This window comes from Microcoleus sp. D3_18_C2 (genome assembly GCF_036702395.1).
Lineage (GTDB): Bacteria > Cyanobacteriota > Cyanobacteriia > Cyanobacteriales > Microcoleaceae > Microcoleus.
Map to the genome: position 1 here is coordinate 1 of NZ_JAUBTG010000030.1, position 55,849 is coordinate 55,849.

The 55,849-nt window shown below is 45.1% G+C and carries 61 protein-coding genes and 1 pseudogene (1 of these 62 cut by a window edge); 34 read left to right on the plus strand and 28 right to left on the minus strand.

Translation table 11 applies throughout. The annotated features are described in order from the left end of the window. Positions 1 to 926: 926 nt before the first annotated feature. Both QUA88_RS17935 and QUA88_RS17940 read right to left on the minus strand, forming a co-directional pair. Positions 927 to 1,982 (minus strand): annotated as a pseudogene (locus QUA88_RS17935) (ABC transporter ATP-binding protein); the annotation flags it as partial. Between the two features lie 807 nt (positions 1,983 to 2,789). Beyond that, positions 2,790 to 2,999: a hypothetical protein gene (locus QUA88_RS17940; protein WP_332999805.1), complete on the minus strand. Its 210-nt coding sequence runs from the start codon at positions 2,997 to 2,999 to the stop codon at positions 2,790 to 2,792. Between the two features lie 172 nt (positions 3,000 to 3,171). Between QUA88_RS17940 and QUA88_RS17945 the strand changes: the two genes are divergently transcribed. Continuing rightward, on the plus strand, positions 3,172 to 3,369 hold the full coding sequence (locus QUA88_RS17945) for a helix-turn-helix transcriptional regulator (protein WP_015177410.1): 198 nt from the start codon (positions 3,172 to 3,174) through the stop codon (positions 3,367 to 3,369). Positions 3,370 to 3,442: 73 nt separating this feature from the next. On the opposite strand, the gene QUA88_RS17950 is transcribed toward QUA88_RS17945, so the two are convergent. Beyond that, positions 3,443 to 4,087 carry a Uma2 family endonuclease gene (locus QUA88_RS17950; RefSeq protein ID WP_333052734.1) on the minus strand — a complete coding sequence of 215 codons (645 nt, stop codon included), beginning with the start codon at positions 4,085 to 4,087 and terminating at the stop codon, positions 3,443 to 3,445. Positions 4,088 to 4,200: 113 nt separating this feature from the next. Continuing rightward, entirely contained in the window at positions 4,201 to 5,844 is a 1,644-nt protein-coding gene (locus QUA88_RS17955) for a WD40 domain-containing protein (protein ID WP_333233835.1), read from the minus strand. A gap of 196 nt (positions 5,845 to 6,040) precedes the next feature. Between QUA88_RS17955 and QUA88_RS17960 the strand changes: the two genes are divergently transcribed. Together QUA88_RS17960 and QUA88_RS17965 are read left to right on the plus strand one after the other, a co-directional pair. Then, positions 6,041 to 6,313 (plus strand): DUF4160 domain-containing protein, encoded by a 273-nt coding sequence (locus tag QUA88_RS17960; RefSeq protein ID WP_333052736.1) that lies wholly within the window; start codon positions 6,041 to 6,043, stop codon positions 6,311 to 6,313. After that, the gene (locus QUA88_RS17965; RefSeq protein WP_333052737.1) at positions 6,303 to 6,755 is read left to right on the plus strand and encodes a DUF2442 domain-containing protein; all 453 of its coding nucleotides are present in this window, start codon (positions 6,303 to 6,305) and stop codon (positions 6,753 to 6,755) included. The genes QUA88_RS17960 and QUA88_RS17965 overlap by 11 nt, the downstream gene beginning before the upstream one ends. A 76-nt stretch (positions 6,756 to 6,831) precedes the next feature. Here the strand turns inward: QUA88_RS17965 and QUA88_RS17970 are convergent, their stop codons facing one another. Continuing rightward, a complete protein-coding gene (locus tag QUA88_RS17970; protein WP_333052738.1) occupies positions 6,832 to 7,530 on the minus strand; it encodes a pirin family protein in 699 nt (232 codons plus the stop codon). 215 nt (positions 7,531 to 7,745) lie between these two features. Continuing rightward, positions 7,746 to 7,982 (minus strand): CDGSH iron-sulfur domain-containing protein, encoded by a 237-nt coding sequence (locus tag QUA88_RS17975; protein WP_333052739.1) that lies wholly within the window; start codon positions 7,980 to 7,982, stop codon positions 7,746 to 7,748. 147 nt (positions 7,983 to 8,129) lie between these two features. On the opposite strand from QUA88_RS17975, the gene QUA88_RS17980 reads away from it, so the two are divergent. Together QUA88_RS17980 and QUA88_RS17985 are read left to right on the plus strand one after the other, a co-directional pair. Next, positions 8,130 to 8,468 carry a winged helix-turn-helix transcriptional regulator gene (locus tag QUA88_RS17980; protein WP_015177415.1) on the plus strand — a complete coding sequence of 113 codons (339 nt, stop codon included), beginning with the start codon at positions 8,130 to 8,132 and terminating at the stop codon, positions 8,466 to 8,468. 70 nt (positions 8,469 to 8,538) lie between these two features. Next, positions 8,539 to 8,937 carry a DUF4112 domain-containing protein gene (locus QUA88_RS17985; RefSeq protein WP_333052741.1) on the plus strand — a complete coding sequence of 133 codons (399 nt, stop codon included), beginning with the start codon at positions 8,539 to 8,541 and terminating at the stop codon, positions 8,935 to 8,937. 298 nt (positions 8,938 to 9,235) lie between these two features. Here QUA88_RS17985 and QUA88_RS17990 read toward each other — a convergent pair whose 3' ends face one another. Further along, on the minus strand, positions 9,236 to 10,258 hold the full coding sequence (locus tag QUA88_RS17990) for a beta-eliminating lyase-related protein (RefSeq protein WP_333272971.1): 1,023 nt from the start codon (positions 10,256 to 10,258) through the stop codon (positions 9,236 to 9,238). Between the two features lie 82 nt (positions 10,259 to 10,340). Between QUA88_RS17990 and QUA88_RS17995 the strand changes: the two genes are divergently transcribed. The 5 genes from QUA88_RS17995 (at position 10,341) to QUA88_RS18015 (ending at position 14,972) form a co-directional block, all read left to right on the plus strand. Further along, positions 10,341 to 10,553 (plus strand): DUF2997 domain-containing protein, encoded by a 213-nt coding sequence (locus tag QUA88_RS17995; RefSeq protein WP_333129970.1) that lies wholly within the window; start codon positions 10,341 to 10,343, stop codon positions 10,551 to 10,553. Between the two features lie 11 nt (positions 10,554 to 10,564). Further along, positions 10,565 to 11,347 carry an XRE family transcriptional regulator gene (locus QUA88_RS18000; RefSeq protein WP_333052744.1) on the plus strand — a complete coding sequence of 261 codons (783 nt, stop codon included), beginning with the start codon at positions 10,565 to 10,567 and terminating at the stop codon, positions 11,345 to 11,347. A gap of 103 nt (positions 11,348 to 11,450) precedes the next feature. Beyond that, on the plus strand, positions 11,451 to 13,247 hold the full coding sequence (locus QUA88_RS18005; protein WP_333272974.1) for an Hsp70 family protein: 1,797 nt from the start codon (positions 11,451 to 11,453) through the stop codon (positions 13,245 to 13,247). A gap of 109 nt (positions 13,248 to 13,356) precedes the next feature. After that, positions 13,357 to 14,214, plus strand: a complete 858-nt coding sequence (locus QUA88_RS18010) for a bifunctional class I SAM-dependent methyltransferase/HIT family protein (RefSeq protein ID WP_333052749.1) — start codon at positions 13,357 to 13,359, stop codon at positions 14,212 to 14,214. 188 nt (positions 14,215 to 14,402) lie between these two features. Next, on the plus strand, positions 14,403 to 14,972 hold the full coding sequence (locus QUA88_RS18015) for a hypothetical protein (RefSeq protein ID WP_333052751.1): 570 nt from the start codon (positions 14,403 to 14,405) through the stop codon (positions 14,970 to 14,972). 91 nt (positions 14,973 to 15,063) lie between these two features. On the opposite strand, the gene QUA88_RS18020 is transcribed toward QUA88_RS18015, so the two are convergent. The 4 genes from QUA88_RS18020 to QUA88_RS18035 are packed head-to-tail and all read right to left on the minus strand — an operon-like array spanning position 15,064 to position 16,065. Beyond that, a complete protein-coding gene (locus tag QUA88_RS18020) occupies positions 15,064 to 15,420 on the minus strand; it encodes a GNAT family N-acetyltransferase (RefSeq protein WP_333052753.1) in 357 nt (118 codons plus the stop codon). Beyond that, entirely contained in the window at positions 15,404 to 15,646 is a 243-nt protein-coding gene (locus QUA88_RS18025) for a hypothetical protein (RefSeq protein ID WP_333052754.1), read from the minus strand. The genes QUA88_RS18020 and QUA88_RS18025 overlap by 17 nt, the downstream gene beginning before the upstream one ends. Beyond that, positions 15,627 to 15,905, minus strand: a complete 279-nt coding sequence (locus QUA88_RS18030) for a BrnT family toxin (RefSeq protein WP_333052755.1) — start codon at positions 15,903 to 15,905, stop codon at positions 15,627 to 15,629. The genes QUA88_RS18025 and QUA88_RS18030 overlap by 20 nt, the downstream gene beginning before the upstream one ends. A 37-nt stretch (positions 15,906 to 15,942) precedes the next feature. Continuing rightward, on the minus strand, positions 15,943 to 16,065 hold the full coding sequence (locus QUA88_RS18035) for a hypothetical protein (protein ID WP_333052756.1): 123 nt from the start codon (positions 16,063 to 16,065) through the stop codon (positions 15,943 to 15,945). A 126-nt stretch (positions 16,066 to 16,191) separates the two neighbouring features. Between QUA88_RS18035 and ilvA the strand changes: the two genes are divergently transcribed. Further along, the gene (gene ilvA / locus QUA88_RS18040) at positions 16,192 to 17,724 is read left to right on the plus strand and encodes a threonine ammonia-lyase, biosynthetic (protein WP_333052923.1); all 1,533 of its coding nucleotides are present in this window, start codon (positions 16,192 to 16,194) and stop codon (positions 17,722 to 17,724) included. A 65-nt stretch (positions 17,725 to 17,789) separates the two neighbouring features. Here ilvA and QUA88_RS18045 read toward each other — a convergent pair whose 3' ends face one another. The 3 genes from QUA88_RS18045 to QUA88_RS18055 form a co-directional block, all read right to left on the minus strand. Further along, complete coding sequence (locus QUA88_RS18045; protein WP_333052757.1) at positions 17,790 to 18,137, minus strand: DUF5615 family PIN-like protein; 348 nt, start codon at positions 18,135 to 18,137, stop codon at positions 17,790 to 17,792. Further along, the gene (locus QUA88_RS18050; protein ID WP_333052758.1) at positions 18,134 to 18,469 is read right to left on the minus strand and encodes a DUF433 domain-containing protein; all 336 of its coding nucleotides are present in this window, start codon (positions 18,467 to 18,469) and stop codon (positions 18,134 to 18,136) included. The genes QUA88_RS18045 and QUA88_RS18050 overlap by 4 nt, the downstream gene beginning before the upstream one ends. A 404-nt stretch (positions 18,470 to 18,873) precedes the next feature. Continuing rightward, the gene (locus QUA88_RS18055; protein WP_333052759.1) at positions 18,874 to 19,236 is read right to left on the minus strand and encodes a hypothetical protein; all 363 of its coding nucleotides are present in this window, start codon (positions 19,234 to 19,236) and stop codon (positions 18,874 to 18,876) included. A 244-nt stretch (positions 19,237 to 19,480) separates the two neighbouring features. Between QUA88_RS18055 and QUA88_RS18060 the strand changes: the two genes are divergently transcribed. The 3 genes from QUA88_RS18060 to QUA88_RS18075 all read left to right on the plus strand — a co-directional run bounded on the left by QUA88_RS18060 (position 19,481) and on the right by QUA88_RS18075 (position 20,785). Beyond that, the gene (locus tag QUA88_RS18060; RefSeq protein WP_333233836.1) at positions 19,481 to 19,999 is read left to right on the plus strand and encodes a hypothetical protein; all 519 of its coding nucleotides are present in this window, start codon (positions 19,481 to 19,483) and stop codon (positions 19,997 to 19,999) included. A 232-nt stretch (positions 20,000 to 20,231) separates the two neighbouring features. Continuing rightward, positions 20,232 to 20,438 carry a hypothetical protein gene (locus QUA88_RS18070; protein WP_333052761.1) on the plus strand — a complete coding sequence of 69 codons (207 nt, stop codon included), beginning with the start codon at positions 20,232 to 20,234 and terminating at the stop codon, positions 20,436 to 20,438. Next, entirely contained in the window at positions 20,438 to 20,785 is a 348-nt protein-coding gene (locus QUA88_RS18075; RefSeq protein WP_333052762.1) for a type II toxin-antitoxin system PemK/MazF family toxin, read from the plus strand. Before QUA88_RS18070 ends, QUA88_RS18075 begins: the two co-directional genes overlap by 1 nt. Here the strand turns inward: QUA88_RS18075 and QUA88_RS18080 are convergent. From QUA88_RS18080 to QUA88_RS18105, 6 genes are all read right to left on the minus strand, one after another. Further along, entirely contained in the window at positions 20,773 to 21,051 is a 279-nt protein-coding gene (locus tag QUA88_RS18080; RefSeq protein WP_333052763.1) for a type II toxin-antitoxin system ParD family antitoxin, read from the minus strand. The two genes, QUA88_RS18075 and QUA88_RS18080, sit on opposite strands and share 13 nt — an antisense overlap. A 103-nt stretch (positions 21,052 to 21,154) precedes the next feature. Beyond that, complete coding sequence (locus QUA88_RS18085) at positions 21,155 to 21,472, minus strand: RNA-binding protein (RefSeq protein WP_333052764.1); 318 nt, start codon at positions 21,470 to 21,472, stop codon at positions 21,155 to 21,157. A gap of 5 nt (positions 21,473 to 21,477) precedes the next feature. Next, entirely contained in the window at positions 21,478 to 21,843 is a 366-nt protein-coding gene (locus QUA88_RS18090) for a hypothetical protein (protein WP_333052765.1), read from the minus strand. 10 nt (positions 21,844 to 21,853) lie between these two features. Beyond that, positions 21,854 to 22,051 carry a hypothetical protein gene (locus tag QUA88_RS18095; protein WP_333052766.1) on the minus strand — a complete coding sequence of 66 codons (198 nt, stop codon included), beginning with the start codon at positions 22,049 to 22,051 and terminating at the stop codon, positions 21,854 to 21,856. A gap of 121 nt (positions 22,052 to 22,172) precedes the next feature. Continuing rightward, the gene (locus tag QUA88_RS18100) at positions 22,173 to 22,859 is read right to left on the minus strand and encodes a class I SAM-dependent methyltransferase (protein WP_333052767.1); all 687 of its coding nucleotides are present in this window, start codon (positions 22,857 to 22,859) and stop codon (positions 22,173 to 22,175) included. A 102-nt stretch (positions 22,860 to 22,961) separates the two neighbouring features. Next, entirely contained in the window at positions 22,962 to 23,336 is a 375-nt protein-coding gene (locus QUA88_RS18105) for a DUF1257 domain-containing protein (RefSeq protein ID WP_333204390.1), read from the minus strand. A 381-nt stretch (positions 23,337 to 23,717) separates the two neighbouring features. Here QUA88_RS18105 and QUA88_RS18110 point away from each other — a divergent pair, with 381 nt between their 5' ends. From QUA88_RS18110 to QUA88_RS18120, 3 genes are all read left to right on the plus strand, one after another. Beyond that, positions 23,718 to 24,908 carry a WD40 repeat domain-containing protein gene (locus tag QUA88_RS18110; protein ID WP_333204388.1) on the plus strand — a complete coding sequence of 397 codons (1,191 nt, stop codon included), beginning with the start codon at positions 23,718 to 23,720 and terminating at the stop codon, positions 24,906 to 24,908. Positions 24,909 to 25,509: 601 nt separating this feature from the next. Continuing rightward, entirely contained in the window at positions 25,510 to 27,882 is a 2,373-nt protein-coding gene (locus QUA88_RS18115; protein ID WP_333052770.1) for a PAS domain S-box protein, read from the plus strand. Continuing rightward, positions 27,882 to 29,567 (plus strand): EAL domain-containing protein, encoded by a 1,686-nt coding sequence (locus tag QUA88_RS18120; RefSeq protein WP_333052771.1) that lies wholly within the window; start codon positions 27,882 to 27,884, stop codon positions 29,565 to 29,567. The genes QUA88_RS18115 and QUA88_RS18120 overlap by 1 nt, the downstream gene beginning before the upstream one ends. A gap of 47 nt (positions 29,568 to 29,614) precedes the next feature. Here the strand turns inward: QUA88_RS18120 and QUA88_RS18125 are convergent, their stop codons facing one another. After that, complete coding sequence (locus QUA88_RS18125; protein ID WP_333272985.1) at positions 29,615 to 31,060, minus strand: J domain-containing protein; 1,446 nt, start codon at positions 31,058 to 31,060, stop codon at positions 29,615 to 29,617. Positions 31,061 to 31,281: 221 nt separating this feature from the next. On the opposite strand from QUA88_RS18125, the gene QUA88_RS18130 reads away from it, so the two are divergent. The 4 genes from QUA88_RS18130 (at position 31,282) to QUA88_RS18145 (ending at position 38,047) form a co-directional block, all read left to right on the plus strand. Beyond that, entirely contained in the window at positions 31,282 to 34,665 is a 3,384-nt protein-coding gene (locus QUA88_RS18130) for a DNA polymerase I (protein ID WP_333272987.1), read from the plus strand. Positions 34,666 to 34,676: 11 nt separating this feature from the next. Then, positions 34,677 to 35,243, plus strand: coding sequence for a thermonuclease family protein (locus QUA88_RS18135; RefSeq protein WP_333052774.1), 567 nt, complete (start codon positions 34,677 to 34,679; stop codon positions 35,241 to 35,243). Positions 35,244 to 35,458: 215 nt separating this feature from the next. Next, positions 35,459 to 35,980, plus strand: coding sequence for a hypothetical protein (locus tag QUA88_RS18140; protein ID WP_333052775.1), 522 nt, complete (start codon positions 35,459 to 35,461; stop codon positions 35,978 to 35,980). Between the two features lie 351 nt (positions 35,981 to 36,331). Further along, positions 36,332 to 38,047, plus strand: coding sequence for an ATP-binding protein (locus QUA88_RS18145; protein WP_333052777.1), 1,716 nt, complete (start codon positions 36,332 to 36,334; stop codon positions 38,045 to 38,047). A 553-nt stretch (positions 38,048 to 38,600) separates the two neighbouring features. Here the strand turns inward: QUA88_RS18145 and QUA88_RS18150 are convergent. Beyond that, positions 38,601 to 39,293: a DUF2259 domain-containing protein gene (locus tag QUA88_RS18150; RefSeq protein WP_333052778.1), complete on the minus strand. Its 693-nt coding sequence runs from the start codon at positions 39,291 to 39,293 to the stop codon at positions 38,601 to 38,603. 248 nt (positions 39,294 to 39,541) lie between these two features. Here QUA88_RS18150 and QUA88_RS18155 point away from each other — a divergent pair, with 248 nt between their 5' ends. Both QUA88_RS18155 and clpB read left to right on the plus strand, forming a co-directional pair. Beyond that, positions 39,542 to 39,832 (plus strand): hypothetical protein, encoded by a 291-nt coding sequence (locus QUA88_RS18155; RefSeq protein ID WP_333272991.1) that lies wholly within the window; start codon positions 39,542 to 39,544, stop codon positions 39,830 to 39,832. Positions 39,833 to 39,837: 5 nt separating this feature from the next. Beyond that, the gene (gene clpB / locus QUA88_RS18160) at positions 39,838 to 42,453 is read left to right on the plus strand and encodes an ATP-dependent chaperone ClpB (RefSeq protein ID WP_333052780.1); all 2,616 of its coding nucleotides are present in this window, start codon (positions 39,838 to 39,840) and stop codon (positions 42,451 to 42,453) included. A 107-nt stretch (positions 42,454 to 42,560) separates the two neighbouring features. On the opposite strand, the gene QUA88_RS18165 is transcribed toward clpB, so the two are convergent. Continuing rightward, entirely contained in the window at positions 42,561 to 42,737 is a 177-nt protein-coding gene (locus QUA88_RS18165; protein WP_333052781.1) for a ribbon-helix-helix domain-containing protein, read from the minus strand. Between the two features lie 69 nt (positions 42,738 to 42,806). Further along, positions 42,807 to 42,986 (minus strand): ribbon-helix-helix domain-containing protein, encoded by a 180-nt coding sequence (locus QUA88_RS18170; protein WP_332960054.1) that lies wholly within the window; start codon positions 42,984 to 42,986, stop codon positions 42,807 to 42,809. 204 nt (positions 42,987 to 43,190) lie between these two features. Here QUA88_RS18170 and QUA88_RS18175 point away from each other — a divergent pair, with 204 nt between their 5' ends. The 4 genes from QUA88_RS18175 to QUA88_RS18190 all read left to right on the plus strand — a co-directional run bounded on the left by QUA88_RS18175 (position 43,191) and on the right by QUA88_RS18190 (position 44,890). Further along, positions 43,191 to 43,424 (plus strand): hypothetical protein, encoded by a 234-nt coding sequence (locus QUA88_RS18175; protein WP_333052782.1) that lies wholly within the window; start codon positions 43,191 to 43,193, stop codon positions 43,422 to 43,424. A gap of 203 nt (positions 43,425 to 43,627) precedes the next feature. Then, positions 43,628 to 43,828 (plus strand): hypothetical protein, encoded by a 201-nt coding sequence (locus QUA88_RS18180; protein ID WP_333052783.1) that lies wholly within the window; start codon positions 43,628 to 43,630, stop codon positions 43,826 to 43,828. Between the two features lie 18 nt (positions 43,829 to 43,846). After that, positions 43,847 to 44,161, plus strand: coding sequence for a GmrSD restriction endonuclease domain-containing protein (locus tag QUA88_RS18185; RefSeq protein ID WP_333052925.1), 315 nt, complete (start codon positions 43,847 to 43,849; stop codon positions 44,159 to 44,161). A gap of 108 nt (positions 44,162 to 44,269) precedes the next feature. Continuing rightward, positions 44,270 to 44,890: an MAE_28990/MAE_18760 family HEPN-like nuclease gene (locus QUA88_RS18190; protein ID WP_333052785.1), complete on the plus strand. Its 621-nt coding sequence runs from the start codon at positions 44,270 to 44,272 to the stop codon at positions 44,888 to 44,890. Positions 44,891 to 45,159: 269 nt separating this feature from the next. Here the strand turns inward: QUA88_RS18190 and QUA88_RS18195 are convergent, their stop codons facing one another. Next, the gene (locus QUA88_RS18195) at positions 45,160 to 45,822 is read right to left on the minus strand and encodes a hypothetical protein (RefSeq protein WP_333052786.1); all 663 of its coding nucleotides are present in this window, start codon (positions 45,820 to 45,822) and stop codon (positions 45,160 to 45,162) included. Positions 45,823 to 46,060: 238 nt separating this feature from the next. Then, a complete protein-coding gene (locus tag QUA88_RS18200; protein WP_333272995.1) occupies positions 46,061 to 47,086 on the minus strand; it encodes a YihY/virulence factor BrkB family protein in 1,026 nt (341 codons plus the stop codon). A gap of 235 nt (positions 47,087 to 47,321) precedes the next feature. Between QUA88_RS18200 and QUA88_RS18205 the strand changes: the two genes are divergently transcribed. Both QUA88_RS18205 and QUA88_RS18210 read left to right on the plus strand, forming a co-directional pair. Then, positions 47,322 to 47,954, plus strand: coding sequence for a hypothetical protein (locus QUA88_RS18205; protein ID WP_333052789.1), 633 nt, complete (start codon positions 47,322 to 47,324; stop codon positions 47,952 to 47,954). A gap of 667 nt (positions 47,955 to 48,621) precedes the next feature. Continuing rightward, positions 48,622 to 49,593: a mechanosensitive ion channel family protein gene (locus QUA88_RS18210; protein ID WP_333052791.1), complete on the plus strand. Its 972-nt coding sequence runs from the start codon at positions 48,622 to 48,624 to the stop codon at positions 49,591 to 49,593. 136 nt (positions 49,594 to 49,729) lie between these two features. Here QUA88_RS18210 and purU read toward each other — a convergent pair whose 3' ends face one another. Continuing rightward, positions 49,730 to 50,584: a formyltetrahydrofolate deformylase gene (gene purU / locus QUA88_RS18215; RefSeq protein ID WP_333212378.1), complete on the minus strand. Its 855-nt coding sequence runs from the start codon at positions 50,582 to 50,584 to the stop codon at positions 49,730 to 49,732. A gap of 31 nt (positions 50,585 to 50,615) precedes the next feature. On the opposite strand from purU, the gene QUA88_RS18220 reads away from it, so the two are divergent. Continuing rightward, complete coding sequence (locus QUA88_RS18220) at positions 50,616 to 50,861, plus strand: hypothetical protein (protein ID WP_333052793.1); 246 nt, start codon at positions 50,616 to 50,618, stop codon at positions 50,859 to 50,861. A gap of 314 nt (positions 50,862 to 51,175) precedes the next feature. Here the strand turns inward: QUA88_RS18220 and thrC are convergent, their stop codons facing one another. Continuing rightward, entirely contained in the window at positions 51,176 to 52,300 is a 1,125-nt protein-coding gene (gene thrC / locus QUA88_RS18225) for a threonine synthase (protein WP_333272999.1), read from the minus strand. A 138-nt stretch (positions 52,301 to 52,438) separates the two neighbouring features. On the opposite strand from thrC, the gene QUA88_RS18230 reads away from it, so the two are divergent. The 4 genes from QUA88_RS18230 to QUA88_RS18245 all read left to right on the plus strand — a co-directional run. Beyond that, the gene (locus tag QUA88_RS18230; protein WP_333212380.1) at positions 52,439 to 52,702 is read left to right on the plus strand and encodes a hypothetical protein; all 264 of its coding nucleotides are present in this window, start codon (positions 52,439 to 52,441) and stop codon (positions 52,700 to 52,702) included. Between the two features lie 257 nt (positions 52,703 to 52,959). Then, a complete protein-coding gene (locus tag QUA88_RS18235; protein WP_333233589.1) occupies positions 52,960 to 54,012 on the plus strand; it encodes a fatty acid desaturase in 1,053 nt (350 codons plus the stop codon). A gap of 182 nt (positions 54,013 to 54,194) precedes the next feature. After that, positions 54,195 to 55,697 carry an AAA family ATPase gene (locus QUA88_RS18240; protein WP_333052798.1) on the plus strand — a complete coding sequence of 501 codons (1,503 nt, stop codon included), beginning with the start codon at positions 54,195 to 54,197 and terminating at the stop codon, positions 55,695 to 55,697. Beyond that, positions 55,697 to 55,849 carry the 5' portion of a ParB N-terminal domain-containing protein gene (locus tag QUA88_RS18245; protein WP_333273003.1) on the plus strand. Its footprint extends 774 nt past the window's final position, so the window shows 153 of its 927 coding nt (coding positions 1-153); it begins with the start codon at positions 55,697 to 55,699; its stop codon lies beyond the right edge, outside the window. Before QUA88_RS18240 ends, QUA88_RS18245 begins: the two co-directional genes overlap by 1 nt.

Consider the following 55,849-nt stretch of genomic DNA (forward strand, 5'->3'; position numbering starts at 1 on the left):
GGTTCATGATGCTCGATCGACTCTACGGTTTCGACAACTGGTTCGGATTCTGGTTCATGATGCTCGATCGACTCTACGGTTTCTACAACTTGCAGATTTTCGACTATCGGTTCTGGTTGAGAATGCTCGATCGACTCTACGGTTTCTACAATAAGTAGATTTTCGACAACCGGTTCTGGTTGAGAAGGTTGGATCGACTCTACGGTTTCTACAACTTGCAGATTTTCGACAACCGGTTCTGGTTCATGATGCTCGATCGACTCTACGGTTTCGACAACTGGTTCGGATTCTGGTTCATGATGCTCGATCGACTCTACTGTTTCTGAAACAACGGGCAGATTTTCGACTATCGGTTCTGGTTCATGATGCTCGATCGACTCTACGGTTTCTGAAACTTCTAGATTTTCGACAACTGGTGCTGGTGGAGAAGGTTCTATCGGGAGTTTCTCACTTTTATAAAAAACATTTTTTACAAAAGTGAGCATCCTGCTTGCTTGTTTAGATATCTGTAGCGAGTAAGATCCTCGGGTTTCTGTGACACCCAAACGGTGATGCTTCGCTTCACTCAAATCTACGGTTTCTGCAACTGGTTCAGATTCTGGTTGAGGATGTTCAATCAACTCTGCGGTTTCTGCAACTGATTCTAATTCTGGTGGAGAAAGTTCTATCAGCTCTACGGTTTCTGCAACTGATTCTAATTCTGGTGGAGAAAGTTCTATCGGCTCTACGGTTTCTGCAACTGATTCTAATTCTGGTGGAGAAAGTTCTATCGGCTCTACGGTTTCTGCAACCGGTTCCGATGCGGAATGAGAATCAGAAAGTAACTCTTCAGCTTCTGCAACTGGTTCCGATGCTGAATGAGAATCATAGAGAGACTCTGGTTTATTTGAAACGGGCAGATTGTCCGGGATGATCGTCGGTTGCGATTCAGATTGATGAGAATCGGCGATCGAGTTTTGAATTTCTGCTGCTTGTTGCAGATTTTGATCGACCTCCGGTTCGCTGTGAACCAGATTTTCTTCTGGTTTCTTTTCAGCCGCTGTCAGCCTTAAAAAGACATCTTCGAGAGTAGCGCGAGAGCGACGCATTTCGCACAGTCCAAATCCAGAGGCGACGATAGCTGTAGCAATTTCTCGTCCGGGTTCTCTTTCCGATTCGCACAATGCCCGCAGGCGGTAGCGATTCACTAAATATTGCTGGCTTGGAATCAATTCCACCGATCGAACTCCCGGCACATTTTCCAAAGAAGGCAACAGCAGACTGTTTACCAAATCCGCCTCCCCTTCCACTTCGAGTTCGTAACCCTCTCCGACAGCCAACTCTCCCATCAAATTTTCGGGACTACCCGCAGCGACGATTTTACCGCGATTGATGATGGTGACGCGGTTGCAAGTCATGCTGACTTCCGGCAGAATGTGCGTGGAAAGGATGATTGTGTGCTGGCCGCCAAGACTTTTGATTAAATTGCGGACTTCGATGATTTGTCGGGGGTCGAGGCCGACGGTTGGTTCGTCTAAGATAATGACCGGTGGATCGTGGACGATCGCCTGCGCGATACCGACGCGCTGGCGAAATCCTTTAGAAAGTTTGCGGATTAAAACTTTGCGTTTATCAACCAGGCCGCAGCGTTCGATCGCGGAGGTAACTCGTCGCGCGCGATCGCCCGCAGGCACTTGCTTAATCCGGGCGACAAAAAACAGAAACCCTTCCACAGTCATTTCTGGATACAGTGGCGGGTTTTCCGGCAGATAACCGATGCGCTGTCTGACTGCCATCGAGTTTTCGTGAACATCCATGCCGGCGATGCGGGCCGTACCGCTGGATGCCGGCAAATATCCCGACAAAATCCGCATGGTTGTGGTTTTACCAGCGCCGTTTGGCCCCAAAAAACCGAGAATTTCTCCTGATTCGACCGAGAAGGACACGTCCGCGATCGCTGCGGTCGAACCGTAAGTTTTGCTTAACTCATCTACTTCAATCATTTTCCAATACTTTCAGCCTCTAAGTACCTGATTTCTATCAACACTCTAGCAAAACAGCCATTTTAGAGGCTTTTTGGGCCTTGTTTTTGCCTGTTCACCTGTCCCAGTGTCCCTTATCCAGTAGTCACTTACAAGCGAGCTCTTCTATCAATCTTCTACCGACCCGTTAGCGGTATTTGCGATTAAGCAAGCGTGCCTCAGAACAAAACTGGGTTTTATGTTAATTGCTATTTTAGATTTTGGATTTTGGATTTAAGCAAAAAACCCGTTACCTCTAGCAGCGCTAACGGGTTGAGTAAAATAATTCATTTTCAAGTTTTGTCCTTACCGACACCACACTGTGTTTGCACGGGAACCTAGTGGCCGTAAATTCTCGTTACCCTTATCGATCACTTCTTTCCACCATGTCCTACCGTACCTATCCCGTAGGGAATCGCCGTAGTGCATTTTATCGAGCTGGTAGGCAGTAAAACCGCGCACTATCATACCCGACCGAGTGACTACCTCGCTCCAATAGGCGGGTTTTGTTGGCGACGGGGCAGGATCAGGAATCTGTTCGTTCTTCGACCACCCCTTCCCTTCCAACATCTAAAGATTGTCGGTTTTGGTCAGGGGTGGATCTCTTCACTCACGCGCATTCCTTCCGACGCTCACGCCCTGCGGTAGAGCGCGGGACTCCTGCTGTCTAGTTGAAGCAAAATGCTAGGTAGTAGGGTGCGGCGCGGGGAAATGATTAGCCGATGTACATCGAATCCCTACCAACCGACGCACCCTACCAGTAGGTTCTGTGCCTAACCAAACCCTCAACTAGCTGCCTTCGATGTTGTTAGGCGCTGTTTCTAGGTTGATATCGGCATTAAAAACAATCACAAATTGAGCCTTGGGGATTAACTGCCGGACGATCCGCAGATAGCCGTCAGCATCGGAATGCCTGAAAAAGTGGGCCACAGTGATTCGCTGCATATTGGGAAGCAGGCGAACAACCAACCACCTGTTAAGGCGCTGTTTGTAGGGCATAATTAAGTTTGTCTCCATTCAGTGTTGGAGCCAAAGCCAGTTCAATGCTTGTCTAGGGCGGGGACTGGCTTTTGACTTTTGTTAGACTTTGTGTCTATCTCTAGGTTGTGACACCAACTACATATAGTCAACTGAATAAATAGAATAAACTGAACTAAGTACGGGATAGATAATGACGCTGGGGCAAAAGCTAAGAGAAAGACGTGAAAGTCTAGGTTTGACTAGAATACAAGTGGCAAGAGCGTGTAATGTGGTGGAATCCACAGTTATCAACTGGGAAACCGACAGACACGTCCCCAAGCTTTACCCAGCACAGATGAAAGCCCTATGCGACTTATTGAAGTTCACGATCGAAGATTTAGTAGTGTAGCTTGGGGAGTTAAGATCGAGTAGGTTGGACAATCGCGCTTTTTTGCAGAGAGGGCGATCGCTTTCTATTTGGATTACTGCTGAAATTGAGCCAACAACCAAGCCCCTACCTGTGCTTGATCTTCAGTGCGACTCCGCCGCAAAGCCTCTTCCAACACAGCAATAGTTAATCCCGGCAAAACTTCCGATCGCACAAGCCGCCGACTGCCATTATCAGCAATAATAGCAAAGGCAATAATTTGAGATTTCTGCACGTCTACTACCCAATATTCAGCAACTTTTAACTCTTCGTAAAGCAACCGTTTTTCACCAATATCATCAGCCAAAGTTGAGTCAGCAACTTCTATGACCAAATCTGGCGGTGGGGTAACGTCAAGACTTGCGATCGAACTTCCCCTCGGTGCTAATTGCGCTCTTTCTCCAATATAGTATGATACATCCGGTTGACACTCTCGCACTCCTGTTTTCCGGTAGCTACAGTTATCCAATCCGTTAAGAGAAATACCTTTGATAGTACAAAATAGGTTAATTGCGAAAAGTGCGATCGCATTATCTCGTGAATGATCAGGCCCTACTGACATAGTTTCAATCCTCATTTGTCCGTTGCGGTAATAGCATTTGGCTTTACTGTAAGCTGGGTCATCTGCCATCGCGATGAATTCTTCCCATGTCGCTACCACCCAGATATCAGTTGGCAATTTAGTCTTTAGTCCACTCATTTTTTTATCCCAAATATCTCGATCGTATAACACCACTCAATCAAATGCAAACCCTGTTCTCTCTACTCTTCCTCTGCGCCCTCTGCGCCCTCTGCGGTTAAATAAAAAAAATCTCAACTCCTTTTCCAAATCTTAATTTCCCCCAACCAACCCGCACTAACAATAGTCTTCCCATCGCTGCTAATAGCCACAGCACTAACATAGCCAGAATGCCCGCTCAAATTACCTCTCAAATCCCCCGATCGCACATCCCAAAGTCTCACACTCTTATCCCAACTCCCAGTAACCAGCGTAGTGCCATCCCGACTAAAAGCCACCGACCAAACCCCGTCAGTATGCCCGCTCAAACGCCGAATTAACAGCCCGTTGACCGCATTCCACAACCCAACAGTGCCATTGCTGTTTCCCGCAGCTAAACTTTTGCCGTCGGGAGTAAAAGCTAGCGACAAAACAGCCAAGTTTTTGCCGCTAATCGTGCGAATTGCTTGACCTGTAACTAAATTCCACAACCTAATTGAACCGTCTTTACCGCCACTAGCTAAAGTTTTGTTGTCAGGACTGATTGCAACAGCATTCACCAACCCAGAATGCCCACTCAAAGTCCGCAGCAACTCCCCCGTTTTCCCATTCCAAATCTTAATCGTTTTGTCCCAACTACCGCTGGCTACAAATTGACCATCAGGACTAACGGCAACGCTCGAAACAGCATTGGAATGTCCGCTTAAAGTGCGTACAACCGCGCCCGTTTCTAAATTCCAAATTTTCACAGTTTTGTCGTCACTGCCGCTAGCTAACACCTTGCCATCCGCACTCGCAGCCAGTGCGTTTACGGCTTCCGTGTGTCCTTGCAGGGTAGTTTTTAATTGCCCGCTGGGAAAATTCCAAACAGAGATTGTGCCGTTGCTATTTCCTGTAGTAAAATAAGCTGAAGCTAGGGCAAGGGAACTGACAACTTCCGAAGGCCCTTTGAGGGTATTTGTGGCAGCAAAGGCGATCGCACTTGCGGGCGTGCGGGGCGCATTATTCGCCGGAGTTTTCGGGTTTCCGGCAGTAGGAGATTGGGGAACTACTGGCAGGGAAATAGTCGATCGCCATTTCATGAAAGTATTAATTTCTATCCCCGCCGCCACGATTTTATCGGAGTTTTCCTCTAACCTAACAATGCCATTAATTGCGACAACTCGCCCCGCGTCATCGAGCACCGGCCCCCCACTCATGCCCGCTCTCACTAAGTTGTTGTAGACCAAAGTATAGCCGTTCCAGGGAGTTTGGCGGCCGGTAAGCTGGCCTTCCGTGGCGAGGAAAATCGGCTGTCTCAGAGAACCGCCGGATATCGGCCAGCCCGCCACATAAGCCTTGTTTCCCTTAGTTGCTGCGGAATTAGCTAATTGAGCCAGGGGGTAGCTTTGAGTGCTGCTGAAGGGGACGATCGCCAAATCCGCACCGGGCATTCGCCGCACGAGGCTGTATGATACAGAGTGAGCTTTGCCGTCGGGAGTTACGACCTCGTAATCGCCAGCTTTATCGACAACGTGCCAGTTTGTGAGAATATAGTATGTGCTGCCCTGCTTCTCTAAAATTACTCCTGAACCGCCTTTTGGCCCCTGGATGCGAACAGTAATTTGTTGGGCAACGGTTTTAACTTTGTCGGCGGTTAATGCGAGGGCGATTTGAGGTGATGTGAGTGGGATGAGGGCGATCGAACTCAGGGCGATCGTAGCACTCAAAATAGCCGGAATTGTTCTGCTGTAATTCATTTTTTTTTTCAACTTAACATAAACTTCTTCAGTCCTCTTGAGAGGACTTCAGCTTTGAGCAAGGGACTTAAGTCCCTTGCGGACTGTAACCGCAGGTGCAAAATATCAATACTAAGGCATCTGCACTTGACAAAACCAAACGCTTGGGTTATTATATGTAATATATATAAAATTTTTTAAAATTAACGATAAAATTATGCCCAAAGTTATAGAAGACATCAAGAACAATTTATTTGTTTACATATATACTAACGACCATATCCCCGCTCATGTCCACGTCTTTAAAGGTAGAAAAAATGACGCTAACCAGATGGAACTCAAGATTAATATTGGCAGTGAGGAAGCACCTCCTACTTTAGTTTATGCTCACGATCTAATAAAGAATAAAGACATCGTGAATGCACTTAAACTTATAGCGACCAATCAAGAAATGCTGTTAAGTAAATGGGAGGAAATACATGGCATTTAAAAACTGGGACAAAGAATTAACCGAGGAAAATCTCCGAGAGCAAATAGCCAAAGCCAAAGAAGCATGGAAACAAGCCGAGGCGACAGAACCCCGCGCCGAATCCGTGCATTACAATCAGTCGGAAGATTTAATTGCGATCAAACTAAAAAACGGTGCTATTTTTTCTTTTCCGCCAAAGCTGGCACAAGGCTTAGAAGGTGCTTCACCAGAACAACTTGCTGATGTTTGGCTACCTCCTTCCGGTAGCAGCGTCCACTGGGAAAGCTTAGATGTTGATTTTGGTATTCCCGAACTTATCGCAGGTATTTTTGGGACAAAATCTTGGATGGCTGAATTAGGTAGAAAGGGAGGACAGGCAACTTCAAGCTCTAAATCAGCAGCAGCAAGGCAAAATGGTAAAAAAGGCGGGCGACCTAAAAAGAATATTTCTGTTAATTCTTGAAATCCATTTGATGTGTCAGATGCTAGGGAATTAAATCCCCGAATTCTTGGATAATTCGGGGATTTCGCATTCAATTTTATGCTAAATCAAACAGCAAAAATTCCGCATCTTCCGCCGCTTCAATCGCCAACTCAGACTCGCCACTAACCGCCGCAGCGTCGCCATTTTCCAAAGTCAAACCGTTCAGCAAAACCGAGCCGCGAGCAACTTGCACCCAAGCATGGCGATTCGGCTGCAAAGCATGAGAAACCCGCGAATCTTTATCCAAAACAGCCGCATACAAATCCACATCTTGATGCACTTTCACAGCACCATCTCTGGCATCTCGCGCCGCCACTAACCGCAGTTTTCCGTGCCTTTCTGCTAGGGGAAATTCGCGCTGCTCGTAACTCGGCTGCAAGCCTTTTGTATCGGGTAACAGCCAGATTTGCAGCAAATGAACCGGGTCTGTTTGCGAGTTATTGAACTCGCTGTGCTGGATACCCGTACCTGCACTCATCCGCTGCACTTCACCGGGTTTAATCACTGCACCAGTACCCAAACTATCCTTGTGTTCTAAGGCTCCTTCTAATACATAAGTAATGATTTCCATGTCGCTGTGTCCGTGAGTGCCGAAACCTCTGCCGGGGCTAACGACATCCTCATTAATTACCCGCAAAGAGCGAAAATTCATATAATTTGGATCGTAATAGCCGGCAAAAGAAAATGTGTGGTAACTGTCCAGCCAACCATGATTAGCGTGTCCTCTTGCTTCACTTTTTCTAACGGTAATCATCTTCTCCTCCTAATTTAAAAATCATGAAAATTGTGGTGTTTGTTTAGCAGCCCTGGACGTAGAAACCGGTTTCTTTTAGGATAGTAGTGCATCGCAGCTTTAATATCGGTGAAAAACCGGGTTTCTTTGGTATTGATGCCTAAGTCCTATTTAGTTGTCAAATGAAACCAAAAGCGGTTGATGCACGATTGGTTTCTCCTTGATTATTGCTGCCTTTAAAGTTTGCTATGAGCGCCGTCGCAAAATGGAGAATTTGCGGTAGACTTGCAGTTGCACATCGCCACAGTTTTTTTCTCAGTTACTTCAAAAGCTAGCGGCACAAATTCGCTACCTTTATGGGAACCGTCACAAAAAGGCTGATTCTTAGCTTGACCGCAGGTGCACCAGTAGTAAGTACCGGGTTCAAGTTCCATAACGGCGGGTTTGTTATCAGCAATCACAGGTTGGCTCATCGTGTTCTCCTTTTTGATTGATGCCAGATGCAGGAATATATTTATTGGTTTAGTTTGTTTGATTTCTGCGATGTTTCTACTTTAAACCGAGTCAAGCTATTATGGGAAGTACGCACTTAAAAGTAGGGTAGTTACCAAAAGGATACTATGCAAGTCCAAGAAGTAAAAGTCGATCGAGCAAATTGCCCTGTAGAACGCACTCTAGAGGTGATAGGCGGGCGCTGGAAAGTCTTGATTCTGCGGGAGTTGTTTCCAGGAGTGAAGCGCTTTAACGAGCTGCAACGAGCTGTCAACGGCATTACTCAGAAGATGCTGACGCAGCAACTGCGGGAAATGGAATCAGACGGGATCGTGCACCGGGAAATTTACCTGCAAGTGCCGCCAAAAGTTGAATATTCGCTAACGCCTTTGGGCGAAAGTCTCAAACCGATTATTAATGCCATGCACGAATGGGGAATTCAGCATATTAGCGAAGATGGAAAATGAGCGGTTTCTAGATGGTTTTTTCCGTCTTCCGACAGATTTCAAATTTTCCAGCTAGTTCAAGAATAATAATATGAACAACATAGAGCGTCTCGCCACCCTCAACCGCATCCGCAAACTCAGCCGCTTGATGGATACCGCCATTGGCATCCCCGGCACTAAATTTCGCATTGGTTTAGACCCCATTATCGGTTTAGTTCCGGGTGCTGGGGATATCGTAGATACCGCGTTTTCCGCCTACCTAATTTATTTAGCAACTCGATTCAATATTCCCCAAAAAACTCTAGGGAAAATGGTTTACAATATCGGTCTAGAAGCCGTAGTTGGTTCCGTACCTTTAGTCGGAGATATCTTCGATGCTTTTTATAAATCAAACATGAGAAATCTGGCGCTTTTAGAAGCACACCTCGAAGAATCTGAACCAGAACTAGCCGCAGTTGCAGAACCTATTCCTGAACCTATTAAATTGTAGGGCGGGTTTCACAAACAATAATTGTAAATAACCAAAAATCTCTCAAACCCGCCCCCACCCAACGAGAAATGCCGCGCCTATTTTTCGCATTAAAAATGTAGGGGCGGGTTCACCAACAATAATTGTAAATAACAAACAATCTCTCAAACCCGCCCCCACCCAACGAGAAATCCCCGCGCCTATTTTTGCATTTAATATAAATCAAGGTTGATGTGGATTATTTGTTAGGTGGGGGCGGGTTTCTTAGATTGTTCATAGCTGGCCGATATTATTCGTAAAACCCGCCCCTACATTTTAATCATTGATGTCGTTTAACCGCTTCCACGAAAGCAATAACATCCGCTTCCAAAGTATTAAAAGCCGTTACCAGTCTAACAGTACATTCATCCCACCGATAAAACAGAAAACCCTCAGCTAAAACCGCTGTAATTACCGATTCGGGAAGTTGAATAAAAATCTCGTTTGCTTCAACCCGATGGCAAAAATTCGCTCCCTCAACTCCCGCCAAACCTTGGGCTAATTTGGCGGCCATATTATTTGCATGAGCCGCATTCTTCAGCCACAAATCATCCGTTATATACGCTTCCAACTGTGCAGACAAAAACCGCATTTTCGAGAAAAGATGCCCGCTGCGCTTGCGGTAAAAAGGGAAAGTCTTTGCTAATTCTCGATTAAAAAAAACCACAGCTTCCGCAGCCATTGCGCCGTTTTTTGTCGCTCCAAACGAGAGAATATCCACACCGGCGCGCCAAGTGACATCAGCAGGAGAACAGCCAAGACTGGCGACAGCATTGGCAAAGCGAGATCCATCCATGTGCAGGTGCAAATTGCGATCGCGAACTACTTCCGAAATGTGGGAAATTTCTGCTGGATGGTAGACTGTGCCGGCCTCCGTTGCTTGAGTGATGCTGACGGCTGCGGGCTGTACGTGATGGACGACACCTGCACCAGCGCGATCGAGTATTTTTCCTAAAGTCTCTGCCTCTATTTTACCATGATTTCCTGTTACTGTAACTAACTTGGCACCGCCTGTAAAAAACTCCGGCGCGCCGCATTCATCTACATTAATATGAGATGCCCCGTGACAGTAAACAGCGCCGTAAGGAGGAGTAACAACCGCCAGGGCTAGAGCATTAGCAGCAGAACCGGTTGCTACAGGAAAAACAGTCACCGATGTCTCGAACAAATCCGAAAATTTAACTTGCAAACGCTGTGTATATTCATCATCTCCGTAAGACATCACAGCACCGCAATTAGCCGCTGCAATCGCAGCCATAATCTCCGGCGAAACCCCGGTTGCATTGTCGCTACAAAAATTCATTAGAATAATTGGTAAATAGAATCTATAATATAACTCAACACTAAGCAGTCAACACTCAAGCATTAAACCAAGAGGCAGAATTATGGCAGAATACCGCCAAATAGAATACCGCATCGGCAAAGACGGCAAAATTACCGAAACCGTCCTCAACGCCACCGGTTCGAGTTGCACCGAAACCACCGCCGGAATTGAAAAAGCCCTCGGAAAAGTAGAATCTCAAGACTTGCTGCCAGAATACTACGAAGGCGAAGAAAATTTGGTCGTTGAACAAACCCAGACTTTAAAACAAGTTTAGAAGAGTTAAAGATGTTTGAGATCCTCGGTGCCACAGTTGATGTAACAACAGTGCCTGCCTTCAGCTTCGCGCTAGCTATCGGGGGCATTTTTCTAATTTTAGTCTACGTTTATGCTGCATCTGAGGCGGGAGATACGATCGAGTTTAAGTACGATACAATTCTGCGGGAACGCATGAATCAGCTAGACATTCTCGATTGGCAAGACTTAGGCGAAAAAGCAGGCTTAAGTCGCTTTGGGGTGCGCTTAGTGCGGCAGGGAGACGTAGGAAAACTCACGCTAGACCAACTGAGACGGTTGGCAACAGTGCTGAATTTGAATTTTCAAGAGTTCGATCGCACTTTGAGCGCGCTGCCAATGTCGGCTACAATCACAAATAATCCCAGCGAAATTGAAGAATTGAGGCAGCAGTGTTTCCGGCTGCGAGAAGAATTGCAGCAGCAAAAAGCTCAACTAACTGCCGATTTCCGCCGCGCTACCTTTGAACAGTTGCAAACTTTGTTAACCAACTATCCCGCCGCCCGCAAAATGGCTGAAGCCAAGCCGGATATGCCAGCCAAAAATCTCTCAGCTTTGTTTACTCCCTTAGAAAACCTGTTATCAAGCTGGGATTTTCAAACAATCGGTTCTGCTTGGGAACAAACTGCTTACAATCCGCAGTTGCACCAGCCGGATGTTGAGGATATAACCGAAGGAGAATTAGTTTATATTCGGTTTGTCGGCTATCGGGAGGGAGAGCAAATTCTTACTCCTGCTAAAGTTAGTCGTACCCTTCCAGCGGGAATGAAAAATTAAATCTAAAATCTAAAATCACTATGACTACACTTGCCAATGAAAAATAAAATCTAAAATCTAAAATCTAAAATCTAAAATCTAAAATCTAAAATCTAAAATCACCATGACTACAGTTGCCATTGACTTCGGTACCAGCAACACGGTTGTCTGCATTCTTAACCCGGATACGCAAACACCAGAAACTTTGAGATTGGGCGAGATGTCCCGCATTTTTAAAACGAATAATTCGGGCGGAGATGTTCGAGAAATCTCTGTAGTGCCGACTTTAGTATTTGTGAAAAATGCCGAAGAGTTGGTGCTGGGAGAAAAAGTGCGATCGCAGCGTTTGGGGCAATCCCAACCAGACCGTTTTTTCAAAGCTTTTAAACGCAATTTAGCCGCTGACTTTCAGCCCCCACCCCGTAATATCGACGGCGAAACCTACACATCCGAATCAGTAGCCGAACAGTTTATCACAAGTATTTGGAAACAATTATATTTACAAAATATACAGGCAGAAAAAGTAATCTTTACAGTACCAGTCGGAGCATTTGAGCGATATCTAGATTGGTTTCGCGACTTAGGAGAAAGTTTGGGAGTTGCGGAAGTTCAGGTAATAGATGAATCCACAGCCGCCGCCCTGGGATATGCAGTACAACGCCCCGGTTCTCTAGTTTTAGTAGTTGATTTTGGCGGCGGAACTTTAGATTTAAGTTTAGTTCGCACTGCTCTAACCCCCCCCTTACCCCCCCTTACTAAGGGGGAGAGAAATCTCGCTTCCCCCCTTAGCAACGCGGGGACAAATCTCGCTTCCCCCCTTAGCAACGCGGGGACAAATCTCGCTTCCCCCCTTAGCCAGGGGGAGAGAAATCTCGCTTCCCCCCTTAGCAACGCGGGGACAAATCTCGCTTCCCCCCTTAGCAACGCGGGGACAAATCTTGCTCCCCCCCTTACCAAGGGGGGGCTGGGGGGGGTACGTGCCGAAGTATTGGCAAAATCCGATGCTTATGTCGGCGGCGAAGATATTGACATCTGGATTGTCGAAGATTATTTGCGGCAAATTGGTTCGTCGCGGGCAGAAGTCGGCCCCGTTGGCTGGCAAAATTTATTAGAAATAGCGGAAAAATTAAAAATTCAAGTTTCTCAAGTTAATGAGGCGAAGGAAAGCTGGTTTGACGATGAAAATTTTATGTCTTACGACTTGCAGCTAAACCGAGACAAGCTTGAGGAAATTCTGGAATCTAGGCAGTTGTTAGAACAGTTGCGGGAAGCTTTAGATGAAGTGCTGAGTATTGCACTGGGAAAAGGTATCGGCAAAGCAGATATCGAACAGGTTTTGCTGGTAGGAGGAACTTCTTTAATCCCGGCTGTATCTAATTTAGTGGTTTCGTATTTTGGGCGGCAAAAAGTCCAAAGAGACAAGCCTTTTGAAGCTGTGGCGCACGGTGCTTTAGCCTTGACACAATTAGCGAGTGTTGACGATTATTTGCGCCACAGCTATGCAATTCGCCTCTGGGAACCTTATGCTAAAGCTTATGCTTATTCGCCGATATTTAGCAAGGAAATGAAGTATCCCTGTCAAAGTTATGAAGAGTTGACGCTGCAAGTGGCTATTGAAGGACAAAGGGAAATTCGGTTAGATATTGGCGAAGTTGCGGAGGTATCGCAAGCGGAGGTTATTTTTAACGAAAAAGGGCAAATGACGAGCAGTTGGCTCAACAAACAGACGGATTTTCGCTCTCTGGAAAGCCACCACCAGCAGGTTTGTGTGGCGCATTTGGATCCGCCTGGGGTATTGGGAATTGACAGGGTTTCGGTGAGTTTTGAGGTGGATGAGAGGCGGGTTTTGTTGGCGACGGTGCGGGATTTGGTGACTGGTAAGGTGTTGGTGGAAAAAGGGGCGATCGCCAAACTGCAATAATGGTAAAATTTTTAGATAACATTCGGATCTTGAAATCGGTACTACACAAACTCTCGTCTGGATGGTGCGCGGACGGAAGAATATTTATTTAAATCAAATTTATGCCGCCATGAAAAAGCAACAAAATAAATTCAGCCACCTGACGGCAATCGAAAGAATTTATCTGTCATTTCCAGCCAGATTTTTATTGGATAAAAACTTGCTGCAAGGGAAAATCTTAGATTTTGGGTGCGGCTTCGGCAGCGATGTGAGATTGTTGCAGCAAAAAGGCTTAGATATTGCGGGTTATGACCCTTATTATTTCCCGGAATTACCCAAAGATAAATTCGACACAATCATTTGCTTTTATGTTTTGAATGTTTTGTTTCCTGAAGAACAAGCTAATGTCCTGATGGAAGTGTCGCACCTGTTGAAACCGGGAGGGAATGCGTATTTTGCGGTGAGAAGGGATATCAAAAAAGAAGGCTTTCGAGAACATTATGTTCACAAAAAACCTACATATCAGTGCATTGTCAAACTTCCATTTAAGCCAGTTCACCTAGATGAGTATTGCGAAATTTACAAATACGTGCATTACAATCACCAAAGAAATTCTACTAATAACTGCATATTTTGCAATCCTTACAAAAACCTAATTTTGCTAACTGAATCAGCAACAGCTTATGCGATGTTTGACGGTTATCCAGCCAGCAAAGGTCATGTTTTAATCATCCCAAAACGTCATGTCGCCAATTATTTTGAACTGCCGTTTCGAGAGCAATCGGCTTGCTGGTTTATGGCTAACAAGGTACAAGAGATGTTAAGTAAAGAGTTTCAGCCAGACGGTTTTAATGTGGGAATCAATATTAATAAACAGGCTGGTCAAAGTCGCAGTCACGCTGCTATTCATGTTATCCCGCGTTACAAGGGCGATGCGGCTGGGAATAAAGGGGGAATTAGGTATGTGATTCCGAAGAGTGAAAAATAAAAGTTAGCCAATTGTGAAAGGAATTCTTTTTTACCGCAGAGGCGCAGAGAACACAGAGGAATAGAGAAGAGAGGGATTCATAATTTTTGTAATGATTGTTATATTTGAGCAAACGGCGAGCAAAATAGAGTTAAAATGTGTTTGCAAGGTCTAAAACTACACATTAGCAGTAATTTGGTGTTCTGTTTATGTCTAAGCGCAAAAAGCAAGAATGGCTCAAGGAAACCCTAGAACTCAAAGAAGACCACAATTGGAAGTCAAAGCCTGGAACTCGAATTTTTGTAGCAGGAAGAGGTGCAGTCCGCTTTGATGTGCCGGAAGATTGGCATTTTGAACCGGATACTAAGTCGTTCCGATTTACGGATAAAAAGCCGCCGGATGATGATTGTCGTTTGGAGGTTTCGTTTAATTTGCTACCACCTGGTAACTGGGCAGATTTTCCGCTGGTGCCGCTATTACAGAAGGTGGTTGAAGATGAGACGCGAAATCCGATCGCTTTTGGGGAAATTATCCAATTGAAGCGGCAAACTGCCCGCGTTGTTTGGACGGAATTTAAGTTTATCGACCCTCCAGAACAGCGGGAAGCTTATTCGCGAATCTGTATTGGGTTGGGTTCTAATGTTCAGTGTTTGATTACTTTTGATTACTGGGTTGACGATGCTGAACGTTTGACTCCTGTCTGGGATACGGTGATGGATTCGTTAGTTCTGGGTTTGTTTATTAGCGACCCTCGAACGGGGTTCGCACGTCCCGATTAGACCGATTTTCTGGAAAACTTTCAACAACTAATTTTGCTAAGTGTTGAATTGGCAAGCCACCTGTCAGTAAATTTAGAACCAACATTAAACTTTACAACCGCTTTGCCATGAAAATATCTGGCTTGCCAATTCCGTTCGCGTCGGGCATCACTCCCACGATCGCAAAACCCATTTTTTGATAAAATTCGTAGGGATGACCGCGCAAATTTCTAATTTTGGCGATGTGTTCCCAAACGTTAGGATAAAGATCGATGCCTGAAAGAGTTGTTTGATTGTCTTCGTCGTCTGTACCTACCCACAGCACGATCCCTCCCCGGTTTTTAGCTTCTGTTGCTAAATCAGCTACGAGCGATCGACCAATTCCTTGTCCCCGAAATTCTGTTCTCACTACCAGCGGGTGCAGTTCCCAAACATTACCGTATTTTAGGACTTTAAACTGTATCCCCACTACTTGCTTGAGGCATCGCTTCAATCAGTGCCCGAAGCACCTTGTTGACTGCCTCTGGTGTTGAGAAAATCCGGGCAATATCCTCATCCAAAACAACGACTGTCATTTGTTGCTTTCCACTACGATTTGCAAAACGGTTGGGTTTGGCTTTTTTGTAGTCGAAGCGGTACTCTGACAAAAGGTCATCTTCCGAGTTTGAAGATTCATTAAAAGGCGTTTTCTTCATAGTCTTCACGCTCCTTTCTAGTGGCTATACGGGCACTAATGATACGGATTGTATTTGCACGTTCAGTATAGCTGACTAGCAGCAACTGATTGTTTTGAGAGTGACCGATGATAATTTCACGGCGCTCATTTTGTGAATGTTTTTCATCATCAAAAATTACGGCAAGCGGATTGTAGAAAACTGTCTTTGCTTCTTCAAAATTTACACCGTGTTTGTTGAGATTGATAGCTGCTTTGATTTCGTCCCATTCAAATTCCATACCCTGATTGTATGTTTTATATATTTTCGCGCTTTTGCTATCTAACGCTGCTTTTATTGTAATCGTACTCCACCTGAGTGCGACTCAACTTCCCCGCTGACTCGACGAAATAAGTTCGATCGCGCGTTTTCAGTATTTTCCCAAACGGAAAAGTTATCATTGATAACTTCCGTGAAGCGAAGCTATCCCGCAGGGAATCGCCCGTTAGTGAAGCTTGCAGCTATTCGATCGCCAATTCCCCGCAAAATACTAACACAAGTGCCCTACAATTATCCCACCATCCGGCATCAACCAACCTGCTAACCCCATGCTTTGCGATTACCTAGTACAAATCCTCACCGCCCGCGTCTACGATGTTGCTCAAGAAACACCCCTCGAAGTAGCCCCCAATCTATCAGCACGGCTCAACAATAAACTTTTGCTGAAGCGAGAGGATATGCAGTCGGTGTTTTCCTTCAAACTGCGAGGTGCGTACAACAAAATGGCGCAACTGTCGCCGGATTTGCTAGCACAAGGTGTCATTGCAGCTTCCGCCGGCAACCACGCCCAAGGAGTCGCCCTCGCCGCCCGCCACCTAGGAACTCGCGCGATCATAGTCATGCCCGTAACGACGCCGCAGGTGAAGGTAAATGCGGTGATAGCCCGTGGTGGAGAGGTAGTCTTGCATGGGGATACCTACGATGATGCTTACGCTTTTGCGCGTCAATTAGAGGGCGAAAAAGGTATGACTTTTATTCACCCTTTTGATGATCCCTACGTAATTGCTGGACAGGGTACGATCGGCATGGAAATTCTGCGGCAACATCAAAAACCAATTCACGCGATTTTTGTGGCAATTGGGGGCGGTGGATTGATTTCGGGAATTGGGGCTTATGTCAAGCGGTTGCGGCCGGAAATTAAGATTATTGGCGTCGAACCAGTGGATTCCGATGCAATGAATCAATCGCTGAAAGCGGGTAAACGGGTGCGTTTGTCGCAGGTGGGTTTATTTGCTGACGGCGTTGCTGTGCGGGAAGTGGGGGAGGAAACTTTTCGGTTGTGTCAGGAGTATGTGGATGAGATTATTTTGGTGCATACGGATGATGTTTGCGCGGCGATTAAGGATGTTTTTGAAGATACGCGATCGATCTTAGAACCTGCAGGCGCTTTGGCGATCGCAGGTGCGAAAGCTTACGTCGAACGCGAACAAATCGCAGGAGAAACATTAATTGCTGTTGCTTGCGGCGCGAACATGAATTTCGATCGCCTGCGTTTTGTAGCAGAAAGAGCCGAGTTTGGTGAACGCCGCGAAGCCATTTTTGCAGTCACAATTCCCGAACAAGCTGGCAGTCTCCGCAGGTTTTGCGAGTGTCTTGGAAAGCGCAATTTAACGGAATTTAGCTATCGAATTGCGGATGAAAAAGAAGCACATATTTTTATCGGCGTGCAAATTGAAAACCGTGCCGATGCGGTGAAGATAGCCGCAAGTTTTGAAGATTGTGGCTTCAAGACTTTGGATTTAACTGATGATGAATTAACGAAATTGCACGTGCGGCATATGGTGGGCGGGCGTTCCATGCTGGCCAATCATGAATTGTTTTATCGCTTTGAATTTCCCGAACGTCCGGGTGCGTTGATGAAGTTTGTCGGTTCGATGAGCCCTAACTGGAATATCAGCGTTTTTCACTATCGAAATAATGGCGCAGATTACGGGCGAATTGTGGTGGGAATTCAGGTACCGCCGGATGAGATGAAGGAGTGGCAGGCTTTTTTGGATACGCTGGGCTATCAGTATGGGGATGAGAGTCAAAATCCGGCGTATAAGTTGTTTTTGAGGTAGGGTTTTTTGGGAAAGGGCGATCGGGCTTTTAGTGCGGCAAAGCTAAATTAAACGGTTGCAACTCATCATAAAGGAAGATACTGAATTTGTCCTGCCAATTCTCCCTCAAGACTGCACTCCAGAAGGATTAGAATATCCTCAATAACTCGACCAATGGGTGCATCGAAGGTAATTTCAAAAACTCCTGGCATTGACTTACCTGCCGCCATACGTTCATAGGCATAGCGGGTAATCGTAGCAACATCATGGGTTAGTAATATCCGATCTTCTTCCGCCGCCCATTCCAGCACTGTTGGGTCATCTTCACCGGATAAGCCAACGTCTTGGACGCGAACAATGTCAATGTCTGATTTGCGACGCATCAAACCTCTAACAATTGTATTGTCAAAGTTTTCATCAGCTAGGAATTTCATGCCGATTTCTCTGCCTTGCGGGCCAGCAATCTGTCACGCAATCCCTGCGGATCAAACCTTGCCTCATTCATTTTGCGAATCTCTTGTGCTTGTTGCTGTCTTTGCTGCAAATACGTTTCGACTTCCTGCTGGTGATTGAGGTAAAAAGCGATGGTGGCATACACGTCAGCTAATCTCAACGACGGATAACGATAAACGATTTCCTCCGCGGTTGTTCCCTGCTTAAACACTGCAATCACGGTATCTAAAGTCACGCGAGTGTTACCGACTCGCACTACGCCGTCAGCATTGGTCTTTAGGGGGGCCTGTTCAGCTACAACTGCTAATGTCATGGCAACCTTAACGCTTACTGTCTGAATTGTATCAGAACTTCGATATGACTTTGAGGGAAAATTTCAGTTAGAGGGGTAATATGGCCAGCAGCGATTTCCTGACGTACTATCTCAGCTAGACTATCCCACTGAGCGTCTGTTGTAGCTTTAAATTGATCCTTCCACACCTGTTCATCACTGATATCCTCTTGGGCCATTAGAATGCGGATTAACTCTCGTTTCTCGATCGCCGACAGTTGTCTAATGGTAGGGAGTAATTCTGTTAGTGCGATCGGTTGTTTTCCTACGATGCGTCTATGTTAACGGTAGCAGGTTAACGTAGTAATTGCAACTTCTAAGGGAGTCTCATAAAAATACTGCCGACTCAAGGTAGCGATGCAGGCGGTATGATGTTCAGTAGTGTTTTATTCGGAAAGATTTGAGCAATCATTAAAGTACGCAATGAGTGCTTCACCAACAGCTTTTGTAACTCCACCAGCTACCACTGATTTTGCTGCCCATCCGAAGACTGGAACAAAATCAAGGACTGAGTGTGCAAGTTTACTGCCAATGAGTGGAGCCGCAATTGTAGCAAACACTGCCCCAGCTTGAGTTTTATCCATATCAACATCAAAAATTGACCCGACTTGAATAACCATTGTTACATCGCCTCCAGTCATTAGATAATGAGAACCTGGAATCCAAGCCACACTTGCAAATCCCAAAGCCCATTTATTGATAGCCGAGCGTGCTTGTTCTCTCGCTTGTCTTTTGTTGGATGCTGCCATAATGATAACCAATCACCTTTTTTGGATTTAAATTACCTCACAAAGCTTTTGAGCTTTGCAAATTCAAGCTTAGGTTTATTTTTTTCTATGCTAGATCGAAATAATCAAACTGAACAGCCAAAAAAGTGGGGAAAAGTTGGATATTCCTAGAAGGGCGCTCGACAACTGGTATACAAAGCAAAAAAGTTGGAAAAAGTTGGAAAAAGTTTGCTATAGTAACTAAAATTATCCCACCATCCCACCTATGGACAGTCCTCAGATATTGCAATTTGTCGATGAAGCTGTCTATACCAACACAGGTAAACGTCTAAATAACTTGCAGCGAAAAATTATTTCGGGAATACTGAATCGTCAAAAATATGCTGACGTTGCAGAAACTTATGGTTATAGCTCCCAGCACGTTAAAAAGGCTAGTCACGAACTTTTACAAATGTTATCTGAAGTGTTTGGCGAACAAGTAAAAAAAAGTAATCTTGAATCCGTGTTAGAAAGGCATATAAATCTGAATATAAGTTTTGGCAATAAAAACACTATTAATAAAAATCTTATTGGTATTGGCTGCATAAATAATTGCCCTGAACCCTCTACTCCTACGCCCGATAAAAGTCAGCCTAAAAATCCCGACTCGCAGCAGAAAACCAAAAATCAAACTAAGATTGAAACAATTGATAAATTACGGCAGTTTGGCTTGAGCGACGAACAAATTGCAGAAGCGCTAGATATACCTTTAGAGCAGGTTAAACAGGTGGACTTGGAGGAGTAAAGTCTCCTACAGTAATGAAAAGGTAAGTTTTGAAAAGAAATTAGGAGAATCAATTGAAAATCAAAATTATTATTCACGAAGCAGAATAAGGCGGATACTGGGCAGAAGTTCCTGCTATTCCTGGCTGTGCAACAGAGGGAGAAACTTTTGAGGAATTGCTGCAAAATCTCTAGGTCGCGATCGAAGGTTGCCTTGTTGAAGTAAGATAAAATATCCCCAGATTTTTTCAGCTATGAACACAAAACTCATTGAATCGTTGGTACAAATCATCCAGACACTCTCAGAAGAAGAGCAATTGCTAATCAAAGCAAAACTATTTAGTAACATCCCCTATCCTTCTACTGCGGAAATAGCCCAGTTAGCCCAAAGCGGACGAGCATTTCAATTCCTGCACGACGAACCTGATATTTACACCCTTGAAGATGGAGAGCCAATTTAGTGAAGCTAAAAAAAGGAGATATTGTTTTAGCTGAATTTCCCTTTACAGATTTGAGTCAGAAAAAGTTACGTCCGGCTTTAGTGCTGTGGGCAAGTTCAACCATAGATGAAATTACGATCTGCTTCATTTCTTCGCAAAATGTCACTAGCCTAAGTTTAGATGAATTTGCTTTAAATGCTTCAGATCCCGAATTTCCCAGCACGGGATTAAAAGTATCTTCTAAAGTTAGAGTGACTCGGATTGTCAGTCTTGAACAGAGATTAATACTGAGACGATTGGGCGAGTTAGGAAGTCAGCAAATGCAGGAATTGAATGCAACTATCATACAAGCATTTCAATTAGTATAGCCTTGTTTACTCTCGCGTACTTGCCGGAAACGATCGCAAATCCCTGCAATAAAAGTTTCGCCATCAATCGGTGGAGTATGTTCGGACATGGCAACAGCAGCATCTATCTTAACTCGTACAGCATCGAGCCACTGGCGATCGGCGCGATCGTATTCATCTAACAATCGCAAGGCAACTTCCAGCACTTCTTCAGCAGAGCCATATTTACCAGTTTGCAGTTTAGTTTGGATGAATAGTTCTTGGGTTTTCGTCAGAGTAATGCTCATAGTATTGATTTACTCGTTTGCTTCAATTATATCGCGTCGATCGATCTTTGAAACCAGCGATCGGGAAAATTGGGATTTTGCGATCTTAGCATACCTAATTATTTCACACCATCACCGGACGACTTCTCAGTGGCACGAGAATTTCATGCAAAACACTAGGCTTCGCATTCAGATACACTTCACGACAATTAGCATCATTATATCCGACAACAATTGCACCGATCGCACTACCGATTTCAGGATACATCTCTTCACTCATCTCTCCGTTATCCAAAAAGTCTGGAATTTTAATCAAACCTTTGACAGCATCTTCACCAATATTAACAAACACTCCAAATGGAGCATGATATTCAACTTTACCAAGCAAAAATTGCCCCAATCTGTACTTTAACTTAATTTGTTCCCAGCTTTGACTATCCATAATATTCAATGTGGTTTGAGGACTCGTGGAAATTGGTTGAGTATGGCAAACAAGCGTTGAGGTACAATTACCTCAATTCGCTCGTAACCGTCTTTCTCATCATAGCGATATTCCAGCGACTTGAAATACTGCTCATAACTTGACTTATCAATTGAAACCTCCAGTATCCCTTCTTTATAGCTTTGATTATACTCTTCTGCAATACTTCGATCTTGGGGGCCGGCAAAATAGCAATTTCCATCGACATAAGGAGGATTGTAGGGAAAATCGACGGTTTGAAATCCCTCTTTCAGTAATTTCTGACCTTTGCCTTTTTGAGGTGCTTTGTAAATCGTAATGATTTGGGGGGGTAGTAACTGACTAGGTTCCATGCAGAATGCTTTAAATTTCCTTACACTTTCCTTCACTAAATGCTTGTTCGGCTTGTCGAATCAAGGCGTCAAATTTGCCTGCTTTCATATCCTCTTCAATTTGCTTATCCCAAAGTGCTTCTTGGAACTCATCAAGCCCTTCGAGAAACTCTGCGAGCTCATTTTGTGAAAGTTCCGTTACAGCAGTCTTGAGTTCTGTAATGTTCATGGGTAACTATCTTTTTTTCCTAAAATTAGTTTACCAGTTTGGTATAATTAGATCGCGTCGATCGCATTATACAAAATTCCCTCTTCATTACCCCTGTTCTCGGAGTCCGTTTGACAAGATTTCAATCGCCGAGTGACTGACAAATCAGCAGCATGGAAAGAGGAATCTGCGTCTGTGGATGTGTCGGCTCCTTGAATTCACATACCCTCCAGCCAGATTCCGACACTTGTTGAAACCACGAACTAACTGTGCGAAAATACCACGGCATCGGCTCTCGAAAAGCTCCGCCGAAGTTGTCGAAAGTCTCGGTTTTCCATCCATCAACATAGGGCTGTTCCTGACACGCTGTGAATGGATGAACTGTCTGGATAAACAGATGTCCGTCTGAGACTATTGCTTTGCGTAACGATCGCAATAAATCTCCAATTTCCTCACCCAGTAGCGAGAAATTACAGACAATTCCATCGTATGGTTGACCGAGTATCGCTGGATCGGCAATAATCTCATCGTAGCCGATCGCCCGAAAGCAACCGCCTCCTTTCTCACAAGCTCGATCGACCAAAACAGCGCAACCATCAACTCCGACAACCTCAACACCGCGCTTTGCTAGGGCGCGCGTCAGCCAACCTTCACCGCATCCGACATCCAAAACTCGCCGAGGCTTATAGCGCAGCACAGCTTGCAGAATAGCCTCGTCGGTTGCTGCGCGGCGACTTTCGATTGTGTTGTATTGGATCGCCTGTATCCATGCGTCAGCATTAGCCTCCCAACTTTGTTGAATTTGTTGTTCAGGGCGATCGAATTTCATAGTGATTCTCCTATTGGTACTAGGACTTACGAAAAAATCTAATTTTAACCCGATTCTGCGTAAGTCCTGAGTCCATAAAAACGAGTTCAACAAGCCCAATTATTAAACCCATCTACCCACTACAACTCTCAGCGTTCCATCTGCCAAAGTTTCCTCTTCTTCAACATGAAAACCCTCTGACTGCACCGCCGCCATCAAACTTTTGCGCGCGTATTTTTGACTAATTGAATTGACAAATTCCTGCTGATTAATTCGAGCGCCCCAAAAATCCGCTACCAATTCGTAATCCTCTCCGTTGCGGCGAAAACCCAAATCGTAACCATTGGATTGCCGAATCACGTACTCGGCATTAGTTTTGTCACCCCGATAACCCCGTACCTGCACATTGGACTCTACTTGATAACCCAACTCTTCCAACACTTGATGCAGCAGTTCGCCGTTCTTGATCTGAACCTTGATCGTTGTGAAGTGTGACATATCACTTTCGGATTTTTGTGTGAAACGCTGATTTGATTATAATACTATAAACTGCAACAGTCAATAAGTTAGAACTTGCGATCTTAAACGAGGTTTGAGCGTCACCGAAAGCAGCCAGGTTACAAGCCCCCGGATTCATCTGTGCAGAAATTCACAACAGAGTATCCGATAACAATTCCCCCGATTTATCCGTGAGTTCGCTTTTTTCAATCCTCCAATTCTTCAATCTAAAATCTAAAATCGTATGATAGCCGATAATTGTAAGCAACCTAAACAATACGATATATCCGACAACAATTCCCCCGATTGATCCGTGAGTTCGCTTTCTTCAATCCTCCAATTCTTCAAATCTAAAATCCAAAATCTAAAATCTAAAATCGTATGATGCCCGACAATTCTAACCAACCCAGAGAATATGATGCCGTCCTCGGCGGCCAAAGTCAAATCCCGATCGCCGCCGCTGTTTTGGGAGGCATCGCCGGGGTCAAGCAGCGCTTCAACAGTCCTAGTATCGAGGCTCGGATTGCCGCTGTTAAAGATGCTCCTAAATACGGAGGCGCTGGTTTAAATTTAGCAATTGAGGCGCTGCTTGACCCCGCAGCAGAAGTGCAGCGAGTTGCTTATTTAATTTTGCGATCGAGGACAGAACCTCTAGTCCGCCAAGCTTTAAAAGAATTCGTGCCTTACAAGCTTTTTGACTGCATCCGCACTGTGAAAACTGGGACAAATGTTGCGATTAGTCCCGGAGGATCTTGCACGGCTAGTTTGCACGGCAAAATAATTAGAATTTGCGATGTAGAGACAGGAGAAATACTCTATACTGTTGACAAGTATCCCCGCGCTCAAGAAACTTTTGTCCTTTGCCAAGAAAGTGAAGTTTTTGTGAGAAGCAGAAATACTCCGAAACATCGTGCGATCGAAATTTGGCAGGGAGGAGAATTGCAGCATACTTCCCTCGGACATGAAGCGGAAATTAGCGCAATTGTTATCAGTCCCGACAGTCAAGTTATCGCCAGCGGTTCGGCAGATACTACTATTAAAATTTGGAATTTAGAGACGGGAAAGTTAATCTGTACTTTTGGCAGTCTTTTAACTTGGGGAGCTCATAAAGCAGGAATTGTTAGTCTTGCTTTTAGCCCGATCGCACAAACTCTCGCTAGCAGCAGTTCTGACGGTACAATTAAACTGTGGAACCTCCGCAGCAGAGAATGCTTTCAAACAATTAAAGGTTACGCGAATTGTCTGGCTTTCAGCCCAGACGGGCAGACTTTGGCTACTGGCGGCTGGGACAGAAACATTCAACTGCGGCAGCTATCGAATCCAGATACTTCAATCACTTTGGCCGGGCATTTTAACTCGATAAATGCGATCGCCTTTAGTCCCGACGGACTCACTGTTGTCAGTGCTAGTGCCGATGGTAATATCAAATTTTGGAATGCCAGTACCGGCGAACATATTCATACTCTCAGCGGACATCAAAACTCTGTTACTTGTCTTACTTTTAGCAGCGATGGTGAAACTATTATCAGTGGCAGTATCGACAAAACTGTCAAAATTTGGGGAATTAATTGAAGGAAGTTCGGCAACGGATTATGTAGCGCATGGAAGAAAGAGGGAAGAGGGAAAAAGGAAGAAGGCAGAAAGAAGAAGGAAGAAGGCAGAGGCGATACGCATGGGACAAGTGCAATTAAGGAATGAGAATTAAATAACTTCCACAAGTTTGTGGGATGGGCGTCCCGCCCATCCCACAATAACAATTAAAATTGTAAGTTATTTAATTCGCGATCCTAAGCGCGTCCTAACGGTCGGGCGCGCTGGCTATATTTCTAAATTCCAGATTCCAGATTCCTCGGTGCGTGAATCTACGCAAACAAATATAATAAATTTACAATCCCAGTTATTGTGCAAGCCGAGAATTGCGGAATTTATTTTTGCAATACTACAAATAGTTACCGTAAGAATACTGAGTTACAGGCATTATTCAGCTTATTATCAATTTGTGAACTGTTGCCAGAAAGCCTGAGCAAGGAGCATTTTCTGAATCCTTTAAACTAGCTTTAATATATCGCATCTTGGTTGGATGAGTATTCCTGCTAATTGTAATATTTGACTTAAAAAGTTTATGCTTAAAAGATAGGCTGGGGTTAAATATACAGTGCGCCCTAGAGTAACCATGTCACACTGCAACCAATCCATCTGTCGTTCCCGCAATCTCGTAGAAATGTGCGATACGGCTGCCAGTTGGCAGCAAAAAGCCGATCGACTAACGGTAGAATTAAACAGCACGCGCGATCGGCTTCACGCAGAAATCGATCGGCTAAAACTTGCCAACGAAACCCTTCACGCCGCTGTCAGTTGTGCCCCAATTTTCCTGTGGGCAACAGACAGAGAAGGCAAGTTAACTCTGGCAGCGGGGAAAGGATTAGAAAATTTGGGACTCAAACCAGGTGCAACTGTCGGGCGATCGATTTTTGAAGTTTACAGCAGCCAGCCAGATATCTTAGAAAATATTGCCGAGGTATTAGCAGGAAACGATCGCAATTGGAATGCCCGACAGGGGCATTGTATTCACGAAATTCGATCGGCAGCCCTGCGAGATGGAAACGGCGAAGTTGTCGGCGCCGTCGGTGTTTCTACTGAAATTACCGAGCGCGAGCAGTCCATCGCCAGTCTGAAAACGGCAAATCAAGAATTAGAAGACAGACTTCAGCAGCAAACGGCAGTCTTCAATGCAGCACTTGCCGAAAGCGAAAAAAAGTACCGCAACCTCGTAGAAACCTCCCAAGAATTGATTTGGTCGATCGATATTGAAGGCCTCTTGACTTTTGTCAATTCCGCCGCCAAACGCATCTACGGTTACGAACCGCCAGAAATGATCGGACGGCGCTTCACCGATTTTTTAGTTCCCGGTCAAGAAAATAGACCAAGAGAAATATTTGCCCAACTTTTAGCGAGAACCAAAATTCAGCCACAAAGCGCTAATTCTCCTTACGAAACAGTGCACCTTCGCAAAGACGGTACTCCCGTCCACCTGCGCGTCAACAGCATCGTCAACCAAGCTGAAAACGGCGCTATTTTAGGGTTGTGCGGAACGGCGACAGATATTAGCGATCGCAAGCGATCGGAAGAAGCACTCAAAGAAGCTACAGACCAACTTCGCGCCGTTTTGGATGCCGTACCCGGACTGATTTCTTGGATCAGTTCCGATTTGCGGTATATCGGAGTCAACCAGCACTTAGCAACCTCATTCAACCTGTCTCCTGAAAGCTTTGTCGGTCAAGAAATCAACTTTCTCGACAAAGGCTCGACTTTCGGAGAACTGATCCGAATTTTTTTTAACAGTTCATCTCAGCAAACCTGCCAAGAAATAGAAATAGAAATTAACGGTTTCGTCCGCAACTATTTGATAGTAGCTCAGAAATATCATCAGGGAACCGCAGCAGTTTCTGTAGGAATAGACATTACCGATCGCAAGCGTGCGGAAGCTCTCAAAAACCAATTGATCTGCTCGTTGCAAGAATCAGAACACAAATTTCGCAGCCTTTATGAAGCCACCAGCGACGCAGTAATGTTGCTTGACGAACATGAGTTTTTTGACTGCAACCCCGCCACCTTAAAAATATTTGGCTGTAGCAACAAACAAGAATTTTACGGCAAGCATCCGAGGGAATTTTCCCCGCCATTTCAGCCTAACGGACAAGATTCAGCCAGTTTAGCTGCACAGAAAATGAACATAGCAATGCTCATAGGTAGCTGTCGATTTGACTGGGTACACCAACGACTCGACGGTTCAGAATTTTCTGCCGAAGTTCTGTTAAACGCAATGGAAATTAACGGACAAAAATTTCTCCAAGCTGTAGTACGCGACATTACAGACCGCAAACGGGATGAGGATCAAATCAAAGCCTCCCTCGCCGAAAAAGAAGTCCTTCTCCAAGAAATTCACCACCGCGTCAAAAACAACCTCCAAGTTATTTCTAGCCTGCTGAAACTTCAGTCTCGCTACATTCAAGACAGCCGCGTTAGTGAAATGTTAAAAGAAAGTCAAAACCGAGTCAGATCAATGGCCCTGGTTCACGAACAATTGTATCAATCCAAAGACTTGTCAAACATTGACTTTGCTGAATACATCCAAAATCTCGCCCACAATTTATTCCAAGCTTATGAAAATCATGCAGAAGGCGTCAACTTGCAAACAAATATTGCGCCGTGTTCTCTCAATATTGATACGGCAGTTCCTTGCGGGTTAATTATCAACGAGCTTGTGACAAACGCCCTCAAATATGCCTTTAAAGGACAACTTAAAGGTAAAATTAACATAGATTTCACTTTAGATAATAACAGATTTTGCGTGCTAACCGTGAGTGACAACGGAATTGGTTTTCCTCAAGACTTAGATTATCGCACAGCCCGAACATTGGGTTTGCGACTTGTGGGGTCTTTAGTCAAGCAAATCCGGGGGGGAATAGAACTGTTGGAAACTGCTGGCACGACTTTTAGAATAACCTTTTATCAGCCCAAATTGCACTCTAAGGAGAAAATTTAGTGTCCAACAAAAAAATTCTGATAGTTGAAGACGAGAGCATCATTGCGGAAGACATTTCCGACAGTTTGATATCTCTAGGATATAGAATAACTGGGATGGTATATTCGGGAGAAGAAGCGATTGAATCGGCCGCCAAGTTGCGCCCGGATTTAGTTTTAATGGATGTTAACCTCCAAGGAGAAATCGACGGCATTACAGCAGCGGAAGAAATTCGCTTGCGATTTCAAATCCCGGTAGTTTATCTGACAGCCTATGCCGATGAAACTACTTTGCGACGAGTCAATAGTACAAAACCGTTTGGCTATATTGTCAAGCCATTTGAAGAAAAAAACTTGCATACAACTATTCAACTGGCACTCTACCGACATCAGTATGACAGCTTGACAAACCTGCCGAATCGTTCATTTTTGCGAGAAAAGTTAAGTCGAGTATTAGAGGGTCAAAAAGAATTGTCAGGAGTCGTTCCAGTTATCACGCTTAGCTTAGATAAAATCAACCGCATTAACACTACCTGGGGACACGATATCGGCGACTCAGTGCTTTGCACCATCGCCCAGCGGCTAACTAACTGCATGGAAAACATTAATATTGTTGCTCGTTTGGAAGCGGCAGAATTCGCGCTGATTCTTAAACCAGTGGCCGAAAAACAGGATGTGGCTAAAATTGCTCAAAACATTTTAGATATTGTATCCCAATCTATGATTGTCAAAGATTGCGAAGTCTATGTCACTGCTAGTATCGGGATCTGCTTGTATCCCGGAGACGGCACCGACGGAGATGAAATGCTGAAAAATGCTTATATAGCAATGTATGAATCTCAGCAGAAAGGCGGCAATAATTATCATTTTTATAATCCCACAAATGCTAATTATTTCATCAATACAATTCTTCAAGAAACTTCCCTGCGCCATGCGTTAAAAAGCTCAGAATTTGAAATTTACTATCAGCCTAAAATAGCAATTAAAACAGGTAAAATCATTGGTGCTGAAGCTTTGGTGCGCTGGAATCATCCTGAACGGGGGCGAGTTTCTCCGGGGGAATTTATTCCAATGGCTGAAGAGATGGGCTTGATTGCGCCGTTGGGTGAATGGGTATTAGAGACTGCTTGCAGGCAAACTAAAACATGGCAAATAGCAGGTTTACCGCCCCTGCGAGTCGCAGTTAACGTGTCAGCCCGTCAATTCGAGCGCAAAAATTTCACGGAAAGAGTCAGGGAGATATTAACAGAAACCGCTCTCGATCCCAAGTGTTTGGAATTAGAACTGACGGAAAGTCTGGTTTTGCAAGACGAAATTGCAGCAGCTAAAGCTTTTACGGTGTGGAAAGAGCAGGGGATTAGGATAGCAATTGATGATTTTGGAATGGGATATTCTTCTTTGAGTTATCCAAAACGCTTTCCATTTGATGCGATCAAAATTGACAAGAGTTTTATTCGCGATATTGCAGACGATCGCCAAAATGCAGCGATCACAATAGCGATTATTCAAATGGCACACTGCATGAACATGACGGTGGTGGCTGAGGGGGTAGAAAATAAGCAAGAACTTGATTTTTTGTGCGAGTACGAATGCGACGAAATTCAAGGCCATCTTTTCAGCCCAGCTTTGCCAAGCGCTGAGTTTGAAGCGCTGCTGAAAAGCGATAAGTGCTGGGATTTACATCAATTCCGGTTGCAATCCTCATGACAGTTAACTGTTAACTGTTGACTGTTAACTGTTGACTGTTAACTGATTTAAAAGATACGATCGCCCAACCAGCTTCCCAGCCACAGCCCAAAACCGGAAGTAGCCACCAACAGGATAACCGTATAAAGCCCGTTGCCGTTGTGGATCAACCTTTCAGCAGCTACCATCCGCGCCACAACTCCAGCAATAATGCCGATCGCAGCCCAAGCCCCATAAACAGTCTTAGATCCGGCGATAGCCAAGGCTTCGACGATCTCCCCCGAACCCGCCCCAGCAAAAACCCCCGCCCACGCCCCAATCCCCAGCCCGATCGCACCTCGGAGCCCGACGGGGCCGCCAGAATTGACGCCTAGTTCCGTCGCCAGCCCGCACATCAAGCCGACAAGCGCCCAACACACGGCCGCCACCAACGCCTTAACCCAATTCCCAGAAACCGTTCCCGCCATCAATCCCACCACTGCCACCACTCCCCCTACAGCCAAAACAGCAGCCACAGCCCGATACTGGGCCTCGGAACTGGCGATCGCCCCCAAACCAGCCCCAACTGCGGCCCAAGCAGCCCCTGTTACCATTCCTCCCGCCTGAAAACCAGCGATCGACCCCCCCACCGCCCCAGCCAAAACTAACGCCGCCAGCCACACTCTAGGCGTTGCCGAACCCTCCGCCAGCAAAATCGCGGCCCACAGCCAATCTGCACCGCAGATTAAAGCCCACATCCACAGCGGGGCGGCTGATTTCGTCAAAATCCAACCGGTCAAAGCGTAACTCACCACGGCGATTGCCAGCGGCCACCAAGGGAAGCTTGAATACTGTTGAGATGGGCGCACTTCCCTCGGCGGGATTCGTGGTTTTGAGTATTGAGTTGAAAATTCTGTTTTCCTTCTCGAAGTAAGCTTTCGATAGTTTTGAGATCGCCCTGCTTTCCTCGCAACGCTTCGCCCTGGTTGCTTTGTGCCCCGCCACCCTGGGCGACTGTGAGTGGTAAATCGTTTCTTTCTTGAAGAGTTTTTTTGAGTGAGAAATTTTTTGGAGGCGGCTTTTGGGCGGGTTTGACGGCGCTCTTGACCAGGCCTGGCGGCTGATTTTGCAGAACGCCTTCTCAGGGGTTTTTCCGGCGCAGGCGGTGGTGGCTGCTGAAACTGTTGTTCGATCGACCTCGATTCAGGCTGACTCAGAAACAACACCAACTCCTGGTAAGCTTCATTAATTTCTGTTAATCTTTGGTGAGCTTTTTGTTGCAGGCGATCGTTGTGGGCAAATCGATCGGGATGCCACACAAACGCTAAATCCCTGTAAGCGCGCTTAATTTCTTCTAGGGAAGTTCCCGGCTCAATTTCGAGGATTTCGTAGCATCGATTAATGTCAGCCATAGGCTTGGGGCAGGTGTTGGTAAATTCGCGTGAAGCGAAGCTATCCCCTAGGGAATCGTACTTAACATCTTCTACTATTCTCAGCCAAGCTGCACAGTAAGCTGAGATCCGATCGAGTGTCAATCGATTTTAGATTTTAGATTTTAGATTTTAGATTGACTTGCGCGAGATAAATGCGGGGGACGCAAGGATTTTCGATTTTCGATTCTGGATTGATTCCACGGAGCAATCACGTGGCGGGTACCACCTTTGAAATTCGCTTGTCAAGCGTTCTCAAGTCTGTCGGTCATCCCTAGGGTCGATCAATGCAGGCGGACAACTGAGTACAATGAGAAAATCCTTTCGTGCGATCGGTATTTGTGTCTGTGTCGGCAAATCAAGCTCCCATCTTCATCTTAGTTGACGGCCACTCCCTGGCCTTTCGCTCCTACTTCGCCTTCGCCAAAAGTCGAGACGGAGGCTTGCGAACTACGACAGGCATTCCCACCAGCGTCTGTTTTGGCTTTCTCAAGTCCCTGCTGGAAGTCATGGCGGCCCACGACCCCCAGTACATGGCGATCGCCTTTGACCTCGCCACACCCACATTTCGCCACGAAGCAGACGAAACTTACAAAGCCGGTCGTGCGGAAACTCCCGAAGATTTTATTCCCGATATCAAAAACCTGCAAGAACTCCTCACCTATTTGAATTTACCAGCAATAACTGCTCCCGGCTTTGAGGCGGACGATGTTTTGGGAACTTTGGCAAACAAAGCCAGCGCGGCGGGTTATCAGGTCAAAATCCTCACGGGCGATCGAGATTTGTTTCAATTAGTAGAAACCGAAAAACAAATCAGCGTATTGTATTTGAGTACGGATGAGCTCAGGCGATCGGGCAAAGGCAAATCCCAAGAATACGGCCCGGAAGAAGTCAAAGCCAAACTCGGTATTTTGCCCGAACAAGTAATAGATTACAAATCCCTCTGCGGCGACAAATCCGACAACATCCCCGGAGTCAAAGGCATCGGCGACAAAACCGCCCTGCAATTGCTGGAAGCTTACAATTCCCTTGATGGAATTTATGCAGCCATTGATGAGATTAAAGGAGCAACTAAGAAAAAGCTAGAAGAAGGCAAAGAAGCTGCTTATCATTCTCAACGCATGGCGACAATTGTCCAAGACGTGCCATTAGAAATCAACTTAGAAGATTGCCAGCTTATAGGTTTTGACGAATCAGCCTTGATTCCCATGCTGGAAAAGTTGGAATTTAAAACATTTTTAAGCAAAGTAAAACAAATTCAAAAGCGTTTTGGTGGCGTTGAAGAGAAGGAAAAACCCGAAGAATCCTCGTTCCCAGGCTCTGCCCGGGAACACATATCCAGAGGCTCTGCCTCGTCGGAAAACACCCTAGAACAGCCATTGGAGGGTGTAGAAAAGCCCTTGGAACAGGGCGGGCAAGATGCCCACCCCACAATAGATAAGTCACCTCCAACTTCTGAAATTTCAGAAGAAAATGCCTTATGGTTTTGGACTTATGCTGATACCCTAGCCGCTCAGGAAGCAAAAAAATTACCAATTAAACCCCGAATAATTCAAACAACCGAACAGTTAAACGAATTAGTCCAACGGCTACAAACCTTCACCGACAAAACTACACCCGTGGCGTGGGATACCGAAACCACCGCCATCGAACCGCGAGACGCTGAATTAGTCGGAATTGGCTGCTGTTGGGGAACCGGTGAACAAGATGTAGCTTACATTCCCACCGGACACAAAACGGGCAAAAACTTGGACAAAGCCACAGTTTTAACTGCTTTGCGTCCGATTTTGGAAAGCGAGAATTATCCCAAGGCGCTGCAAAATGCTAAGTTCGATCGATCGATCCTGCGCTGTCAGGGAATCAAACTAGCAGGAGTCGTCTTCGACACCATGCTAGCCAGTTACGTACTCAATCCAGAAAATAGCCACAGCCTCAGCGAATTGTCAAAGAAATACTTAGTCGAGTCAGAAGACAATCACAGTGTCAGCGAATCGTTAAGGGAATACTTACGCAATAATCCCAAAAGTTATAATAAATTAGTATCGAAAAACCAAACAATTGCTGACATCAGCATTCGAGAAGTAGCCGACTACTGCGGCATGGATGTTTACACTACATTTCACTTGGTTGGGGCACTTAAAGCCAAATTGAAGGAAGCTGATGAATCTAGCTTTCCAGATAAGTCTTTGCAGAAGTTGCTGCTGGAAGTAGAACAGCCCCTAGAACCAGTTTTAGCAGAAATGGAATATCAGGGGGTTCGCATAGACCTAGGACATCTTAAAGAACTCTCCAATCAACTGGAACCGCAATTAGCAGCAATTGAGCAGGAAATTTATAACGCCATACCTCTTGAGGATTTCAAGGCTTATATAGCCGAAAAAATCGAACATATCGAACCCACTTTAGGGACGGTTCCTCAGAAAGTGTACGAAGCCGTACCTAGTGCAATTTTAAAGCCTTATCTCAAGAAAATATTGCCAAAAAATAACCTTAATTTGGCAGAAATTAAGCAGAAAGTTGAAAACACAGCACCGAGTGAACTTTTAAAGTTGAACTCACCATCCCAGTTGAGCGAACTTCTGTTTGACATACTCAAGCTAAACACCAAAAAGTCTCGTAAAACCGCGACAGGCTTTTACTCCACCGATGCTTCTTTCCTAGAAAATTTGCAAGGAGACCATAAGGTTGTCGATGCTATCTTAGATTACCGTACCCTGCAAAAGCTTTACTCTACCTATGTAGATGCTATACCGAAGCGGGTGCGTCCCGATACTCAGCGATTGCATACTGATTTCAATCAAACTGTTACAGACACAGGTCGTCTGTCTTCTTCTAATCCTAATTTGCAGAATATTCCAATCGGTACGGAATTTTCTAAGCAAATTCGCAAGGCTTTTGTACCCGAAGCAGGTTGGCTGATGGTGTCGGCTGACTATTCTCAAATTGAACTGCGAATTTTGGCTCATTTGAGTCAAGAACCTGTGTTAATTGAAGCTTATCAAAATAACCGAGATGTGCATACCGTGACGGCTCAACTTTTGTTTGAAAAGGAAGAAATAACTCCCGACGAGCGCAGGTTTGGCAAAACGATTAATTTTGGGGTAGTTTACGGTATGGGGGCGATTAAGTTTGGTCGTTCGATGGGCAAGACTTCCAAAGATGGCAAGGAGTTTATTGCTAAATTTAACGCTCGCTATAGTAAAGTTTTTGAATATTTGGAGAAAGTAAAAAAAGAGGCGATCGCCCTCGGATACGTTACCACAATTTTAGGCCGCCGCCGTTACTTAAACTTCGAGAGCGAAAGCCTCCGCGACTTAATAGGCCGCAATCCCCAAGACATTCACTCCGATCGACTTAAATCTCTCAGCAGAGATGACGCCCAATCTTTGCGGGCCGCAGCCAACGCTCCCATTCAAGGTTCCAGTGCTGATATCATTAAACTTGCCATGATTGAGGTACACAAAATTTTGCAAAACTATCAGGCGCGGCTGCTGCTGCAAGTTCACGATGAATTAATCTTTGAAGTCCCTCCCGATGAATGGGAAGAATTGCAACCAAAAATTAGAAGTGCGATGGAAAGTGCTCCGACAATTATAAGTGCGATGGAAAATGCTCTGCCGAAAAATACAAGTGCAATGGAAAATGCGCCCGGTATGGTACCGCTGATAGTTGACATCCACGCTGGGCAAAATTGGATGGAAACTAAATAAAACAGAGAAATATGAGCCAACTTAAAATCGCCATTTTCCCAAAAATAAAAACCTTAAGTGCAGTTGCTCTGCTATTGCTACTATTCGGGTGTCCACAAAAGTTAGCGCCCAACAACTATGCTGTCAAGCGAGTCAGCGACGGCGACACCCTTGTCGCCAGCGATGCCGCCGGGAAAGATATAAAAGTGCGTTTTGCCTGCATAGATGCACCGGAAGTCGCCCACACAAATGCTGAAAAAAATAGCAAAGCAGCAGCAAAAAAAAATCAATTTAAGTGGGGAAATCTAGCGCACCAAAGAATGCAGCAGCTTGTCAATCAAGGGGGCGGCCGCGTTGTTTTGACCGTCACCGATACTGACCGCTACGGCCGCAAAGTGAGCGAAGTTCGCTTGCCAAACGGCACATTTGCCCAAGAAGTTTTGACCCGCGAAGGATTAGCAATGGTTTACCGTCCTTACTTGAAAAATTGTCCGAGTGCAAGTATTCTGGAACAAGCGGAAGCAGAAGCTAAGAAAAATCGCCGCGGCGTTTGGGGAGATTCTAAATTTGTTCCCGCGTGGGATTTTCGCAAGAAATGATTTAGTCATTGGTTATTGGTTATTGGTGGTTGACAGTTGACTGTTAACTGTTACCAGTTCTCCATGCCCCATGCCCCACGCCCAATTCTCCATGCCCTATGCCCTATGCCCAATTCCCAATTCCCCAACAAATGTGATAGGCTCCAGATAAACTAATAGACTGCTGACAAAAGCGGTCTATTGCAATCACCCAAAATTAACTTTACCGGACATCAATGAATATCAAACATCTGGTTATTTCCGGCATGGCCCTGCTCCTCGGTACTACAATCGTAGGAAATGCTATTGCTCAAGGACTGACGGACGACCAAAAAACGGTTGTTTGTCGCTTGAAAACTGAATTTGATCAGCGGAAAGGCAACGGTCAAAAATTAGTATTTGTGCCGTTGCTGGGCCAAGTTCGCAAGCAAGTTTCATCTCCTTTTAGAGCCACGCTGCATCCTAATGTGGAGTATGTTTTTGTTGCCACTTGCGATGGAAATTGCCAGGATTTAAACTTATCTCTCAAGGATGCAAGCGGTCAGGAAGTCGCTGTGAGTCAAAAAACAGGCGAACTGGCGTCAATCTCTTTTACTCCCCCATCCCAAGGCGAATATCAAATCAGTGCTAAGCCTGGGGAATGCACGACGGCAGAGGGTTGCAGTTACGGCCTGGGAATCTTCGTTCCAGCAAGTGCTAGCGTACCTAATGCTTCAAGAATTCCTGCTGAGATAGCACAATTTCGACTTTGCCAGTAGGGGAACAAGGATAGAGTTGTAGGTTGCCAGGAGAGTAGAGTTTTTAATCAGAAATCTAACTCATAACTTGCAACTTATAACTCGCAACTTATCTCGCAACCACGCCCGACGGTGAGTAGGTTCTTAATCACTCAAACCCTCCCTTTGACTGTTTCTTCCTTCTTTCTTCTTCCTTCTGCTATAATTTGTTACGCATAACTCATCCAAACTGTCAAGCCGATCGAGCTGTGGAACCCTGCAAAGGCCCAATAACTGCCGAAAGCTGGCTTGAAGCCAGAACTTTATTTACCCTCAGACAGGCATCAATTAGAATATAGATGGTGCCTCTCAAAGGTGACGAGTACATTGCCCATGTCTTTAACCTTAGCTTTGAAAAATCAACTGCAGAACCGTCCTCAAATAGGGTTGAAAAGTCTGTTGGGCCGCTTGGGTATCAGGCAGAAAATCGGCTGCGGATACGCATTGGTCATTGGTATTGCCGTTTTGGGTGCTGTGGCGGGACGGGGAGTAGAATCCTATCACAAACAGCAAGTTAGAGAAAAACTAGCGATCGACCGAGACAAAGCGGAAATCTTAACAAACCTCAATCACACGGTGCAGGAAGTCAGAATTCAGCAGCAAGAGCTCGCGAGTCTGACGGCCAAACCGCAAATTTTCGATCGCGAACGATCGGAATTCCTGACTCGCGTTGCTCAGATGAGCGGCATCCTCGAACAACTGCAAACTCTACCGCCGACGAAGAATCCCGATGTTGCCAAAGACTACCAACAGCTTCAACAGTTCGCTCAAGCCAACGGCAAAACCGTAGAATCATACTTTCAACAAGTACAAAAATTGTTGGCTGCTGCCAAATTATCTGCTTTGAATCCGCAACAGCAGCAGGCTTTCGGGCGGAACTTGAACAATTTTGTGGCCGGCGAAACTGCTTTGAAACTCAAACAGTTTTCCGAGGATTCAGCCCAACTGGCCGTCAACTTTCGCGAGAAAGCAGACGAGGCATTGAGAACCTACGAAAATGCCGAAAAACTCGGAACTCTCATTCTCGTAGGCTCTCTCTTGATATCAGGTGCGATCGCAGCAATTCTAGCAGCATACACCAGCGGGGCGATCGCTCGCTCCTTAGAAGCCACAACCCTCATCGCTCAGCGAGTGACAGAAGAATCTAACTTTGACTTGCAAGTACCCGTCACTACTTCCGACGAAGTGGGAATGCTAGCAATTTCCCTCAACGAACTAATCCAAAGAGTAGCGGAATACACAGAAGAATTGCACGAAGCAAAAGTAGCAGCCGAAGCTGCCAACCGCTCGAAAAGTGCATTTCTCGCCAACATGAGCCACGAACTACGCACCCCCCTCAACGCCATCATTAACTACAGCGAAATGCTGCAAGAAGATGCTCAAGATTCGGGTTCAGAAGACTTTCTGCCAGACTTAGAAAAAATTCAAACCGCCGGCAAACACCTGCTGGATATGATTAGCGACATCCTCGACATTTCCAAAATAGAAGCCGGTCACGTCACCCTTTATTTGGAAAACTTCGACGTGGCGACCATGATTGAAGAAGTGATGACTACGGCTCAACCGCTAGTAGAAAAAAAAGGCAATTCTTTAGCACTGAAAACCAAAGGCGAACTCGGTACAATGTACGCCGACCAACCGAAAGTGCGGCAAATTCTCCTTAATTTGCTCAGCAATGCTGCCAAGTTTACCGAAAAAGGCGTCATTACTATCGGCGTCGAAAGAATGAAAATAGAAAAATCAAGACCGACCAAACAAAATAAAAATAATGATATTCACTCTGGTTCAAGCTACACTTCTCAAGTTTTAATGTTTCGAGTCAGCGACACCGGCATCGGCATGACAAACGAGCAATTAGAGCAGATATTTAAACCTTTTACCCAAGCTGATGCTTCGACTACCCGCAAATACGGAGGGACGGGTTTGGGATTGACAATTAGCCAGCGTTTGTGTCAAATTCTCGGCGGCGAAATTAGCGTTGAAAGCGAAGACGGGAAAGGTTCTACTTTTATTGTCAGTCTCCCGGAACGGGTTGTGATGCAGGCATGAAGTCAATCGATTTTAGATTTTAGATTTTAGATTTTAGATTAAAGAATTGAAGCATTGACCCTACGGATCGATTCGGGGGGCAAGTTTCTCGGATACAGGTTTTTTATTTCTGGACGAATGAATCCGGGGGCTTGTATCCTGGATGCTTGATTGTCAGGCAAGATATGGATTTGGACGCGGATACACGGATTAATGATTGAGCATTTGTCATATCATGTCCGGTCAATTAACCATAATTCCTGTAGGGGCGGGTTCGCCAAGATATTGAATAGAAACGGGAAAATCTGTAAACCCGCCCCGGCATTTAATCGCGCTCAATCATCGGACATGATATCAATAGTCAGGAGGCAGATATTCCAGGAAAAAGAAAGAGGGAGGAAGGAAGAGGAAAATTTTAAAATGTATTGATATATCAATTATCACAATAAAGAATAATTAACAACCCGGACTTACGCACAGGCTCTATCTGTAGGTGCGCGTTGTGCACCTTACAGATAGGGGTTCTGCGTAATTTTTGATAATTCCCAGGTCAAAACCTGGGAATATAGCAAGCCTAAAGAAGAAAGCCTTGTACAACAGTAGTTTTCAAGACTCCTTCAAAAGTGCGTTCTGTCTTGTCCACCAGCACAACGACATTGCGCCGGTTCGGAGACAAACGAACTTCTCGGATTGAATAAGAGAACACCCAATCTTGAAAATTGTTTAGCGATCCGAGGACACGCTGCCGACCGTTATGATTAATTACAAGACGCATGGCGGCGCTTTCTCTGCCAGCAGAAGCATTTTTTTGCCGCTGTTCTAGGCGAATTTGTAAAGGCTTTGCTGTATTGACTCTGACGGCGACTGTCTCGCTTCCATTAGCTCCGGGAGTACGAGAAATAATGTTGAGTTTAGTTCCAGCGTGAGGAGGAGTTAACTTCAAAGTTTGCCTGCTATTCCAAGTTTTTTTAAGCAAGTCATCTTCTGCCATTTTAGTGCTTTTATTGGAGTCTGGTTCGCCATATTTAGTTTCGATACACCCATTTCTGATGCAGGAATTTGCAGCAACTTGGACAATTTGCAATTCTGCTTTGGGAATTCCCGCTCCTGTATCTCTGGAACTTTCTAGGTACAAGTAGTAATTGCTGTCGGCGGAAAAACCAGACATCCGGTGTGCGGCACGCCAGGTACTTGCCAAAGCTTCAGGGGCTAGTGCGATCGCGGCACTTGCTATAATTCCTAACGAAATTAAAGGTAAAATTTTCATAGCTATCTTTTCCATGTGTGAGAGTTATAGCGGCTGTTATTGATGAGTAAAACAATAACGCTTCGGGTTTCGCTATAGGACTGTGACGGTTCTCAAGTCCTCTCTCCTATTTACATGAGTGTTTCTGCATTTTCCGCAGCAGGAGACTGTTTAAGAATGTGCCGTTTTTTCAAGTGGCACTAAAAAGCATTTTTAATGTGATATTTGGCCTTATCTCACATCTTGCACTATTCTCAAGAACAGGCAAGATGCCTGTTCCACAAAAAGTGAATTTTATTCTTGTGGAACAGGCCGAAAAGCCTGTTCATAAAAAGCTTATTGACAATGGTGCAACATCTCAGTCTTATCCAAGAGTCCAACTTTTAGGCGCGAAAGTTTGCTTTTCCTTGCGAGGGACTGCTACACAGGACGGAAATACCTATCTCAAGATAGGGGAACACCGATCCGCCCCCCCCTCCGCAACTCCCTACAATGACAATTGTACGGGCGATCGAGCAATTGCCTCTACAGCAATCATCATTTTTAATGCAGGGAATTAAAATTTATGCAACCAAATAATCCAAACCAATTTACCGAAAAAGCCTGGGAAGCCCTCGCCCGCACCCCCGAAATCGTCAAAGCAGGTCAGCAGCAGCAGCTAGAAAGCGAACATTTGATGAAAGCTTTGCTGGAACAAGAATCGGGACTTGCTAGCAGCTTATTTAACAAAGCTGGAGTTTCTGTAGCAAAATTGCGCGATCGCACTGATGAGTTTATCAGTCGTCAGCCCCGAATCACTGGCAGCGGCGGCAACGTTTATCTCGGTCGTTCTCTCGACACTTTACTCGATCGCGCCGAAACTTATCGCAAAGAGTACGGCGATGAATTTATTTCGATCGAGCATTTGATACTAGGTTACGTTAAGGACGATCGCTTTGGCAAAAATTTACTACAAGAATTTAAACTAGATGAAGCCAAGCTCAAAGATATTATTGCCCAAGTCCGGGGGAACAACAAAGTGACAGATCAAAATCCAGAAGGCAAATACGAAGCGCTGGAAAAATACGGCCGAGATTTGACTGAAGCCGCGCGTCAAGGCAAACTCGATCCGGTAATCGGACGGGATGACGAAATCCGCCGCACGATTCAAATTTTGAGCCGTCGCACCAAAAACAACCCCGTACTAATTGGGGAACCGGGAGTCGGAAAAACTGCGATCGCCGAAGGACTCGCCCAGCGAATTATCACCGGAGATGTCCCCCAATCTCTCAAAGACCGACAATTAATTAGCCTAGATATGGGCGCTTTAATTGCCGGGGCAAAATTCCGGGGAGAATTTGAAGAACGCTTGAAAGCGGTACTCAAAGAAGTGATGGATAGTAACGGCAAAGTCATCTTATTTATCGATGAAATTCACACCGTTGTCGGTGCCGGCGCAACTCAAGGCTCGATGGATGCCGGTAACTTACTTAAACCCATGTTAGCGAGGGGAGAATTGCGCTGTATCGGCGCTACAACTCTCGACGAATACCGCAAGTACCTCGAAAAAGATGCAGCACTAGAACGCCGTTTTCAACAAGTTTATGTTGACCAACCAACCGTTGAAGATACTGTCTCGATTTTGCGGGGCTTGAAAGAACGCTACGAAGTTCACCACGGCGTTAAAATTTCCGACAGCGCCCTAGTGGCGGCGGCTACTTTGTCTACTCGATATATTAGCGATCGCTTCCTTCCAGACAAAGCCATTGACTTAGTGGACGAAGCAGCCGCTAAACTCAAAATGGAAATTACCTCCAAACCGGAAGAACTAGACGAAATCGACCGCAGGATTTTGCAGCTAGAAATGGAAAGACTGTCGCTGCAAAAAGAAAGTAATGCTGCGTCTATCGAACGTTTGGAAAGACTGGAAAAAGACTTAGCAAACCTCAAGGAACAGCAAAGCGCTTTGAATGCCCAGTGGCAATCGGAAAAAGGTGTCATCGGCAACATTCAAAAGATTAAAGAACAGATTGATAAGGTGAATATTGAAATTCAGCAAGCTGAATTAAAATATGACCTGAACCGTGCTGCTGAGTTGAAATATAGCAAGTTAACCGAATTACAAAAACAACTGCAAGAAGCTGAATCTCAACTTTCAGCAACTCAAACCACAGGTAAAACTTTGCTGCGGGAAGAAGTTACAGAAGGTGACATTGCGGAGATTATTTCCAAGTGGACGGGAATTCCGATCAGCAAGTTGGTTGAATCGGAAATGCAGAAACTTCTGCACTTGGAAGATGAACTGCACAAGCGGGTAATTGGACAGGATGAAGCGGTGACTGCGGTTGCAGATGCAATTCAGCGATCGCGCGCAGGTTTAGCCGACCCAAATCGTCCGGTTGCGAGTTTTATCTTCCTCGGCCCCACGGGTGTTGGTAAAACTGAGTTAGCTAAAGCCTTAGCGTCTTATCTGTTCGATACTGAAGAGGCGATCGTGCGAATTGATATGTCGGAATACATGGAGAAACACGCGGTTTCGCGGTTAATTGGTGCGCCTCCGGGATACGTTGGCTACGATGAAGGCGGACAATTAACTGAGGCTGTGCGCCGCCGTCCTTACTCAGTGATTCTATTCGATGAAATCGAGAAAGCGCACCCGGATGTCTTCAACATCATGCTGCAAATTCTGGATGACGGCCGCGTTACCGATGCTCAAGGTCACACGGTAGACTTTAAGAATTCTGTGATTATTATGACATCGAATGTCGGCTCTCAATACATCTTAGATGTGGCGGGAGATAACGAACAAATGCGGAGTCGGGTGATGGAAGCGATGCGGGGAACTTTCCGCCCGGAATTCTTGAACCGGATTGATGAGATGATTATCTTCCACGGTTTGAGTAAGACGGAACTGCGGCAGATTGTGCTGTTGCAAGTTAAGCGCTTGGAAAAACGGTTAGCCGATCGCAAAATGTCTCTGAAATTGTCGGAATCTGCGATCGACTTCTTAGCAGAAATTGGTTACGATCCGGTTTACGGTGCGCGGCCTTTGAAGCGGGGAATTCAACGCGAGTTGGAAACGCAAATGGCGAAGGGTATTTTGCGGGGAGATTTTGCTGACGGCGATACCATTTTTGTGGATATCGAGAATGAAAGGTTGGCGTTTAAGCGGCTGCCGGCACAGTTGGTGACTGCGAAATAATTTGAGTAGGGTGGGCTGCGGCCCACCTTATTTTTTTGAGGCGGTGGTTCTTTTTTTGACCGCAGATGTAGGCGGGTGGACGCGGATGGGATTGCGGGCGATCGTTCTTAAGGGCGATCGTTTTCTGATTTATCTTTTTTGAGCTCTTGGCGATCTCTGACTGCTTTAGCTGCGACATGGGAGAGAAGGTTTGCGAGGGTTCTATCTTCTTCTTCGGCCCATTCGGACAAGGCTTGATGAACGTCTTCTGGCAGTGTAACTGTAACTCGCATTCGTGAAGGCATAGGTGGGCACGGTTTTACTTCAATTGTCTTAAATTTTACACTGCAAACCCTTTCAGTATGGCGCCGTCTTCAACTCGGGCGATCGCTCCGGGATTGGTCCTTTTTCTGCTCTTGGCGCTCTCTAACAGATTTCGTCAGCAGGTAAGTTGTCAAACTGCTAACGGATCTGCTTTCTTCTTCTGCCCATTCTTCCAGAGCTTTTTGAATTTCCTCTGGTAGGTATGCGGTAACTCTTCCCCGTGAAGCCATTCGTTGCACTACAAAAAATCTCAATACAGTCCATCTTACGCTGTTTTGAGTTAAGACCGATAAAAATATTTCATTTTAAGTTGTTTTAACTTATTGTACGTCATTGTGTGTTATAATACCACCTGTAAACAGTCAAAAGCCAGCCCCTTACTGTCCAAGGTTCCGGGCTGGCTCTGGCTCCAACATTCAATGGAGACAAATTCTATGATGACATACAAAGAACGCTTGTGTTGTTGGGCGATCGCCCGTTTGTTACCCTCTGAGCAATGGATAATTGTTGCCCGCTTCCGCAGTCGTTCAGATGCAGACGGGCATTTTCAGTTTCTGCGTCAAACTATACCCCACGTTAAGTTCGAGGTTGTGTTCGATTCCAGTGGGGACAGTCACCGTTTATCGGCCTTGGGCCGCCCTTCCAATTCCGTCACCAGCGCGTTATAAATGGTAATTTTCGCGGCGGTTTCAGTTAATTAAACATTGGCGATCGCACTTTTTTTGATAAGTGCGATCGTCCGTACCCTCTCAGCCAAATCAGAATTTACACTGGGGTGGCCTCAAGACTAAAATTCTCCGAACAGGAATTTATCAACCTTGGGCTGTGGTAAAATTATCGTATCCACAACACTTTCTCGTTACTTAAAAATATGCGATCGAAACTCGAAGAAATTACGCTTCAAGACAGAAATGCTGCTGAAATGGAAATTCGCGACAAGCAGAAGCAAATTAATTACGATACGAGAGACTATCCCCTCGAAATACTTGTTCAAAAATATATGGAAGGAATTAACGATGATACTAATAAGTTGTTTATTCCCGACTACCAACGCGAACTTGTTTGGGATTAAGCAAGGCAATCAAAGTTTATCGAATCGGTAATTTGGGGGCTGCCAATACCTTCTATATTCGTTGTTGATATCGGCCATGATGAAAATGATGAACCACGTTTAGAGATCGTATACGGTGCACAACGCATTCTTACCCTAACTAGATTTGTTAACAACGAATTAACCTTAATTGGACTCCAAAAAATAGAGCAGTTAAATGGATTTAAGTTTAGTGATTTACTCATGCCTCGCCAGAGGAACTTCAACCGAAAGACAGTTCGGACTATCCAATTAACTGAAGCTGCGAATGAGGAAGTCCGAAGAGATTTATTTGAACGGATACAATCCTTTTAATGGCAATGTAAATTCATTTTACCTACTGTACAAAACCCGAGGCAACCAGTTTAATAAATGTAGTGGCGCGTATTGAATATTTCCGCAATTAACTGCCATGTCACACTCATGAATACTGTATTTTTAGACTTTAATACACGCGCCAAAGAGGTGAACGATTACTTCATTTTTTTGGAAAGCTTGGAAAAACAGACAACGAAGTTAGCTTTATTCGATACTCGTGGCAAATACCAAATTCAAAGCCTCGATCCAGAGTTAGCAAAAACTCTCAAAGCTAATGCTTTTTTGTTGCTGTATAATTTAGTTGAATCCACTATGCGAAATGCGATTGAAGCCATATTTGAGGAGTTTAAAAATAAATCCATCTCCTTTGACCAACTCCAACCTGAAATTAAACTGATCGTCCTCCAAAATCTTAAAAATCGTTCTCCTAAGAAAATTTATTTAACAATTAATCAACTCTCTACTGATATCATCACAGCTACATTTGAACGTGAAGAACTGTTTTCGGGGAATGTGGATGCTAGGTTAATTAAAGAAATAGCAGACAAATACGGTTTTTCATATCAAACAGACTTTGCTAAGACAAAAAACGGGCAAAATCTTGTAGTGATTAAAAGTAATAGAAATGACTTAGCGCACGGCATTAAGTCTTTTGAGGAAGTTGGACGAGATAAGACAATTAAGCAACTATTAGAAATGATATCGTTTCCGGTTGTATCGGAATGATTTAACCGCAGAGGGCGCAGAGAACGCAGAGGGAGAGAATACAGAGAGGAATAATTCCGATGCTACCGGATTTGATATGAAGGAAGAAGTCGTAGAGTATTTGACGCAAATACTGGAAAATATCAGAGATTATCTTGACAATGAAGAGTATTTGGAACTAACTACAGGTAATCCTTAATTTTAGGCTAAGAAACCGGGTTTCTCGGATGATTTAGGTAGGGTGGCGAGATATCTCAGAAGAAACCCGGTTTCTGGGAATGATGTGAAGGCTACTTCCGCACCATCACAGACTTAATTACAGCATTCGGGTGATACTTATTAGTCTGATAGAATCCCCCTTTACCAGCCCCGTAAACCCCCCCAAATTGTTTCCCTTCAGCCTTGGGAACAAACATAATATTTCTAGTGGGTTGCTTGGCAAAAACCACATTTTCTCTCATTTCATTATCCACGTTATAAGATAAAGTAGCCTTGCCGTAAATTGCCTCAGCTTGTTTCAGAGTCATTCCTGGCCCGACGCCCTGAACTGTTTTATAATTAGAATTCTCAGTCATCAAAAGTTCAATGACATCGGTATCTTTTAGCTTTGTACCCGCAGCGTAGATAATCCGATATTGCACTTTTCCCGATCGACTGACAGCCACAGAATCAAAGTCTACCATAAAAGGAGACTCTACCTTAAACTGCGCCGTGGAACCCAGAGCCTTTTTCAATTGTCCGAAAGTCATCCCCACCTTCGCCGCTCCAATTGTGCGATCGGAAATTGTTAAACTTGCAGAAGGTGTTTTTTGAGCAGTTTTTGCCGTTTCGCCTAGCTTATTTGCACCCCCAGGCGCAACAGCGGAACCCGGAACTGAAATTAAGGTGAGGTAACTGCCGATCGCCAATAAAACAGCTATCATTGATCCAGACAAAACTTTAACATTCAACATGACTAATTCTCCTAGATTTCAAATGCGACTATCTACCCGTATCTTTTTGACTATCCTGGGCCTCACCCTCCTAGTTTGGATTCTCAGAGGTGTTGGCCTCTTGACATTCATTCCCGGTGGTGTAATTTGGATACTGATTTTGTTGTCTTTTGTTGCGGGTATTCTCAGCACTTTACTCCGTCGGTAAGCCAGCATCCGGCAAATAACAAATAAGAATTAACAATTAAAACTTAACAAATTATTTTAATTTTGATTGTTTGATAGCCTTTCCCACTGTTACATTTAACTGAGCGCCGATCAGCATCACCAAAGAAGAAAGATCGAGCCACAGCAGCAACACAATAAAAGTTCCGATCGTGCCATAAGTCCAACTGTAATTGCCCAAGTGCAAAACATAAAACCGAAATAAAGCTGAAAATAGCGCCCACAAAATAGCAGCAAAAACTGCTCCCGACAAAATAGGAATATCTGGTTGACGACGGCTAGGCCCGTAGCGGTAAACAAAAGCAAAAGCCAGTGATACAATTCCCAAAGAAATCGGCCACCGCCACAACCGCCAAACACCTAACAGTTGCGACTCCAAAGGGCAATTGTCGGCGAGTAGCAGGCAATTTTGGACATTTTTTAAATTGCAATTGGCGACGGACTCCAGCAGGCAACTCTGGCGGGCAATAGCTTGTACAATTAAGTCGCTGACAAATACTACTCCCGATGCTAGAATTAACAGCACAATTGTACCGATACTCAGCGCCAGAGAAATAAGTTTTGCTTTCCAAAAGGGTCGAGTTCGATCGCTGGGGATGTCATGGATGCGATCGAGTGCAGCCATCGCCGCGCTCATTACTCCAGAAAATGCCCAAATCGCCCCAAGAAAGCTCACCGAAAACAGCCCTTTACTGCGAGTTAACAGAATTTCTTTGATTAAGCCGCCAATCAACTTCCGCACGTCATCGGGTATAACTTCGCCCAAAAGACGGGCGATTTGATACAGTGTTGACTGCAAAGGTTCAAAGAGGGCGATCGCAGATAAGATAGCCAACAGCCCCGGAAACAGCGCCAGCATAGAATTGTAGGCCATTTCCGCTGACAGCCCCGGCAAGCGCTGTTCTCCCGCCTTCGCGGCGACTTCCTTGAGTGTCCCCCAAGTCAAACACCGACAAAACAGCCAAAAACCACCAAATTTCCGTTTGAGAGCTCTCAGCAGCCTTAAAAGCGCCTTAAACAAAGCTAAAATCAGGTAGCGCAACCAGTAAAAAATGTTCATAGCGCACAGGCAATGGGGCGAAAGATGAGGTACACAAGTCGTTAATTAATTAATATCAAATCCGGTTGCATCGGAATTATTCCTCTCTGTATTCTCTCCCTCTGCGTTCTCTGCGCCCTCTGCGGTTAAATCATTCCGATGCAACCGGAAACGATATAAGCCATTATCAACTCGCAATTGCCAATTCCCAATTCCCCAATCTAAAATCTAAAATCTAAAATCTAAAATCAATATTATGGCTCAGGATGTCAGACAGTGGTTAGATGAAATCAAGCGGCTGCAACAGCAGTTAACAGAAGTTTCGCGCGATCGCGATGAGGCTGGTGAAAGTGCCGCTCAGTGGCGCCAACTCTACAATACTGAAGCCGAGCAGCGGCGGAATGATGCTAAATTAACTCAGCAAAGCATCGCTTCTCTGGAAGCACAAATACAGCAATTACAAAATTTTTCCCCCATTGTGCCCGAAGGCGACGATGCTGGAGTTGCTCGCCAGCAGGAAGTCGAACAACTGCAAACAGTTGGCGAACTTAAAGCTAAGTTAGCAGAAGTTCTCGAAGAGCGCGATCGGGCGATCGAACAAGTTAAACAACTCACTCAAGCCCTCAAACAAGAAGAAGCCCGTCACGCCGAAACTAGCAAAAATTTAACTAGCGCCCTCGGAGATGCCGTTGACTTGCTCACGAAAGCCCAAAATCCTGCCCCTGCAAAAACCGAGACAGTATATTCTTTAGAGATAGTACCTACTCGCACTGCAAATCCCGGCGAAACTGCTCTGGAAATCCGCCAAACTTCCGCCCCAGGCAAAAATCCCGCCCAACTTCCACCTTCTAAAAATCAGTTACTTGATTTACCGCCCTTTGGGAATTAGGAGTTACAAATTCAGGAATTGTCGTCATGGCGAGTCCCCTTACGATCGCGAATTAAATAACTTACAATTTTAATTGTTATTGTGGGATGGGCTCTTATAGCCCGTCATGAGTGGACGGGCGGGACGCCCATCCCACAAACTTGTGGAAGTTATTTAATTCTCATTCCTTAGCAGATGGGATTTAGTTACCGATGTGTTGTTTTTGCTTTTCCTGCAATTAACCGGCATTAATTCCTCAGCTTCTTGATGATATTCAATTCCGGTTCTATTGGAATGATTAAACCACAGAGGACGCAGAGGATACAGAGGAAGGGAAGAGAGATGAATCATTCCGATGAAGGGCTGAGTTGATATTATTCCGCATTTACGGATGGTCTACTAATCGATGTAAATGTACTACAGCACTTTCCAGGTAAGTGAAGTACAGAGAAACCGGGTTTCTTGAATAAAACCGGTTTCTGGCGAGAAATCCAGAAGAAACCCGGTTTCTGGGGTGTACTTTATAAACCTGGAATCCGCTGTATATCCCAACCTATAATCCGCATTCAAAATTTTGAGGACTGCCAAAAAATCTTCCTCGCGTCGTACCAACCTACAGTCTTTAGATAGAACTTAATCCAGCTAAATTCTACTACTATCGACAACGACTGATGCGCGAGGAAACTTCATGAAGGCAGAGATATCCATAGTCTGGAAAAAGATTCAGAGCATGATCGACGGCTTTCTGATCATGCTGCCTAATATTGTGCTGGCGTTAATTGTCTTTGCAATTTTTTACTTTGTGGGTAGGCAAATTAAGAGAGTGGTCAGGCGAGTTACCCGCAAGCACCACCAAGCTCGAAATTTGGGGCTGGTGTTAGGACGGTTAGCCCAGAGTCTGATCGTTCTAGTTGGTCTGTTTATTTCTCTTTCGATTATAATTCCCACATTGAAAGCTGGCGATTTGGTGCAACTGCTGGGAATTAGCGGGGTGGCGATTGGTTTTGCCTTTCGCGAGATATTGCAAAACTTCTTAGCAGGTATCCTAATTCTGTTGACGGAACCGTTCCGAATCGATGACCAAATTGTGTTTAAAAACTTTGAGGGAACGGTAGAAAATATTGAGACGCGCGCTACAACAATCGAAACCTATGATGGTCGGCGGATTGTCATTCCTAATGCCGAATTGTTTACGAATACGGTGACTGTGAATACTGCTTTCGATAAACGCCGCATGGAATACGATATTAGTATTGGTTACGGCGACGATATTGACCACGCCAAGCAGTTAATCCTGGAAGCAGTGTACAGCCTGAAGGAGGTTTTGAAAGCTCCTGCACCCGATGTGCTGGCGATGGAGTTAACAGAAAGTACCGTCAATATCCGCGTTCGGTGGTGGATTGCTCCGCCGCGCCGAATTGACGATTTGCGATCGCGCGACAAGGTAATTTGTGCTATTAAAAAAAAGCTATATGTGGAAAACGACCTCGATTTGCCTTATCCCACGCGGAACATTTTGTTCCACGATCGAACCGAAGAGACAGATGGCGATCGCTCCCAGCAGCGTGAAGGTAAAGTTCCGAAACCTCGTCGTATGCGCCGCTCTTTGCGAAAACTGGTCGAAAGGCGATCGCAACAAGACGACAACGGAAAATCTTAACAGCATCACAACTCATGCAAAATATCAAGCTGAGCAAACTTTGGGATTCGCTGCACTGCGATCGCACACCGGAATTAATCTCACTCGCCGAGCGATCGAAGGAGTAACAAACCAGGATTGATATGATACCTAACTTTCAAGCAAAAACCACAGTCCGATTGCCATAAACTAAAACACGATTTTGTAAATGATATCGCACCGCTCTTGCTAACACAACCCTTTCTAAATCTTTACCTTTGCGAATCAAATCAGACACTTCATCGCGGTGACTGACGCGCACAACATCTTGTTCGATAATCGGGCCAGCATCTAAATCCGGTGTAACATAGTGGGCTGTTGCACCGATAATTTTTACCCCTCTTTCATAAGCCCTTTCGTAGGGATTTGCACCCACAAACGCGGGTAAAAATGAATGGTGAATATTAATCACATTGGGAAAATTTATGATAAAGTCTTGACTCAAAATTTGCATATATTTAGCTAAAACTACTAAATCAATCTTATATTTCTTAAGAATTTCTAACTGTTGTGCTTCTTGAATAGCTTTATTGTCTTTAGTAATGGGAATATACTCAAAGTCGATACCGTATTGTGCGGCAATGGGCTTTAAATTTTCATGGTTGCTGATTATCAGCGGGATTTCAGCCCTAATTTCTTGCGATCGCTGTCGCCAAATCAAGTCTAATAAACAGTGATCTTGACGGCTGACCCAGATTGCGATGCGTCGAATTTTATGAGAGAAATGCAATTGCCAATTGGCTTGTAAGTCCTTGGCAATTTCACTAAAAGCAGGTGTTATTTGTTCGGTGGTTAAGTCAAAATCATCTAATTGCCATTCTAGCCGGCTCAGAAATAATCCGGCGGTAAAATCTGTATGGTGATCTGCGTGGATGATATTGCCGTTGTGGGATGCGATAAAATTGGCAAGTAAGGCGACAAGTCCTTTGCGATCGGGACAGGCAATTAACAGGGTTGCAGTAGGGCTAGTCATAAGATAATGACAAAATTGTTTCGCTGAGTTTATGGATAAAAAAGTGATATCACAGGAGTTTATTGATACTGAGATGTTGCACCATTCTCAATTAGCCTTTTATGAACAGGCTTTCCGGCCTGTTCCACAAGACAATTTATATTTTGTGGAACAGGCCGGAAAGCCTGTTTCTTTTATTGGTGCAAGATGTGAATTTAAACTGATATCTTACAACAATATCAATCGAGGACTTTCGCGCGGGGTGGGGGCGGGTTTTTTAGTCTTTTGGTATCCTTGAAAGCTATTGAGTAAGCAGTCCCTTGTATGTTAAAAGAGGTAGATTGCGATTTACTGTTGGGTGGGGGCGGGTTTATTCAGATTGTTGGTACTTGTTAGATATTGTTGGTGAACCCGCCCCTTGTATGTTAAAAGAGGTAGATTGCGATTTACTGTTGGGTGGGGGCGGGTTTATTCAGATTGTTGGTAATTGTTAGATATTGCTGGTGAACCCGCCCCTACAGGTTGTTGACCGCCGGTGCAATATCTTAGTTTAAAGGAACCACAGAGGACACAAAGAACACAACTGACAACTGACAACTGTCAACTAATTTCTTAAAATCCCATCGCCCCAGCTACTGCATCCAAAGTCGGAGCAATGCCACTTTTAAATTGATTGTTGCTGTGATTAATTGCGGTATCCGGGTCTTTCAAACCGTTACCAGTTAGCACGCAAACTACTGTCGCCCCAGTCGGAACTTGGTCTTTTACCTTCAGCAAACCGGCCACAGAAGCTGCACTCGCCGGTTCGCAGAAAATTCCTTCCTGCGATGCTAACAAACGGTAAGCGTCGAGAATTTCGGCGTCGGTGACTGCAGCAAAACTGCCGCGGCTGGCTTCGGAAGCTGCGATCGCCTGTTTCCAGCTAGCAGGGTTGCCGATCCGAATTGCTGTCGCCAGGGTTTCTGGGTGCGATACCGGTGAGCCCGTTACCAACGGTGCAGCCCCGGCGGCTTGAAATCCCATCATCTGCGGCAAGCGCGAACATTTTTTGGCTTGGTGGTATTGACAAAAACCCATCCAGTATGCTGTGATGTTTCCCGCATTTCCCACGGGAATGCACAGCCAGTCGGGGGCGTCGCCTAAAGCGTCCACCACTTCAAAAGCGCCGGTTTTCTGACCTTCCAAGCGGTAAGGATTGACGGAGTTGACCAATGTCACCGGATAATTGACAGCCATTTCGCGGACAATTTCTAAGGCGCGATCGAAATTTCCGCCAATCGAAATTACTTCCGCACCGTAAAGCAAAGCTTGCGCCAGCTTGCCCAAAGCCACGTAACCTTCGGGAATCAACACGAAAGCTCGCATTCCCCCGCGTCTGGCGTAGGCGGCGGCGGCGGCCGAAGTATTGCCGGTACTGGCGCAAATTACAGCTTCGGCACCAGCTTCCTTTGCCTTGGAAATCGCCATTGTCATCCCCCGGTCTTTGAAACTACCAGTGGGGTTGAGGCCGTCGTATTTGACCAAGACGCGCACGTCTCTACCGATGAGAGAGGCGATCGCAGGTGCTGGAATCAGAGGAGTATTGCCTTCTTGGAGAGTGACTACCGGCGTGGTTTCAGTCACCGGCAGGTAGGGGCGATAAGCTTCGATCAAGCCGGGCCAGCCGTAGCGTTTGGGCTCGGCGGCGCGGGCTGCAGAGTTAGGAGCAGAGTCAGTAGCAGGTAGAATCAGGGTCACGATGTCAATGGTTTTAGGCAATGGCTAAGGAATTTACACTAATTTTAGCTCGATCGGTTAATTTGATGTTTAATACGATCGGTTCAGGTTAAAGTAACTTAATGGTGTGAATGTGTAGATATGTCTACTCAATTACTAATGTCAAATAATTCATCCACTCTTTCCCGGCCTCAAGTCACCGCGAGCAATCCCGAAATGGCTAGTTCTTCTACCCTATCGACCACTTTTGCCCGCAAAGTAGATTTGGTAAAGTGCCCCTACCAAGCAGATCAGCAAGTTAAGTTCCTGCACTTGCAAGCAGAAATCGAATCCTTGCTGCTGGAAGTGCAAAGCCTCAAACAGCAACGGTCGATCGCTGGCTTGCCGGCTCAGGGCCCGATTTCTGGCAGCAAGAGCAATTAGCAGACAATAGCGCCTAATGCTAATTGTCCTGCCCCTGTGTTATAAAAACGAATGTTTTGCTACCCGCAGTGTTTTTTGCCAAAAGTGCTAGAAATTCCTAACTGCGGATAGCGATCGCTAGCATTTGCTAAAACGCGCTTGCCTACAGCTCAACTCGTCTGCTGCTTGCTGGCAACGAGCTGACATTTTACTGCGCTTTTTTATGCGCTAATTTTGTTAAGCCATCGTCATGGCATACGGAGAATCGAAATCAATTTATGACAGCATCGATCGAAAAACCACTAAATTTGACATCCGCAAGTGACACCTCCAACCTGCGCCTCAAAGATATTCTCAAAACCCTGCCGCGGGAAGTATTCGTCAAAAACCCCCGCAAAGCTTGGACAAAAGTAATCGTCAACGTTTTACTCGTTGCTGTTGGTTATTGGGGCTTAGCAGTATCGCCTTGGTATCTACTGCCCCTAATGTGGATTTTCACAGGCACCGGATTAACCGGTTTTTTTGTGATCGGCCATGACTGCGGGCACCGGTCATTTGCTAACCGCCGCTGGGTAAACGATTTAGTCGGACATATTGCTTTTCTGCCGTTAATTTATCCGTTTCACGCATGGCGGCACGGCCACAATTACCACCACAAGCACACCAATAAACTTGGTGAGGATAATGCTTGGCAGCCGATGACAGCAGAAGACTACGCTGCTGCTCCCAAGGCTTTACAAATAGCTTATAGTTTAATTTTCGGTCGGATGTGGTGGATCGGTTCGATCGCCCACTGGGCAAAAGTACACTTTATGTGGTGGCGGTTCAAAGGTCAACAGAAACAAGAACAAGTGCGGTTTTCAGTTTTTGTCGTTTTAATCGGTGCTGCGATCGGATTTCCGATTTTAATTGCAACCACAGGCATTTGGGGATTTGTCAAATTTTGGTTGATGCCCTGGCTGGTTTACCATTTCTGGATGAGCACTTTTACGATCGTCCACCACACAGCACCAGACATTTCATTTAAAGAACCCGAAGAATGGAACGAAGCCCAAGCGCAACTATCGGGAACAGTTCACTGCGATTATCCCCGCTGGGTAGAGTTTCTGTGCCACGACATTAACGTCCACGTTCCCCACCACCTTTCAACTGCTATTCCCTGGTACAATTTGCGCCTCGCCCACAGCAGCTTAAAGGAAAACTGGCAAGATCATCTCTACGAAACAGAATTTTCTTGGTCTTTAATGAAGCGGATTGCCGACAACTGTCACCTATACGATCCCGCTGGCGGCTATCAGACATTGCAAGAATTTAACGCTCAAACAAAGTAAGTTTGAAACGCGATAAATGCCTGAAAAACCCGGTTTGTCAAACACAACCGGGTTTTTCGATATTACAATCCGTAGCCTTTGTAAGGTGCGGAATGCGCGCCCTACTGTCAATCTCACAATCCCTACCATTATTAAATCAGTCATTCCCAATCTAAAATCTAAAATCTAAAATCTAAAATCGAATGACTTTCAATCCCAATAACTGTCGCAACGAAAGCGAAGTAGAAAGCAAACTCATTGTCAGCTATCTGCTACCAAAACTAGGCTATACCCCCGACACTTGGCACCAAGAAATAGCATTTGGGAATATTCGTCTAGACTTCCTCTCATTTGCCACCCAAGTTATCCCCATAGTTGTCGAGACAGACTCACCGATGAGTGTAGTCATGGAGGCTAAACATCCCAAGGAAAATTTAGACCGCCACCTGCGAAAACTCAATCGCTATTTAACAAGTTTGAGCATCCGCTACGGACTCATAACTAACGGTAAAGAAATTAGAATTTACCAAAGAGTCGCCGATGATATTCAGCTAGTCTTTAAGTGTGCTGGACAAGACCTTGAAAATAGAATTGATGAAATTATCGCTTTAATTGGCAGAAATACTTTAAAACCTATAAAAACTCCCGTTCATCTAGAACTGGAAGATAATAAAATTAATTTGGTTAGTCCTGAGTTAATTAGCGAAGTCCCAGTACAGCCCCACAATCCCGCCACCGCAAAAGCTCAGCCAAGTCAAATCTCTGAACCGGAACAAATACCTGAAAATAATCCAGTTAAGCCTCAAGTTAAATCCGATGTAACCGTTCCCCAAAAAACTCAAAATATTATGAAAATCATTGCAGTTTACCATAACAAAGGCGGCGTTGGCAAAACTACAACAGTAGTCAATTTAGCTGCGGCGCTGAGCAAGAAAGGTAAGAGAGTCTTGGTGATTGACTTAGATAGTCAAGCGAATACAACCTTTGCGACAGGTTTAGTTAAATTTGAGGATGAAGAACAAGACGATTTGAAAGATAATAATATTCTTCAAGTTTTGCAATCAGAAGACTTTTTCTCCATCGCAGAAGTAGCTCGCAAGTCTAATTTTTGCCATCCCGAAATAGATGTGATTCCTTCCCATATTGATTTAATGCAATATGAAACGGAACTAAATCAACTAGATTACAGCCGAATGATTTTAATTCAAAAACTAGCAGAAGTACAGGAGAAATATGATCTTGTACTGATCGATACGCCGCCCTCTTTGAATTTTTATGCTAGAGTTGCCCTAATTGCGGCGGATTATTTAATTATTCCTTCTGACTTAAAACCTTTTGCCAATCAAGGACTGATTAATGTCAAGGACTTTATCAAAAAAGTTAACGGATTCAAAAAACAAATTGGCAAGAAACCACTAGAAGTTTTAGGCGTCCTCCCTTGCAAAATTTCAACTAATGCTAAATTTGTACAGTACAGTTTGCCCAAGCGGAGGGAGGCAATTCCCAAACGCTACGGCTTTGAAATCATGGACAGCGTAATTTACGAGAGAGACGATTTAGCAAAGTGTGCAGAACAATTTCAAATCGTGGGAAATATGGAAATCGCCGATCCGATTTCAGTGCTAGACTTTAAGCCTGATTCTATCGCATCCCAAGAATTTGAAATGCTAGCACTCGAAGTTTTGGAAAAAATAGGTAAAAACTAATGAAAAAATTATCTCCGTCACTGGTTGCAGTTAAAAAAATTACATCCGCAGTGCCCCGTTCCAATTTTGCAGAGCCGGATTTGGAGAAACTGGCGCAACTGATTTTAGAATTAGGAGGATTGATCAACCCCATAATTGTCCGCCGCAACGGT

Coding starts and splice junctions, on each gene's coding strand:
- QUA88_RS18230 (WP_333212380.1), top strand. CDS start 52,439: ATGTCAAATAATTCATCCACTCTTTCCCGGCCTCAAGTCACCGCGAGC.
- QUA88_RS17965 (WP_333052737.1), top strand. CDS start 6,303: ATGGCATTTAAAAACTGGGACAAAGAATTAACCGAGGAAAATCTCCGA.
- QUA88_RS18090 (WP_333052765.1), bottom strand. CDS start 21,843: ATGGAACCTAGTCAGTTACTACCCCCCCAAATCATTACGATTTACAAA.
- QUA88_RS18220 (WP_333052793.1), top strand. CDS start 50,616: ATGGATAAAAAAGTGATATCACAGGAGTTTATTGATACTGAGATGTTG.
- QUA88_RS18235 (WP_333233589.1), top strand. CDS start 52,960: ATGACAGCATCGATCGAAAAACCACTAAATTTGACATCCGCAAGTGAC.
- QUA88_RS17970 (WP_333052738.1), bottom strand. CDS start 7,530: ATGATTACCGTTAGAAAAAGTGAAGCAAGAGGACACGCTAATCATGGT.
- QUA88_RS18100 (WP_333052767.1), bottom strand. CDS start 22,859: ATGAAATTCGATCGCCCTGAACAACAAATTCAACAAAGTTGGGAGGCT.
- QUA88_RS18045 (WP_333052757.1), bottom strand. CDS start 18,137: ATGAAATTCCTAGCTGATGAAAACTTTGACAATACAATTGTTAGAGGT.
- QUA88_RS18005 (WP_333272974.1), top strand. CDS start 11,451: ATGACTACAGTTGCCATTGACTTCGGTACCAGCAACACGGTTGTCTGC.
- QUA88_RS18035 (WP_333052756.1), bottom strand. CDS start 16,065: ATGATAACTTTTCCGTTTGGGAAAATACTGAAAACGCGCGATCGAACT.
- QUA88_RS18000 (WP_333052744.1), top strand. CDS start 10,565: ATGTTTGAGATCCTCGGTGCCACAGTTGATGTAACAACAGTGCCTGCC.
- QUA88_RS18055 (WP_333052759.1), bottom strand. CDS start 19,236: ATGGCAGCATCCAACAAAAGACAAGCGAGAGAACAAGCACGCTCGGCT.
- QUA88_RS17945 (WP_015177410.1), top strand. CDS start 3,172: ATGACGCTGGGGCAAAAGCTAAGAGAAAGACGTGAAAGTCTAGGTTTG.
- QUA88_RS18025 (WP_333052754.1), bottom strand. CDS start 15,646: ATGAAGAAAACGCCTTTTAATGAATCTTCAAACTCGGAAGATGACCTT.
- QUA88_RS18175 (WP_333052782.1), top strand. CDS start 43,191: ATGATGACATACAAAGAACGCTTGTGTTGTTGGGCGATCGCCCGTTTG.
- QUA88_RS18085 (WP_333052764.1), bottom strand. CDS start 21,472: ATGGATAGTCAAAGCTGGGAACAAATTAAGTTAAAGTACAGATTGGGG.
- QUA88_RS17950 (WP_333052734.1), bottom strand. CDS start 4,087: ATGAGTGGACTAAAGACTAAATTGCCAACTGATATCTGGGTGGTAGCG.
- QUA88_RS18060 (WP_333233836.1), top strand. CDS start 19,481: ATGGACAGTCCTCAGATATTGCAATTTGTCGATGAAGCTGTCTATACC.
- QUA88_RS17955 (WP_333233835.1), bottom strand. CDS start 5,844: ATGAATTACAGCAGAACAATTCCGGCTATTTTGAGTGCTACGATCGCC.
- QUA88_RS18205 (WP_333052789.1), top strand. CDS start 47,322: ATGGCTCAGGATGTCAGACAGTGGTTAGATGAAATCAAGCGGCTGCAA.
- QUA88_RS18115 (WP_333052770.1), top strand. CDS start 25,510: ATGTCACACTGCAACCAATCCATCTGTCGTTCCCGCAATCTCGTAGAA.
- QUA88_RS18240 (WP_333052798.1), top strand. CDS start 54,195: ATGACTTTCAATCCCAATAACTGTCGCAACGAAAGCGAAGTAGAAAGC.
- QUA88_RS18050 (WP_333052758.1), bottom strand. CDS start 18,469: ATGACATTAGCAGTTGTAGCTGAACAGGCCCCCCTAAAGACCAATGCT.
- QUA88_RS18190 (WP_333052785.1), top strand. CDS start 44,270: ATGAATACTGTATTTTTAGACTTTAATACACGCGCCAAAGAGGTGAAC.
- QUA88_RS18165 (WP_333052781.1), bottom strand. CDS start 42,737: ATGCCTTCACGAATGCGAGTTACAGTTACACTGCCAGAAGACGTTCAT.
- QUA88_RS17990 (WP_333272971.1), bottom strand. CDS start 10,258: ATGAATTTTTGTAGCGACAATGCAACCGGGGTTTCGCCGGAGATTATG.
- QUA88_RS18110 (WP_333204388.1), top strand. CDS start 23,718: ATGATGCCCGACAATTCTAACCAACCCAGAGAATATGATGCCGTCCTC.
- QUA88_RS17980 (WP_015177415.1), top strand. CDS start 8,130: ATGCAAGTCCAAGAAGTAAAAGTCGATCGAGCAAATTGCCCTGTAGAA.
- purU (WP_333212378.1), bottom strand. CDS start 50,584: ATGACTAGCCCTACTGCAACCCTGTTAATTGCCTGTCCCGATCGCAAA.
- QUA88_RS17975 (WP_333052739.1), bottom strand. CDS start 7,982: ATGAGCCAACCTGTGATTGCTGATAACAAACCCGCCGTTATGGAACTT.
- QUA88_RS18010 (WP_333052749.1), top strand. CDS start 13,357: ATGAAAAAGCAACAAAATAAATTCAGCCACCTGACGGCAATCGAAAGA.
- QUA88_RS17995 (WP_333129970.1), top strand. CDS start 10,341: ATGGCAGAATACCGCCAAATAGAATACCGCATCGGCAAAGACGGCAAA.
- QUA88_RS18015 (WP_333052751.1), top strand. CDS start 14,403: ATGTCTAAGCGCAAAAAGCAAGAATGGCTCAAGGAAACCCTAGAACTC.
- QUA88_RS18080 (WP_333052763.1), bottom strand. CDS start 21,051: ATGAGCATTACTCTGACGAAAACCCAAGAACTATTCATCCAAACTAAA.
- QUA88_RS18105 (WP_333204390.1), bottom strand. CDS start 23,336: ATGTCACACTTCACAACGATCAAGGTTCAGATCAAGAACGGCGAACTG.
- QUA88_RS18170 (WP_332960054.1), bottom strand. CDS start 42,986: ATGGCTTCACGGGGAAGAGTTACCGCATACCTACCAGAGGAAATTCAA.
- QUA88_RS18070 (WP_333052761.1), top strand. CDS start 20,232: ATGAACACAAAACTCATTGAATCGTTGGTACAAATCATCCAGACACTC.
- QUA88_RS18180 (WP_333052783.1), top strand. CDS start 43,628: ATGCGATCGAAACTCGAAGAAATTACGCTTCAAGACAGAAATGCTGCT.
- QUA88_RS18200 (WP_333272995.1), bottom strand. CDS start 47,086: ATGAACATTTTTTACTGGTTGCGCTACCTGATTTTAGCTTTGTTTAAG.
- QUA88_RS18145 (WP_333052777.1), top strand. CDS start 36,332: ATGTCTTTAACCTTAGCTTTGAAAAATCAACTGCAGAACCGTCCTCAA.
- QUA88_RS18095 (WP_333052766.1), bottom strand. CDS start 22,051: ATGAACATTACAGAACTCAAGACTGCTGTAACGGAACTTTCACAAAAT.
- QUA88_RS18135 (WP_333052774.1), top strand. CDS start 34,677: ATGAGCCAACTTAAAATCGCCATTTTCCCAAAAATAAAAACCTTAAGT.
- QUA88_RS18210 (WP_333052791.1), top strand. CDS start 48,622: ATGAAGGCAGAGATATCCATAGTCTGGAAAAAGATTCAGAGCATGATC.
- QUA88_RS17960 (WP_333052736.1), top strand. CDS start 6,041: ATGCCCAAAGTTATAGAAGACATCAAGAACAATTTATTTGTTTACATA.
- QUA88_RS18155 (WP_333272991.1), top strand. CDS start 39,542: ATGCCTGTTCCACAAAAAGTGAATTTTATTCTTGTGGAACAGGCCGAA.
- QUA88_RS17940 (WP_332999805.1), bottom strand. CDS start 2,999: ATGCCCTACAAACAGCGCCTTAACAGGTGGTTGGTTGTTCGCCTGCTT.
- QUA88_RS17985 (WP_333052741.1), top strand. CDS start 8,539: ATGAACAACATAGAGCGTCTCGCCACCCTCAACCGCATCCGCAAACTC.
- QUA88_RS18195 (WP_333052786.1), bottom strand. CDS start 45,822: ATGTTGAATGTTAAAGTTTTGTCTGGATCAATGATAGCTGTTTTATTG.
- QUA88_RS18030 (WP_333052755.1), bottom strand. CDS start 15,905: ATGGAATTTGAATGGGACGAAATCAAAGCAGCTATCAATCTCAACAAA.
- clpB (WP_333052780.1), top strand. CDS start 39,838: ATGCAACCAAATAATCCAAACCAATTTACCGAAAAAGCCTGGGAAGCC.
- QUA88_RS18150 (WP_333052778.1), bottom strand. CDS start 39,293: ATGAAAATTTTACCTTTAATTTCGTTAGGAATTATAGCAAGTGCCGCG.
- QUA88_RS18140 (WP_333052775.1), top strand. CDS start 35,459: ATGAATATCAAACATCTGGTTATTTCCGGCATGGCCCTGCTCCTCGGT.